At 72.3% G+C, this 41,885-nt stretch carries 36 protein-coding genes (1 of these 36 only partly in view); 7 read left to right on the top strand and 29 right to left on the bottom strand.

The genetic code is table 11. The features are described 5' to 3' along the window. Positions 1 to 300, bottom strand: partial view of a hypothetical protein gene (locus tag IEZ11_RS37025; RefSeq protein WP_189267376.1) — the 5' end (the start) only. It extends 363 nt beyond the left edge of the window; the window shows 300 of its 663 coding nt (coding positions 1-300); its start codon is at positions 298 to 300; the stop codon falls past the left edge of the window. A 188-nt stretch (positions 301 to 488) separates the two neighbouring features. On the opposite strand from IEZ11_RS37025, the gene IEZ11_RS37030 reads away from it, so the two are divergent. The 3 genes from IEZ11_RS37030 (at position 489) to IEZ11_RS37040 (ending at position 3,746) form a co-directional block, all read left to right on the top strand. Then, complete coding sequence (locus IEZ11_RS37030; RefSeq protein WP_189267377.1) at positions 489 to 1,709, top strand: metallophosphoesterase; 1,221 nt, start codon at positions 489 to 491, stop codon at positions 1,707 to 1,709. 71 nt (positions 1,710 to 1,780) lie between these two features. Further along, positions 1,781 to 2,965 carry an acyl-CoA dehydrogenase family protein gene (locus IEZ11_RS37035; RefSeq protein ID WP_189267378.1) on the top strand — a complete coding sequence of 395 codons (1,185 nt, stop codon included), beginning with the start codon at positions 1,781 to 1,783 and terminating at the stop codon, positions 2,963 to 2,965. A gap of 58 nt (positions 2,966 to 3,023) precedes the next feature. Then, complete coding sequence (locus tag IEZ11_RS37040; protein WP_229713595.1) at positions 3,024 to 3,746, top strand: phosphatase PAP2 family protein; 723 nt, start codon at positions 3,024 to 3,026, stop codon at positions 3,744 to 3,746. A gap of 21 nt (positions 3,747 to 3,767) precedes the next feature. Here IEZ11_RS37040 and IEZ11_RS37045 read toward each other — a convergent pair whose 3' ends face one another. From IEZ11_RS37045 to IEZ11_RS37145, 21 genes are all read right to left on the bottom strand, one after another. Beyond that, positions 3,768 to 5,102, bottom strand: coding sequence for a glutamate-1-semialdehyde 2,1-aminomutase (locus IEZ11_RS37045; protein ID WP_189267379.1), 1,335 nt, complete (start codon positions 5,100 to 5,102; stop codon positions 3,768 to 3,770). Between the two features lie 7 nt (positions 5,103 to 5,109). After that, the gene (gene rfbC, locus IEZ11_RS37050; protein WP_189267380.1) at positions 5,110 to 5,661 is read right to left on the bottom strand and encodes a dTDP-4-dehydrorhamnose 3,5-epimerase; all 552 of its coding nucleotides are present in this window, start codon (positions 5,659 to 5,661) and stop codon (positions 5,110 to 5,112) included. Further along, on the bottom strand, positions 5,658 to 6,890 hold the full coding sequence (locus IEZ11_RS37055) for a polysaccharide pyruvyl transferase family protein (RefSeq protein WP_189267381.1): 1,233 nt from the start codon (positions 6,888 to 6,890) through the stop codon (positions 5,658 to 5,660). Before IEZ11_RS37055 ends, rfbC begins: the two co-directional genes overlap by 4 nt. Continuing rightward, positions 6,887 to 7,837 (bottom strand): glycosyltransferase family 2 protein, encoded by a 951-nt coding sequence (locus tag IEZ11_RS37060; RefSeq protein ID WP_189267382.1) that lies wholly within the window; start codon positions 7,835 to 7,837, stop codon positions 6,887 to 6,889. Before IEZ11_RS37060 ends, IEZ11_RS37055 begins: the two co-directional genes overlap by 4 nt. Continuing rightward, positions 7,834 to 9,141 carry an MATE family efflux transporter gene (locus IEZ11_RS37065; RefSeq protein ID WP_373295018.1) on the bottom strand — a complete coding sequence of 436 codons (1,308 nt, stop codon included), beginning with the start codon at positions 9,139 to 9,141 and terminating at the stop codon, positions 7,834 to 7,836. Before IEZ11_RS37065 ends, IEZ11_RS37060 begins: the two co-directional genes overlap by 4 nt. Beyond that, a complete protein-coding gene (locus IEZ11_RS37070) occupies positions 9,138 to 10,421 on the bottom strand; it encodes a DUF4910 domain-containing protein (protein WP_189267384.1) in 1,284 nt (427 codons plus the stop codon). Before IEZ11_RS37070 ends, IEZ11_RS37065 begins: the two co-directional genes overlap by 4 nt. Continuing rightward, positions 10,409 to 11,434: an NAD-dependent epimerase/dehydratase family protein gene (locus tag IEZ11_RS37075; protein ID WP_189267385.1), complete on the bottom strand. Its 1,026-nt coding sequence runs from the start codon at positions 11,432 to 11,434 to the stop codon at positions 10,409 to 10,411. Before IEZ11_RS37075 ends, IEZ11_RS37070 begins: the two co-directional genes overlap by 13 nt. A 3-nt stretch (positions 11,435 to 11,437) precedes the next feature. After that, a complete protein-coding gene (locus IEZ11_RS37080; RefSeq protein WP_189267386.1) occupies positions 11,438 to 12,085 on the bottom strand; it encodes a PIG-L deacetylase family protein in 648 nt (215 codons plus the stop codon). Then, a complete protein-coding gene (locus IEZ11_RS37085; protein WP_189267387.1) occupies positions 12,082 to 12,876 on the bottom strand; it encodes a sugar phosphate nucleotidyltransferase in 795 nt (264 codons plus the stop codon). The genes IEZ11_RS37080 and IEZ11_RS37085 overlap by 4 nt, the downstream gene beginning before the upstream one ends. Further along, a complete protein-coding gene (locus tag IEZ11_RS37090; protein ID WP_189267388.1) occupies positions 12,873 to 14,120 on the bottom strand; it encodes a class I SAM-dependent methyltransferase in 1,248 nt (415 codons plus the stop codon). The genes IEZ11_RS37085 and IEZ11_RS37090 overlap by 4 nt, the downstream gene beginning before the upstream one ends. Next, on the bottom strand, positions 14,117 to 15,358 hold the full coding sequence (locus IEZ11_RS37095; RefSeq protein WP_189267389.1) for a glycosyltransferase: 1,242 nt from the start codon (positions 15,356 to 15,358) through the stop codon (positions 14,117 to 14,119). The genes IEZ11_RS37090 and IEZ11_RS37095 overlap by 4 nt, the downstream gene beginning before the upstream one ends. A gap of 2 nt (positions 15,359 to 15,360) precedes the next feature. Further along, positions 15,361 to 16,614: an O-antigen ligase domain-containing protein gene (locus IEZ11_RS37100; protein WP_189267390.1), complete on the bottom strand. Its 1,254-nt coding sequence runs from the start codon at positions 16,612 to 16,614 to the stop codon at positions 15,361 to 15,363. A 13-nt stretch (positions 16,615 to 16,627) separates the two neighbouring features. Beyond that, the gene (locus IEZ11_RS37105; protein ID WP_189267391.1) at positions 16,628 to 18,169 is read right to left on the bottom strand and encodes a right-handed parallel beta-helix repeat-containing protein; all 1,542 of its coding nucleotides are present in this window, start codon (positions 18,167 to 18,169) and stop codon (positions 16,628 to 16,630) included. Positions 18,170 to 18,177: 8 nt separating this feature from the next. Continuing rightward, positions 18,178 to 20,124: a heparinase II/III family protein gene (locus IEZ11_RS37110; protein WP_189267392.1), complete on the bottom strand. Its 1,947-nt coding sequence runs from the start codon at positions 20,122 to 20,124 to the stop codon at positions 18,178 to 18,180. After that, positions 20,121 to 22,310: a bi-domain-containing oxidoreductase gene (locus tag IEZ11_RS37115; protein WP_189267393.1), complete on the bottom strand. Its 2,190-nt coding sequence runs from the start codon at positions 22,308 to 22,310 to the stop codon at positions 20,121 to 20,123. Before IEZ11_RS37115 ends, IEZ11_RS37110 begins: the two co-directional genes overlap by 4 nt. 16 nt (positions 22,311 to 22,326) lie before the next feature. Beyond that, on the bottom strand, positions 22,327 to 24,261 hold the full coding sequence (gene asnB / locus IEZ11_RS37120) for an asparagine synthase (glutamine-hydrolyzing) (protein WP_189267394.1): 1,935 nt from the start codon (positions 24,259 to 24,261) through the stop codon (positions 22,327 to 22,329). Between the two features lie 3 nt (positions 24,262 to 24,264). Next, entirely contained in the window at positions 24,265 to 25,785 is a 1,521-nt protein-coding gene (locus tag IEZ11_RS37125; protein WP_189267395.1) for a Wzz/FepE/Etk N-terminal domain-containing protein, read from the bottom strand. Then, positions 25,782 to 27,152 carry a Wzz/FepE/Etk N-terminal domain-containing protein gene (locus tag IEZ11_RS37130; protein ID WP_189267396.1) on the bottom strand — a complete coding sequence of 457 codons (1,371 nt, stop codon included), beginning with the start codon at positions 27,150 to 27,152 and terminating at the stop codon, positions 25,782 to 25,784. The genes IEZ11_RS37125 and IEZ11_RS37130 overlap by 4 nt, the downstream gene beginning before the upstream one ends. Next, entirely contained in the window at positions 27,149 to 28,414 is a 1,266-nt protein-coding gene (locus IEZ11_RS37135; RefSeq protein ID WP_189267397.1) for a glycosyltransferase family 4 protein, read from the bottom strand. Before IEZ11_RS37135 ends, IEZ11_RS37130 begins: the two co-directional genes overlap by 4 nt. After that, on the bottom strand, positions 28,404 to 29,720 hold the full coding sequence (locus IEZ11_RS37140; RefSeq protein ID WP_189267398.1) for a nucleotide sugar dehydrogenase: 1,317 nt from the start codon (positions 29,718 to 29,720) through the stop codon (positions 28,404 to 28,406). The genes IEZ11_RS37135 and IEZ11_RS37140 overlap by 11 nt, the downstream gene beginning before the upstream one ends. Before the next feature lie 82 nt (positions 29,721 to 29,802). Then, a complete protein-coding gene (locus IEZ11_RS37145) occupies positions 29,803 to 31,281 on the bottom strand; it encodes a sugar transferase (RefSeq protein ID WP_189267399.1) in 1,479 nt (492 codons plus the stop codon). 1,820 nt (positions 31,282 to 33,101) lie between these two features. Between IEZ11_RS37145 and IEZ11_RS37150 the strand changes: the two genes are divergently transcribed. Continuing rightward, the gene (locus tag IEZ11_RS37150; protein WP_189267400.1) at positions 33,102 to 33,755 is read left to right on the top strand and encodes a class I SAM-dependent methyltransferase; all 654 of its coding nucleotides are present in this window, start codon (positions 33,102 to 33,104) and stop codon (positions 33,753 to 33,755) included. A gap of 32 nt (positions 33,756 to 33,787) precedes the next feature. Here IEZ11_RS37150 and IEZ11_RS37155 read toward each other — a convergent pair whose 3' ends face one another. From IEZ11_RS37155 to IEZ11_RS37165, 3 genes are all read right to left on the bottom strand, one after another. Next, the gene (locus tag IEZ11_RS37155; RefSeq protein ID WP_189267422.1) at positions 33,788 to 34,846 is read right to left on the bottom strand and encodes a maleylacetate reductase; all 1,059 of its coding nucleotides are present in this window, start codon (positions 34,844 to 34,846) and stop codon (positions 33,788 to 33,790) included. A 5-nt stretch (positions 34,847 to 34,851) separates the two neighbouring features. Then, a complete protein-coding gene (locus IEZ11_RS37160; RefSeq protein WP_189267401.1) occupies positions 34,852 to 35,709 on the bottom strand; it encodes an intradiol ring-cleavage dioxygenase in 858 nt (285 codons plus the stop codon). Positions 35,710 to 35,791: 82 nt separating this feature from the next. Beyond that, complete coding sequence (locus tag IEZ11_RS37165; protein ID WP_189267402.1) at positions 35,792 to 36,304, bottom strand: hypothetical protein; 513 nt, start codon at positions 36,302 to 36,304, stop codon at positions 35,792 to 35,794. 130 nt (positions 36,305 to 36,434) lie between these two features. Between IEZ11_RS37165 and IEZ11_RS37170 the strand changes: the two genes are divergently transcribed. Then, positions 36,435 to 36,782 (top strand): cupin domain-containing protein, encoded by a 348-nt coding sequence (locus IEZ11_RS37170; RefSeq protein ID WP_189267403.1) that lies wholly within the window; start codon positions 36,435 to 36,437, stop codon positions 36,780 to 36,782. 290 nt (positions 36,783 to 37,072) lie between these two features. Here the strand turns inward: IEZ11_RS37170 and IEZ11_RS37175 are convergent, their stop codons facing one another. After that, the gene (locus tag IEZ11_RS37175; protein WP_189267404.1) at positions 37,073 to 38,104 is read right to left on the bottom strand and encodes a LacI family DNA-binding transcriptional regulator; all 1,032 of its coding nucleotides are present in this window, start codon (positions 38,102 to 38,104) and stop codon (positions 37,073 to 37,075) included. A gap of 122 nt (positions 38,105 to 38,226) precedes the next feature. Between IEZ11_RS37175 and IEZ11_RS37180 the strand changes: the two genes are divergently transcribed. Both IEZ11_RS37180 and IEZ11_RS37185 read left to right on the top strand, forming a co-directional pair. Beyond that, a complete protein-coding gene (locus IEZ11_RS37180; protein WP_189267423.1) occupies positions 38,227 to 39,393 on the top strand; it encodes a phytanoyl-CoA dioxygenase family protein in 1,167 nt (388 codons plus the stop codon). A 142-nt stretch (positions 39,394 to 39,535) separates the two neighbouring features. Beyond that, on the top strand, positions 39,536 to 40,540 hold the full coding sequence (locus tag IEZ11_RS37185; protein ID WP_189267405.1) for a Gfo/Idh/MocA family protein: 1,005 nt from the start codon (positions 39,536 to 39,538) through the stop codon (positions 40,538 to 40,540). 257 nt (positions 40,541 to 40,797) lie between these two features. Here IEZ11_RS37185 and IEZ11_RS37190 read toward each other — a convergent pair whose 3' ends face one another. From IEZ11_RS37190 to IEZ11_RS37200, 3 genes are all read right to left on the bottom strand, one after another. Next, positions 40,798 to 40,968 carry a hypothetical protein gene (locus IEZ11_RS37190; RefSeq protein WP_189267406.1) on the bottom strand — a complete coding sequence of 57 codons (171 nt, stop codon included), beginning with the start codon at positions 40,966 to 40,968 and terminating at the stop codon, positions 40,798 to 40,800. Positions 40,969 to 41,098: 130 nt separating this feature from the next. After that, positions 41,099 to 41,299: a hypothetical protein gene (locus IEZ11_RS52600; protein ID WP_373295019.1), complete on the bottom strand. Its 201-nt coding sequence runs from the start codon at positions 41,297 to 41,299 to the stop codon at positions 41,099 to 41,101. A 4-nt stretch (positions 41,300 to 41,303) separates the two neighbouring features. Then, on the bottom strand, positions 41,304 to 41,885 hold a 582-nt coding region (locus tag IEZ11_RS37200), incomplete at its 5' end, for an ATP-binding cassette domain-containing protein (RefSeq protein WP_189267407.1).

Below are 41,885 nucleotides of genomic sequence, written 5' to 3' on the forward strand. Positions count from 1 at the left end.
GCGGAGCGGATCCGCCGTGACGGTCCAGGTGTCCGCGAGGACGGCGACGGCGACCGGTACGACATGCACCGTGTCGAAGTCGTAGGTACCGCTGACGAATTCGGCCGTTGGCCGGGTCGGTGCGAACAACAGCCTTTCCCCGTCGCTCCGTTCCAGCATCACATCGCTGAACGGGCCGAACGGCGACCGGGGCCAGTGGCCCACCACGACGCGGGTGCCGGAGGTGGTGCCCAGGCCCGCGATCCAGCCGTCGAAGCGCAGCCGGGGGCGCCGGGCGCCCGGTCGCAACAGCCGCTCCATGCGTCCGCCTTCCCCTCGTGGTCCCGTACGAGCCGGCCTCACCGCGGAATATACGGTCGGCCGGCCGCCGGGCCCGGGAGCGCCGTGGCGGAGGGAGGGACGAGACCGAAGGGAACCGGCCCGTCCGGCCGCGCCACGGGCGACCGGATACAGTGCGCGAGACGGCAGCCCGGTCAGAGAGGGTAAGCGTGACCGACACCAGCAACACCCGACGCGCCGACAGCGAAGCGCAGGATCCGGGGCAGAGCCCGCTGCTCCGCCTGATGCGCTACATCCCCCTGATCGCCCCCGTCCTGCTGTGGGCCGTGCCCTGCTGGGTGCTCCTGTACACCGGCCAGCACTGGCCGCTGCCCGTCTCGCTGACCGGCACCGCGCTGTTCGTCCTCGGCCTGTGCGGTATGCCGCTCGCGATGGTGCGCGGCCACGGCCGCCGCCAGCAGGACCGGGCGGCGATAGTCGGTGACACCCTGCTGGGCACCAGCTGGGTGCTGTTCACCTGGTCCGTCCTGCTCGGGGTCCTGCTGCGGCCGGCCCTGGCCGTGAGTGGCGTGGGCGACGGCCAGGACCGGGCCAGGACCGTCACCTGGGCGGTCCTCGGTACCGCCGCCGTGCTGCTCGGCTGGGGGTACGCCGAAGCCCGCCGGGTGCCGCGCGTGCGCCGGCTCGACGTGCGACTCCCGCGGCTGGGCGCCGGGTTGGACGGCATCCGGGTCGCTCTGATCACCGACACCCACTACGGCCCGCTCGATCGCGCCCGGTGGTCGGCGCGGGTGTGCGAGACGGTGAACTCGCTGGAGGCCGACCTGGTCTGCCACACCGGCGACATCGCCGACGGCACGGCCGAACGCCGCCGCGCCCAGGCCCTCCCCCTCGGTACCGTGCGGGCCACCCATGCCCGGGTCTACGTCACCGGCAACCACGAGTACTACACCGAGGCCCAGGGCTGGGTCGACCTGATGGACGAGCTGGGCTGGGAGCCGCTGCGCAACCGCCATCTGCTGCTCGAACGCGGCGGCGACACCCTCGTCGTCGCCGGGGTGGACGACGTCACCGCCGAGTCCTCGGGCCTGGCGGGCCACCGCACCGACCTCGCCGGAGCCCTGGCCGGTGCCGACCCCGACCTGCCCGTCCTGCTCCTGGCGCACCAGCCCAAGTTCGTCGACCGGGCGGCAGCCGGCGGCATCGACCTCCAGCTCTCCGGCCACACCCACGGCGGCCAGATCTGGCCCTTCCACCACCTGGTCCGCATCGACCAGCCGGCCCTCGCCGGTCTCAGCCGGCACGGCGCCCGCACCCTCCTCTACACCAGCCGCGGCACCGGCTTCTGGGGCCCGCCGTTCCGTGTCTTCGCCCCCAGCGAGATCACCCTGCTCGTACTCCGCTCCCCGCAGCTGACCGCCGCGCCGTAGCACCGTTGACAGGCACCGGGAACGGCGCGAGGGTGAGGGTTCTGCTCCGCTCCGAGACCGGAGGTCGGCCCTTGCCCGGTTCGTCAGCACCTCGGTCGGACACCGACCTCGTCGCACGCGTACGCGAGCTCCAGCCGCTCATCCGCTCGCACGCCTTGCGCGCGGAGCAGCAGCGGCGGGTGACGGGCGAGGTCGTCGAGGCGCTCACGGGCGCCGGGATCCACCGGATGAACGTTCCCCGCCACTACGGGGGTCACCAGACCTCGTTACGGACTCAGGTCGACGTGCTGAGCGAGGTCTCCGCCGCGTGCGGGTCGGCCGGATTCATGGCGTTGATCCAGGCCGGGTGCGCGTTCATCGCGGCCCTGTTCCCCGACGACGCCCAGGACGAGATCTTCACCCGTCCCGAGGTACGGATCGGTGGCACTCTCGTCCCGGGCTCGAAAGCCGCTCCCGTGCACGACGGTTATGTGGTGAACGGGAACTCGCCCTTCGCGACCGGCTGTCAGGACGCCGACTGGCATCTGCTGACCGCGCTGGACGACACCGGGGACGGCCCGCCGGAGATGCTGTGGCTGGCGATCCCCATGACGGACCTCAAGGTGCTGGACGACTGGAACGTCTCGGGTCTGGCCGGAAGCGGCAGCAACACCGTCGTCGCCCAGGACGTTCACGTGCCCGCCCATCGCGTCCTGCCGGTAGGGCCGTTGCTGGGGGGCACGTTCCCGTCGCGGCGCAACGGCACCGACCCCTTCTACCGGATGCCGGTGCTCCTGCTGTTCTGTGTCTGGACGGCCGCGAACGCCCTCGGTCTGGCACGCGCGGCCCTGACCGAGTTCAGCGGGCGCATCCATCAGCGGGGCATCACGTACACCTTCTACGAGCGCCAGCACGAAGCCCCGGTGACCCATCTCCAGTTCGCCGAGGCCGCGTTGAAGATCTCCTCCGCGGAACTGCTCACCGCCGACTTCGTGCGGCTGATCGAATCCAGGGTGGCCGCCGGTGAGCCGTTCACGACGCAGGAGCGGGCCCGTACCAGGGCGCAGTGCGGGTACGTGACGCGGTTGTGCAAGGAGGCCGCCGACCTGATCGGGTCGGCTTCGGGTGCCTCGTCCCTGCAACGCGAGGTGCCGGTCCAGCGGATCGTCCGGGACCTGAACGCCCTGAGCCTGCACTCGTTCGTCAACCCCACCGCCAACCTGGAGCTGTACGGCAGGGTACTGTCGGGGCTCGACGCAGGGACGCCGTTTCTCTAGCCGCCCTCCGGGTGGCGGGCAGCGGCGGGGTGGGCGGAGACGGCGGGGAGGGCTCGCGTTGGATCGCCTGGCAGGAGCGGACCCGGAAGTCGGCCCGGCACGGTCCGCGGCGCGCGCGGTGCTCCCCCCGGTGCTGCGCGGGTCTCTCGGGCTGGTCGCGGTGCTCGCCTCGCTGGTGGTCCTCGCTCTCGGGGTCAGGTACGCCGGTCACAGCGAGCCCGGCAGGGTGGACAGCTGGCTCTTCCCGCCGACGGCGGACAGTGTGCGGCCGCCGTGGCGGCACGTCGCCCTGGTCCTGGACTTCCTGGGGGAACCCGTGGGGTCGGCGTTGGTGATCGTGGCCGGGGTGGCGGGCTGCCTGCTGCTGCTGCGGCCCCGGGCGGCGGTGCTCGTCGTGGCCGGCGCCGGACTGACGGTGGGGACGACCACGCTGCTCAAGCACGTGGTGGGACGCACCATCCACGGCCCCGGCAACCTGTCCTACCCGAGCGGGCACACCGCCTTCTTCACCGCGCTCGCCCTCATGGCGGCGCTGCCCACGGCCGGCCGGCTCGGCCTCGGCAGGACGGCCGGCACGTCACTCGTGCTCGCCGCGGCGCTGGTGGCCGGCGCCGTCATGGGCTGGGCGGAGGTCGGCCTGGGCGCGCACTACCCGACCGACGCCCTCGGCGGCTGGTGCACCGCGCTGGCGGTGGTACCGGCGACCGCGTGGCTGGTCGACCGGACGGCCGACCGGACGGCCGACCGGACGGCCGCGGGGCCACCCGGCCGGCCGGCCTAGGCCGGCGCCGCTGACGTCATGTCACGCCAGGCGCCGGAATACGGGCTTCACCGCCCGTCCGGCCAGCCAGGGGGTGGGGTCGTCGGCGTCCAGCGCCTGCCGGTACACCGCACAGGCCTCGGCCACCACGTCGATGGTGCGGTCGATGTCCGCGTCGTCGAGTACGCTGCTCACCACGAACGACGGGGCGAGCACCCCGCCCGCGAGGAGCCGGCGCAGGAACAGGGTGCGGTACCGCTGCGACGGCCGCAGGTTCCCGTCGAGGGTGGCGAAGACCAGGTTGCTGGCCCGGCCCCGGACGACGACGTGCTCGCCGACGCCCATCGCGGCCGCGGCGTCGCGGACACCGGCCGCCAGCCGCTCGCCGAGGGTGTGCAGCCGCGCGGTGATGCCCTCCTCGACATAGGTGGTCTGCACGGCCATCGCGGCCGCCAGGGAGTGCGTCTCCGCGCCGTGGGTGGTGGACAGCAGGAACACCCGGTCGCCGGAATCACGCAGTCCGCCCCGTTCCATGAGGCTGCGGCGCCCGGCCAGCGCGGAGACGGCGAAGCCGTTGCCCAGCGCCTTGCCGAACGTGGAGAGGTCGGGGACGACGCCGTACAGGCCCTGGGCGCCCGCCTCGGACCAGCGGAAGCCGGTGATCATCTCGTCGAAGACCAGGACGCAGCCGTGCCGGTCGGCCAGCGCGCGCAGGCCGGCGAGGTACCCGGGCGGCGGCTCGGTGTGGGTGGCGGGCTCCAGGATCAGGCAGGCGACCTCGTCCTGGTACCGGGTGAGCAGTTCCTCCGTGGCGGCCAGGTCTCCGTAGGGGAAGGCCACGGTGAGCTCGTTGGTCGCCGCCGGGATGCCCGCGGACATCGGTGTGGTGCCGATGAACCAGTCGTCGACGGAGAAGAACGGGTGGTCGCCGCAGATGGCCACCCGCGGGCGGCCGGTGGCGGCGCGGGCCAGGCGGACCGCGGCGGTGGTGGCGTCGGAGCCGTTCTTCGCGAACTTCACCATCTCGGCGGTCGGCACGGTGGCCAGGAAGCGTTCCGCGGCCTCGACCTCCACGATGGACGGCCGGACGAAGTTGCTGCCGCGGCCGAGTTCCCGCCGTACCGCCTCGACCACGCGCGGGTGGGCGTGGCCGAGGCTGACCGACCGCAGGCCGGAGCCGTACTCGATGTAGCGGTTGCCGTCGACGTCCCACACGTGGGCACCGTTGCCGTGGCTGATGACCGGGGCCAGGTTCTCGGGGTACTGGTCGTCGCCCTTGGCGTAGGTGTGCGCGCCTCCTGGGATCAGAGCGTGCAGCCGCTCGTTGGCCTGCCGCGAGCGGGGCAGGAGCAACCCCTCGGTGTCTTGGGTGTGCACGCCGACCTCATCTTTCTTGGTGCTTCAGGACCTCGGCGAGGCTAGGCGCCTCCCGGTCCCGTTGGGACATCGACGTGACCGGCAGCGGCCAGGGAATGGCGAGTTCCGGGTCGTCGAAGGCGATCGTCACGTCCTCGGACGGATCGTGCTGACGGTCAATACGGTAAGAGGTGTCCGCGATTTCGGTAAGAGCCTGGAAGCCGTGCGCGCATCCCGCCGGGATGTACACGGTCTTCTGCGTCTCGCCGGACAGCTCGAAGAAGGCCCGGCCCAGGTACGTCGGCGAGTCCGGCCGCAGGTCCACGACGACGTCGAAGATCTGCCCGGACGAGCACCGCACCAGTTTGGCCTCGCCGGCGCCGGAGCGCAGGTGCAGGCCGCGCAGCACGCCCCGGACCGAGCGGGACACGCTGTCCTGGACGAAGGCGTGCGGGTCGAGGCCCACCGAGCGGACCACGTCGGCGTCGAAGGTACGGCAGAAGAAGCCGCGTTCGTCGGCGTAGGGCGTCGGCTCGAAGAGGTACGCGCCGGCGATCTCGGGGACTTCGGTCGCTTTCATGAGACCTTCCGTGGGGCGTGGGCGTGGTCCTTCGCCGGGAACAGGACCGTGGTCAACGCGGCGAACTGGTCGTCGAGTCGACGGGCCGCGTCCAGGTTCCGCTCGGCGAGGATCCGCCGCAGTTCGGCCGACCGCTTCTCCAGCGCCCGGAACTGCTCCAGCAGCCGGTCGGCGTCGACCTCGCGGGCCGGGTGGCAGTACGCGCCGAGGCCCATCCGGTCCATGAGCGCGTCGCTCTTCGCCGCGTAGCAGAGCGCGAGCACGGGCGTTCCGGTCTTCAGCGCGCAGATCAGGTTGTGGTAGCGGACGGCCACCACGGTGTCGGCGGCCGCCATCTCGTTCATCAGGTCGGCCAGTGAGGCCGGTTCGGCGGCGGTGACCAGCGGTGAGTCGACCGCGTCGAGGATGGCGGCCACCACCGACAGATCGCACTGGTCGCCGGTGAGGAGCCGCACGGGCCTGCCCTCCTCGACCAGGGTGCGGACGAACCTGATCGTCCCGTCGAGGTAGCGCCGGTGGATCTCCTCGGCCCGCGCCCGGTCGTCGTTGCCCCCGTGGAAGTCCATGACGCCGAGGCAGACCGGGCCCGGCGTCCCCGAGGGTGCGTGCGCCGTCGGTGTCGGCAGGGCGAACGCCAGGTCCGGGTAGACCTCGTCGCGCGCGGTGTCCACGCCCATCGCCCGCATCGCGTCCCGGGACTGGGCGTCCCGGTACGACCGGTACACGGCCAGCCGCGCCGACCAGCGCACCAGGGCCCGGGTGGGCCGGTTGCCGATCTCCGCGGCGCCGACGCTGACCAGCGCGACCCGGGTGCCCAGCAGCCGGCCGCTCGCGCAGAGCAGGAACAGCGAGTACGGGAAGCCCCACGGCCGCAGCGGCAGGGTGGCCTCCAGGACGCCCATGCCCGGCACGATCACCACGTCGTGCCGGCGCACCCAGGCGGCGGTGCGGAAGACGTCGACGAGTTTGCCGAACCCCTTCGCCGCGATCGCGCCCACGCGGGACGCGGTCCGGTATTCCGCGCGGTTCCAGTGCAGCCGCGTGGCGGGGATCCCGAACCGGGCCGTCACGGCCTCGGGCCCGCCGCACAGCGCGTCCACGACCGCCTCCGGGTGCTCGGCACGGAGGTGTCCGAGGAGTGCTTCGAGCGACCCGTCGTTGCCGAGGTTGCCGGAGCCGAGCAGGCCGAACACCCCGACGCGCGGCGGGGTTCCCTCCGTGGACGTCATGCCCGCCGCCTCCCCTCACGGCCGGCGACGAGGGCGTCGACGGAGACCGTGAGCAGGGCCGGGTCGACCGGGGCACGGTCCTCGACCCGCTCGCCGGCGCCCGGCCGGACCCGGCTGGTCAGCCACGATGCCAGGTGGCGGTAGCACTCCCGCCGGTCGGCCGGGGACAGCGGCGCCCGCCGGACCGCCGAGGCGAAGCCCCAGACGTACTCGGCGAGCAGCCGCGGCGTCGGGTGCAGCAGACCTGCCCGGCGCGGGTCCAGGTTGACGCACCGGGAGCGTTTGGAGGGGTTCGCCCGCTCGGCGCGGGTGGGGTGGTCACGGCGGAAGTACAGCAGCTCCGGCACCTGGTGGAAGGGCCCGTGCAGGGTGATCTCGGCGACGAACGTGCGGTCCGCGTGGTGGTAGCTGTCCATCGGTTTGACCCGGCGCAGCATGTCGGCCCGCATCACCCCGTAGAAGTCGTCGCCGCCCGGCTCGAACAGCAGGCTGCGGAAGCGCTCCGGGGCGTGCGGCGAGTCGGTGGCGAGCGTGTACTCGTAGGGGACCGTCACCTGGCCGTCGCCGTCGATGACCGCCTGGTCGGTGTGGGCGAGGACGACGTCAGGACGTTCGTCCAGCGCCTCGACGCAGCGCCGGATCAGGTCACGGCCGTAGAGGTCGTCGTGCGAGGCCCACTTGAACAGTTCGCCGCGGGACTCGGCGAACACATGGTTGTGGTTCGGCGTGGCGCCGATGTTCCGGGGCAGCCGCTGGTACCGGATACGGGAGTCCTGCGCGGCGTACTTGCGGCAGATGTCCTCGGTCCCGTCGGTCGAGGCGTTGTCGGAGACGACCAGTTCGAAGTCCTCGTACGTCTGGCCGAGCAGGGCGTCGAACGACTCGGCCAGGTACTCCTCGCCGTTGTACACGGGCAGGCCGATGCTCAGCCTGGGTCGGGCGGTCATGGGGTCCTCACTTCGGGGATGCGGTGGTGGTGGTGCTCGCGCAGGGCGGACCGCAGCTGCAGCCACCACACGGCGGAGCCGCTGAGGGTCGCGGCGGCGACGCCCCAGGCCGAGCCGGCCGTACCGGCGACGGCCGCCCCGCCGAGTCCGCCGCCGACGTAGCAGGCGGAGGCGAACAGCTGGCAGCGCAGGCTGCGCCGGGCCGCGCCGAGCGCGCGCAGTCCGGCCGCCGCGCCGGTACCGAGGCCCGCTCCCGCGACACTGAGGGTGATCTGCACGATGAGGTGCGAGGACGAGTGCCAGACATCGCCGAGCACCAGGTCGCCGAGCCGGCCCGGCATCAGCAGCAGCGCCGAGCCCCAGAGCAGCGCACCGGTGGCCTGCCCGCCGCCGAGGAGCAGGCAGAACCTGCCCAGTCGGTGCGGGGCCCGCCGCAGCACCCGTGCCGCCTCCGGGACGGTGACCAGCGAAAGCCCCATCAGCACGGCGAGGAACGGACCCATCAGGAGCTCGGCGCCCCGCACCGCGCCCACCGCGCTCACCCCGACGATCGCGCCGAGCCCGTAGGCGCGCAGCTGGCTCGCACCGCTGAGACTGACGTTCTCGACCAGGTACCGGTAGCCGAGGTCACGCTGCTCGCTGAGCCAGCCGCGGGCCTGTGCCAGGTCGGGCCGGATGCCGGACTGGAGGCAGCCGTACCCCGCCGCCACCGTCGCGGAGGCGCCCCAGGCGAGCACGAAGGCCGCCACGGTGTCCACGTGGGCCGCCACCACCATGGCCGGGACGAGCGCGATGCCCCACACGACGTCGTTGACGAACGCCTTGCGCCCGGTGCCGGCGGCGAAGAACGAGAACCGCCAGGCGTCCTGGAGCAGCAGCCCCGGCAGCATGAGACCGAGGGCGGCGAACGCGGGCCCCACCCGGCCGCCGAGGCCGAGCCCGGCCGCCAGACACACCACGCCGAGGGTCGTACCGACGCCGAGCGCGGTTCCCGTCGAGCGGGCCGTCGCCGCACGCCAGGACCCGTCCGGCACGCCGCTGAAGCGCACCACGAGCGGGTCGGTGGCAAGGCCCCGGGAGACGTTGAGCACCACGCCGTACGTCACCCAGGCCAGGCTGAACACGCCGAACGCGGTCACCCCCAGCGAGCGGGCCACGTAGATGCCCACCGCGAAGTTGCTGATGCTGGAGGCCGCCTGGTCGGCCAGTCCCCAGGACAGCCGGCCGACGAGGGCCCGTCTGGCGGACCCGGCCGGTGGCGCCGTCTTCTGCGGGTTCTCCCCCTGGGTGGTCATCGGCGTCATTCCTTGACCAGGTCGGCGCCGCGCAGGGCGTCGGCCGCGGCGGCGACGGTGTCGAACGGCAGCCCGGAGCGCTCGGCGACGTCCAGCAGGCTGTGCTCGCCGTCGGAGAGGTTGAGCACCCAGAGCATGGCCATCTGGGCCTGCTTGGTGTCGCTGCGGCCGCCGAGCGCGTCGTAGAGCCCGCGCCGGCCCAGCTGCGGTTCGCCGTAGGGGCTGAGGTTCAGGTACCGCCGGTTGCGGTCGAGGACGGCGAACGCCTCGCGGCAGACCGCGAGCGTGTCCGCCATGGCCGCCGGGGAGACGAAGTCCAGGTTGTCCGCCGAGGTGTGGTACTCGGGGTAGCCGGCGTACGGGGTCCGGGTGAGCGAGCCCACGCCCAGGTTGAACCCGGGCGAGCAGTACTGCCGCTCGTCGTAGCCGTACGGGGTGAACTCGGTGACGCGGTGCGGGCGTTCGGAGGCGGTCAGCACGTGCCGCAGCACCCGGTCGATCTCCGCGTCGCCGCGCCTGCTCTGCTTGTACGTCAGGTGCCCCGGGTCCCCGGCGCAGGCGAGGACGAGGCCGTGCCTGACCCGCTCGATCCGCTCCGCGTTGCGGGCCAGCCAGGTGATCGCCCCGATGGTGCCGGGCGCGTAGATGAACCGGTAGGTGTAGTACGGCGTCTCCCGCGCCAGCGCCCTGGCCAGGAACGTCGCCACCGCGATGCCGGCCAGGTTGTCGTTGGCCAGCGAGGGGTGGCAGACGTGGCAGGAGACGATCACCTCGTCGGCGACCTGCCCGGGGACCACGTGCTCGGCGTAGGTGAGGTGGCCGTCCGCGAGGGTGGAGTCGACGCGCACCTCGTAGTCGCCGTCCGGCAGCGCGTCGAGGGTCTCCTGGGCCAGGCAGAACCCCCAGTCCGGCTTGTAGTAGCTGGTGCGGTACGGCACCCAGGAGGGGTGGTCGGGCAGGGTGTGCAGGTGTCCGCGCAGCTCCGCGAGGGGCATGGTCGCGGACACCGGCACGCTGTAGCCGAGCACGTGCAGGCTGGACGCGGCGAAGTCGACGACCCGCCGGCCGGCGGGGTCGGCGATGTACGCGTCGCGGATGTTCCACTCCTGCGGCACCGTCCAGTCGAGCACCTGCGTCCCGGTCGGCACCTCGTGCACCTGCAGCGGGATGTACTCACCGACGATGTCCAGGGTGGCGCGCACGCCGTCGCCGGTGATGCTCCGGCAGAGCGGGTACATCCGCTCCACCAGCGCGTACATCTCCTCGCTCACGTCGGTCACCGGCGCCACCGCAGGGTGTCGTCGACGGTGCCGGCCTCGGACGCCGCGCGCAGCACGGCAAGGCGGGTGAAGCGCTGCTCGAAGTCCTCCCTGGTGAGGTCGAACTTCCGGTAGGCGTCGGCGAGTTCGAGCGCGCCCTGCTGCACCGTCCACGCGCAGTCGAAGCCGGGGATCGCGGCCCGGAACCGGGCGAAGTCCACCCGGTAGGACCGCGGGTCGGCACCGGTCTCCCCGGTGATCACCACCTTGGAGCCGGACACCGCCTCGGCGACCTGCTCGGCGATCTCCGCGACCGTGACGTTGTTGGTCTCGCTGCCTATGTTGAACGCCCGGTCGTGCACCGCCTCGCGCGGGGCCGACAGCGCGGCCGTGAAGGCCCGAGCGATGTCGGCGGCGTGCACCAGCGGGCGCCAGGGGGTGCCGTCGGAGAGCACAAGCACCTCGCCGGACAGCAGGGCATGCCCCACCAGGTTGTTCAGCACGATGTCGGCGCGCAGCCGGGGCGAGAAGCCGAAGGCGGTGGCGTTGCGCATGAACACCGGGGTGAAGTCGTCGTCGGCCAGCGCGTGCAGGTCGTCCTCCACTCGCACCTTGGACTCCGCGTACGGCGTCACCGGGCGCAGCGGGGCGTCCTCGGTCACCAGGTCGTCACCGCCGGCGGCGCCGTAGACCGAGCAGGTGGACGCGTACAGGAAGCGCCGTACCCCGGCGTCCCGGGCCAGCCGGGCGAGGCGGACGGACGCGTGGTGGTTGATGTCGTAGGTGAGTTCCGGCGCCAGCGAGCCGAGCGGGTCGTTGGAGAGGGCGGCCAGGTGGATCACGGCGTCCACCCCGGCCACGTGCTCGGCCGTGACGTCGCGCAGGTCGACCTGATGGCCCTGCGGGTCGTCGGGCCGCGGGCCGAGGACGGAGTCGGCGAACAGGCCGGAGTCGAGGCCGACGACCTCGTGCCCGGCGGCCTTGAGGACCGGGGCCATCACGGTGCCCAGATAGCCCTGGTGTCCGGTCAGTAGTACGCGCAAGGTTCAACCCCCCAGGTTGAGCGTGAGTTTGGTGACGGAGAACGCCTCGGCGTAGCGCGTGTGGCATTCGATGCCGCGGATCCGGGCGAGGCCCAGGAAGGCCTCCCGGTCGTACCAGGGGCGGTGCCGCTGCGAGGGGTAGTGCTCCTGCAGCAGCCGCACCTTCTGCTCGGCGGTCTCGGGCGTCAGCGGCTGGTAGGCCGCCGGCCGGCCGAGATCACCGTCCCACTTGACGATCTCGTAGCCGAGCACGAGGTGGTCGCGGAACGCGGTGGGCAGCAGCCGCGCCAGGCCGCGGTGGTCCTGGTGCGCGTCGTCGGTGCGCGGCGCGAGGATCAGCTCCGGGTCGGTCCGCTCGCGCAGTTCCTCGACCGCGGCCTTGGCCTCCTCCCAGTGCGCCGGGAGCCGGCCGTCGGGCAGCTTGAGCACGGTCAGCCGCAGGTCGGCACCCGGGCAGAAGGCGGCGAGCGCGGCCTGCTCCTCCTGCTCGCGCTCGCTGCCGCCGCCGGAGAGCACCAGCGCGTCGACCCGGATGCCCGGCCGCGCCTGGCACAGCGTCAGCAGCGTGCCGCCGGCGCCGATGGCGATGTCGTCGCAGTGCGCGCCCACCGCGACGATCCGGTCCAGGGGTCCGGCCCCGAGCCGGATCACGCTTCGGCTCCGGCGGTGTCCCGCTCCCACACGGCCCACGGGCGGTCGCCGCGGGTGTAGGCCTCGTCGAGCGCGGCCCGCTCCTTGACGGTGTCGGTCGGCTTCCAGAAGCCGCGGTGCTGGTGCGCCACCAGCCGTCCCCGCTTGGCCAGTTGGGCGCAGCCGTCGGCGACCAGGTCGCCGTTCTCCGGTATGTGGTCGAAGATCTCCTGGCGGAGCACGAAGTAGCCGCCGTTCTCCCACAGCGGCAGTTCGCTGACCGCGGTGATGCCTCCCACCAGGCCGTCCTCGCCCAACTCCACGCAGTGGAAGGACGACTGCGGCGGGACCACCATCATCGACGCCCCGGCGTCGCGCGCGGCGAACTTGTCGATCATCTCCGGCAGCGGGGCGTCGGTGAGCACGTCGGCGTAGTTGGCGAGGAACATCTCGTCGCCGTCCAGGTGGTGCCGTACCCGGCGCAGCCGCTCCCCGATGGGGGACTCGATGCCGGTCTGCGCGAACGTGATCGTCCAGTCGGCGATGTCGGTGGAGAGCAACTCGGTCTGCCCGCGCCGCAGGACGAAGTCGTTGGACGTGGTCTCCTCGTAGTTGAGGAAGAAGTCCTTGATGTGGTGGGCGCCGTACCCGAGGCAGAGGATGAACTCGGTGTGCCCGAAGTACGCGTAGTAGCGCATGACATGCCAGATCAGCGGTCTCGGGCCGACCATCGCCATCGGTTTGGGCACGTCGTCGGAGGCACCGCTGCGCATGCGCATCCCGTAACCGCCGCAGAACAGGACGACCTTCATGCTGTGACCTCTTTCGCGGCCTCGACGATGCTCAGTTCCGGGATGGGAAAGACCAGCCGGCCGCCCCACTCGTGGACGAAGGACAGCTGCTCGGCCAGTTCGGCCCGCAGGTTCCACGGGAGCACGAGGACGTAGTCCGGCCTGTCGGCGGCTATCCGCTCGGGCGACAGGATCGGGATGCGGGTGCCCGGGGTGAACCTGCCGTGCTTGTAGGGGTTTCGGTCGACGGTGTAGGCGAGCAGGTCGGGGCGGATGCCGCAGTGGTTGAGCAGGGTGTTGCCCTTGCCCGGGGCGCCGTAGCCGACGACCGTCTCGCCGCGTTCGGCCGCGTCGATGAGGAACCGCAGCAGGTCGCGGCGGACCTTGGCCACCCGGGCGGAGAACTCGGCGTACCCGGACAGCTCCTGGAGCCCGGCGGCCTTCTCCCGGTCCAGTACGTCCGCCACCCGCCGGGTCGGCTCGCCGGCCGCCTCGGCCGGGCGGGCCCACAGCCGGATGGAGCCGCCGTGCGTGGGCAGCAGTTCGACGTCCACGAGCGTGAGTCCGCCGCTCGCCAGCGCCCGGATCGCGGACGCGACCGTGTAGTACTGGAAGTGCTCGTGGTAGATCGTGTCGTACTGGTTCTCCTCGATCAGGGTCAGCAGGTGCTGCACCTCGATGGAGACCCAGCCGTCGTCGGCGACCAGCGCGCGCAGTCCCTGGGTGAAGCCGACCACGTCGGGGATGTGCGCGTACACGTTGTTGGCGACGACCAGGTCGGCCGGGCCGTGTTCCGCGCGGACGGCGGTACCGGTTTCCGGTGACAGGAACTCGGTGAGCGTGGGCACGCCCGCCTCCCGTGCCGTCGCGCCGACGTTCACCGACGGTTCGATGCCGAGGCAGCGGATCCCCCGGTCCACCACGTGCCTCAGCAGGTACCCGTCGTTGCTCGCCACCTCGACCACGAAGGCGTCGGGGCCGAGCGGCAGCCGCTGTACGGCGTCGGCGACGAACGTGCGCGCGTGCTCCACCCAGGAGGTCGAGAAGGAGGAGAAGTAGGCGTACTCCTTGAACGTCTCCTCCGGTGTGATCAGCGGAGGGATCTGCGCGAGCCAGCAGTCGGTGCAGACCCGCAGGTGCAGCGGGTAGGCCGGCTCCGGCTCGTCCAGTTGGTCCGCGGCGAGAAAGCTCTCACATGGCGGCGTCGCCCCGAGGTCGACGACGCTCGCCATCGCTTCCGAGCCGCAGAGTCGGCATCGTGTCATCTGCTGTCCCCATCCCCCCTGCTCGCGCGGGTCTCCCCGGCACGAGCCTGTGCTGACCGCCCCGCGATCGCGGTGCGGTACTCCTCCAGCAGGCGCTCCAGGCCGACGGCCGGGCTGAATCCCTGCTCGTAGCGGCGGCGGGCCGCCTGGCCCATCTCCCGGTTGCGGGCCGGGTCGGCCGCGATCCGGCGTATGCAGGACGCGAGCGAGGCGGGCTCGCCCGGCCGGTGCAGCAGCCCGGTGACGCCGTCCTCGACGAGTTCGACGAAGGCGCCGTGGCCGGCGGCGACGGTCGGCACCCCGGCCGCCATCGCCTCCACGACCACCAGGCCGAACGCCTCCAGCCAGGTCGAGGGAGCCACCACGGCGACCGACCGCGCGACGGCCTTGCGGCACTCCGCCGGGTCCAGCAGGCCGACGTAGCGGACGTCGTCCCGGTCGGCCGCCCAGGCGGTCACCTCTCGCTCCAGCGGCCCCGTGCCGGCGATCACGAGCGGCACGCCCACACCGCCGGCCGCCGCGGCCTCGTCCCACGCGGCCATCAGCAGCCGTACCCCCTTGGCCTCCGCGAGCCGGCCCAGGTAGAGCAGGTACTCGCCCTCGCCTTCCCGGCAACTGCCCGGGTCGGGAACGAAGTTGTGCTTCACCGCGAGCCGCTCGGCCGGCATGCCGGAGCGCACCAGGACGTCGCGCTGAGCCGCGGAGATGCAGAGGAAGCGCTCCACGCCGGACCACCACCGCCGCCGGTTGACCGACATGCTGACCGCGAGCGGCACGGTCGCGAGGCGGGAGTCCCGGTAGCAGCCGTGCCGGACGGCGGGCAGCGGTGCGGTGCCGACGCACTCGGTGCACGGCCGGCCGTCCCGCTGCAGCGTGCCGGGCGGGCAGACCTGGGTGTAGTTGTGCAGCGTGGCCACGGCGGGCACCCCGGCGTCGGCGCACGCGGCGAGGACCGCGGGCGACAGGAGCGGGAAGACGTTGTGGACGTGCACCACGTCCGGCCGCTCGGTGCGCAGCCGGGCGGCGAGTTCCGTGCGGACCGCCGGGTTCCACGGCACGAGGAGCGGCACCGCGACCTTGCCGAGCAGCGACCGGCCGGCGATGTCGTCGCTGCGCCGCTCGAACACCTCGACCCGGTGGCCGGCCGCGCGCAGCAGTTCCACCTCCTGGTCGACGACCTTGTTCTCCCCGCTCGGCTGCGCCGAGCCGTAGCGGTTGTGCACCACGAGGACGTGCATGCTCAGGCCACCTCCGGTCCCTGGGCGAGTTGTCGAGGGGCTCCGGGCGTCGCGGCGGGTACCGCCAGCAGCGAGGCGGCCAGGGCCAGATGCAGCAGATACGGCGAGGCGTCGCCGAGACCGGCCTCGGTGTACGAGGCGATCGCGCAGTAGCTGATCAGGAAGATGGCGCAGGCTCTCTCCAGCGACGGTGGCCGCAGCAACGCGACACCGCCCAGCACGACGATGATCACCGCGACCAGGGTGACGCCGACCAGACCCTGCTCGTTGTAGACGGCCAGCCAGCTGTTGTCGATCGGCAGCCCGCCGAACGACTTGTCGCCCAGGCCCACGCCGAGGAACTTCTCCGAGGTCGACCGGGGCGCGGCGAGCAGGGCGTCCCAGACCTTGGCCCGGCCGGTGAGGCTGGAGAAGTTCTCCTTGCTCTGTCCGCGCAGGAACCAGGTCTGCAGGGCGCCGGCGAACCCCACCGCGGCCACCGCGGAGCACAGCACCGCCCAGGTGAAGAACCGGCGGGCGGCCGCGCTGGTCAGGATGAGCGAGCCGATCGCCAGCGCCAGCCCCAGGAGCAGGCCGAGCGTGGCCGTCCGGGTATGGGTCAGCGCGAGCAGCACGAAGGACGGCACGATGACCACCGCGGCGCTCGTCCGGTCGATCCGGTGGCCCAGCAGGAGCAGCACGGCGAGCCCGATGATCACCGCCGCGTACTGCCCGATCTGCGGCGGGGTCAGCGGCCACAGAGCGCCGACCAGACGTCCGCCGTAGAGGTCGGGCAGGGCCGCGCCCGGTGAGACGACGAGGCCGGCGGCCACCGACCCGAGCACCGCGAAGTAGGCCCGGATGTGGTGGCGGACGAACGTCAGGCTGCCGTCCCACCAGCGGGTGAGCAGCCACAGTGTGCCGACGAAGAGAGTCAGCCGGAAGCAGCGGAACAGCGCGCCGAACCCGGACTCCAGGTTCGCGCTGGAGATCACGCTCGACACCAGCAGCAGGGTGAGCACCAGCAGGTAGGCGCTGGGCCGGATGCGCAGCCGGACGTTGACCACGAGCGCCAGCGCGAACGCGGCGACCAGTGCCCCCATGGTGACCATCTGGATGAGGGAGCGGGGCAGCGGGACGATGGTCTTCGCCCCGGCGGAGCCGAGCGTGTTGAGGACCAGCAGCCCCCAGACGATCCCGACGATCCTCGGGGTGCCGGCGGAGCGCGGTCCGGCGCCGGACCGCGTGTCCGCCTGCGTGTCCGTCTCTGTGTTCATCTGCTTGTCCATCTCAGCCACCGGCCCGTGGGTCGAGGGTGCTGCCCGCGTCCTGCCGGTAGTCCGTGCCCTGCCACTCGTCGAAGTCGAACACCCGGCTCGGGTCGTAGGCGACGAACTCCCACGGTCCGACGTAGACGTTGTGGTGCCAGCGGTTGTCCTGTTCGTGGGTGATCGCCTCGGCCACCTTCTCGCCCTTGTACGGCGACCAGTCCGGATAGGTGCCGTAGTTGGACAGCACCGCCATGCGGTCGCACATCTCCGTGCACTGGACCACGGACTCGTCGAGCACGAAGCGGTTGTCGTGGATGTCCACGCGCTGGGTCTTCCACCGGCAGTCGGAGTACAGCGGTGCCTTGGCGATCGCCGGCTCCACGCAGCGGTGCGGGTCCTTCACCAGCAGCGTGCAGTCACCGGACGAGGTGTTGGCCGGGCTGTTGCAGAAGCGGTCGGCGTTCTCCCACAGGGTGATCCCGGACCAGTTGTTCTCCAGCACGTTCCGGTAGATCTCGATCTTGTCGGTGCGGGCCCTGACCCGTGGTTCGCCGCCGGACTCGGACAGGTAGACGGTCGCGTACGGGAAGTTGTCGCCGCGGTCCGCGTACCTGCGGCCCTCGACCCAGTTGTTCCGCCGGATCGTGTTGTTCCGGATGATCGCGTTGTAGCTGGTCTCGTAGATCAGCGCGGCACCGTCGTTGTTCTCCAGCACGTTGTTCTCGATGAGGAAGTCGTTGTTGTTCGTGTCCGCCCACAACCCGGCTCCGCGGTTGTCGTGCACCCAGTTGCCGCGTACGTCGGCGCCGTTGACGGCCCAGAACTTGATGCCTCCGCTGCAGCCGCAGCCTTCCTGCTTCCGCTCCCAGTTGTCGGTGTTGTTGCCCACGATCTCGTTGTCCTCGACCACCAGGCCGCTGATACCGCCGCCGCCCTTGTACGCGTTCATTCCGTACTGCCCGTTGTCGCGCAGGCAGCTGGCGCGGACCTGCTGACGGGCTCCGGCCATCAGGCCCGCCCCGGAGTTGTCCTGGATCGTCGTGTGCTCGATCACCCATCCGTCGGCCGAGTCGTGGTTGACCACGCCCTCGTTCTGCGGTGCGACGAAGTGCTGCACGGTCAGGTAGCGGATGGTGACGTCACGGGCGGTGCCCGCGAACGCGTACTGGTTCTTCTTCCCGCCGTCGAGCACCGCGCCGGGCGCGCCGAGGTAGCGGTCCCCCTTCTTGGGGATGACCTGGGCGTAGCGGTCCGGGGTGAGCCGGTGCTTGCCCGGTCGAAGCCAGAACGTGGTGTTCGCGGGACTGCTCTTGGTCTTCGACGCCAGGTCGCCGACCACCGCGGGGTCGACCGTCACCGCGCCCGCCGGCGCCTTCGCCGGCCCGGCCGCGGGGTGGGCGCACACCCGGGCCATGGACCGGGCGGCGGACGTGGCCGTGGACGGCGCGGTGCTCGGCTTCGCCGCCGGGGTGCCCGACGTGCTCTCGCAGCCGGTCGCCGTCAGCAGGGCCAGCGCCAGCGGTGCCGCCGCCAACGCCCAGTGCCGTCTCTTGATCCCCACGTGCCCCCCTAGCCGCCGAACCTGAGCACGGTGGTGAACCCGTCCGCGCCGTCCGTGGTACCGGTGCCGACCAGCGTGGTGGTGGGTTCCTTGCGTCCGAATCCGGCGGAGTACCAGCCCAGCGGCGGGGCGGTCTCGCCCCGATGCGCCCGCCAGGACAGCTGTCCGGGCAGGTCGAGCACCGCGGAACGCCCCTCGCCGTCCCGGATCCAGGTGAGCACCGCCCGGTTCCCCACCAGGTCCGCGGCGATCTCCGGGCCCAGGTGGAACGCCAGTCGCACGGTCCGGTGCGGGCCGCGCACCTCGTCGACCACCGTCAGCTCCTGGCTCGCGGCCGTCAGCTCCACCCGGCGGCGGTGCACGGAGCCCTGGTACCCGTCGTGCTCGGCACACCAGCGGGCCGCGTCCGCACCGGAGGCGTCCGCGGTCAGGACGCGGGTGCGGGCGTGCCGGGTCCACAGGAACGGGCCGCCGGAGACGGACTGGTCGCCGCCGTCCAGTTGCAGCGTGTTGTGGCCGAGGGTGGAGCGGAAGTACTGCCGCCATTCGGGCTGCCCGTGGTAGCAGAACGTCCCCGGGTCGGCGAGCACGTCGACCCCGTCGTGCCGGACCTCCACGGACAGCGCGTCCGCGTGGGCGTGCGCGGCGATGGACAGGAAGCCGTGCGGACCGCCGTCGCAGCGGCACCAGATCCCTCCCGGACCGCGCAGGACGGTCAGCCCCGCGTCGGCGAAGTGGGCGGGCCTGGTCGCCGGGCGGGCGGTCCCGTCCTTCGGGTACGGCCGGATGAGCGCGGCCAGCAGCGGGGTGCGCACATCGGTGGCGGTCACCTCCGGCCACCAGTCGAGGCGGCCGAACACGGCGTCGCCCGTCGCCAGGAGCGAGGCCCAGCGGTCGGTGCCGGCGCCGTCGACGACCAGGCCGTACCCGTCGTCCGCGTCCCCCTGGCGGGGCGGTCGCAGCCGGTCGTCCACCACGGCCGCGAGCGCGTCGGTCATCCGCAGCAGCACCCGCCGCAGCGACGCGGGGACCGGCACGCCGGCGGCGTCCGCCTCGGCCACCGCCGCGAGGCCGAGTTCCAGGACGAGTCCGTGGTACTCGGTGGCCAGCTCGCGGTTGAGACCGGAGTCGAAGGTGTTGGCGCGCAACTGCCGCTCCAGCGACCGCAGCGCGGCGGACCGCCAGCGGGCCGAGGCGGGGAACCAGCCGAAGGCGCAGGCCGCGGCGAACTGCCCGGCGGTCTCGGCGATGACGTGGTTGTTCGCCGAGGAGCCCCGGCTGGGGAAGGCGGCCAGCCAGCGCTGGTGGTGCCAGATCTGGTTCAGCGCGACCGGGTTGTCCTCGAACAGCCCGGCCGCGCCCGGCCAGTCGTCGAGCAGCCGACGGATCCACACCCAGGACAGCAGCCGGATGCCCAGCTCGATGCCGCTGATCCAGTGCACGCCCCGCAGCGGGGGGTTGGCCGTCCACCAGGACCGCAGATGCCCGGCCACCCGCTCGGCGTACCGCTCGTCCGCGGTGACCGCGTAGGCGGCGGCGAGCACGGTGAGGTACTGGTGCCGGGACGGCTCCCAGATCTGCTTGATGTCGCCGGCCACGTCCTCGTCGCGGTACGGCACGTCGAAGGCGTGGCCCGAGGGGGCCCGGCGCCCGGTCTTCGGGTCGTACGCCCAGTCCGGGTCGGTGAGGTCGTCACGGACCACCCCGAAGAACTCGGCGTGTCCGGCCATCAGTCGGTCCGCCTCGGCGACGAGCCGTTTCACGGCGTCCGGCGGGACCTCGGCGATCGTGCCCGCGGGCAGGACCGCGGTGAAGCGGGCGCCGCTCACGCTCGGGCAGTCGGGCCGCGCCGACCGCCACCGCCGTCTGCGCACCGTGTCGCCCGCCCGGCCCGCGACCTCGCGCGGACCCATCCGGGACAGCCGGCGCAGGTACCAGCCCGCGCTCATGGTCACGGCGTCCTCGCCAACGTCACCGGCGCGCCGCCGGCCAGGCCGGTCCCCACGGCGAGCGTGGCCGCCGTGGTGGCGACCAGCGACTCCAGCGGTACCGGCATCGGCCCGCCGGTCCGCACGGCCTTGACGAACGCGGCGAGTTCGGCGTTCTGCCCCTTGTCCCGGGCCTTGGGCAACCGCGAACTGACCCACTTCCTGGGGCCGTGGACCGAGGCACGGACGAAGTCGTCGAGCCGCAGCACCTTGCCGTCGGCGACCAGGTCCAGGGTCTCCTTGGGGAAGCCGGGGGCGCCGGTGGTGACGTAGCTGATGGTGGCGGTGGATCCGTCCGGGTAGCGCAGCACGACCTGGAGGTCCTCGTTGCCGGGCGCGGCCGTCGCGTACACGGAGACCGGGTCGGCTTCGAGGAGCCAGCTCGCCGTGTCGATGAAGTGGCCGCCCTCCCCTGCGAACCGCGAGCCCTCGGCGGCCTGTTGGAGGTACCAGCTGCCGTGTTGCAGCTTGCCCGCGTTGACCAGGTAACGCAGGTTCGCCGGACCGGTCCGGGTGCCGAACCGCTCCCTGGCCTCCGTCAGCAGCGGTGCGAACCGGCGGTTGAAGCCCACCTGGAGGCGGTCGTTGCCGGACTCCTGCACCGCCGCGAGCACTCCGGCCAGCTCGTCCTCGGTGAGGGCCAGCGGCTTCTCCACGAACACGGTCTTGCCTGCCAGCAGTGCCTGCCGGGTCAGTTCGGCGTGCGAGCTGTGCCGGGTGACCACGAACACCGCGTCGATCGACTTGTCGCCGAGCACCGCGTCGAGGTCGGTGGTCGCCTCGGCGAAGCCGAACTTCCGCTGCGCGTTGGCCCCGGAGAGCGCCGTCGTGGTGACGACGGTCGCCAGCTCGACGCCTTCGCGCCGGGCCAGGTGCGGCAGCAGCATCGACGTCGCGTAGTTGCCGGCGCCGACGAACGCGAGACGCACCGCGGAGGTGGCGGACCGGGCCGGGGCGGACACCCTGGCGGTGCGAGGCACCGCGGGCACGGCCACCGCCGAGGCCTCGGTCTCCCCCGCTTCCGCTTCCTGCTCGGGGTACCGGAACAGCACGGCGACGGCCTTGAGTTCACCGTCCTTGAGCCGCCGGTACGTCTCGACCGCGTCTTCGAAGTCGGCGACGTGGGAGATCAGCGGCTCCACGTCGACCCTGCCCCGGGCGACGAGGTCCAGGAAGCAGGCCAGGTTGCGGCGCTCGGTCCAGCGGACGTAGCCGATCGGGTAGTCGCGGCCCTCCAGCTCGTACGACGGGTCGTAGCGCCCGGGGCCGTAGGAGCGCGAGAAGCGGACGTCGAGTTCCTTCTCGTAGTACGCGTTCCACGGCAGGTCCAGGCGGCACTTGCCGATGTCGACGACCCGGCCGCGGTCCCGCGCGAGCCGGGCGGCCAGCTCGACGGGCTGGTTGCTGCCACCGCCGGCGGCCAGGAACACCTGGTCCACGCCGTGGCCGTCGGTGAGTTCGGCGACGGCGGCCTCCACGGCCGGGGACGCGGGGTCGCCGCAGGCCGCGGCGCCCAGGCGCGCGGCGAGTTCGCAGCGTGCCGGGTCCGGGTCGGCGCCGACCACGCGGACGCCCGCCGCGGTGAGGAGCTGCACCACCAGCTGCCCGATCAGTCCGAGGCCGATGACCAGCGCCACCTCGCCGAGCTGCGGCTCGCCCTGGCGGACGCCCTGCATCGCGATCGACCCGACGGTGCCGAAGGCCGCGTGGCGCGGCGCCAGGCCGTCCGGCACCGGGGTGTAGAGGTTCTTCGGCACCCAGTTCAACTCGGCGTGCAGCGCGTGCTCGTTGCCGGCGCAGGCCACCAGGTCGCCGACCTTCACATCGTCGATCCCGGCGCCGACCTGCTCGACCACCCCGCACAGCGAGTAGCCCAGCGGGGTGTAGGAGTCCAGCTTGCCCATCACCTTGCGGTAGGTGGCGGGCAGTCCGTTGGTGGCCACGCTCTGCATGACCTTGGCCACCTGGTCCGGCCTGGAGCGGGCCTTGCCCAGCATCGACATGCCGGCCTCGGACACCTTCATGAGCTCGGTACCGGTGGAGATCAGCGAGTAGGCGCTGCGCACCAGCACACCGCCCGCCTTGCACCCCGGCACCGGAACGTCGAGCACCGCCAGCTCGCCGCTCTTGTAGTTCTGTACGACCTGCTTCACCGAAGTCCCCTGATTCCTAAGCCGTCAACCGAGTGCTCTGGCCGGACCCGGAGGTCGCGTCGCGATACCAGTACTCGAGGGTCAGTACGTGCCACAGATGCTTGGAGTAGTCCCGCTGCCCGGCGGCGTCCTCGGCGACGAGCCGCTGCAGCGCGTCACGGCGCAGGAACCCGGAGCGGACCAGCTCGCCGTCGTTGACCACCTCGCGCACCAGCGGTGCCAGGTCCCGGCTCATCCAGGCCCGCAGCGGGGCGCTGAACAGGCCCTTGGGCCGGTACACGATCTCCCGGGGCAGGACCGAGGTGGCCGCCTCCTTGAGGACGGCCTTGCCCTGCCGTCCGACGATCTTGCGGTCGCCTGGCACCGCGAACGCCGCCCTGACCACCTCGACGTCCACGTACGGCACGCGTACCTCGGTGGAGGCGGCCATGCTGGAGCGGTCCGTGTAGGCGAGGTTCAGGCCCGGCAGGAACATCCGGGCGTCGGTGAGGCACATGCGGTTGACGAAGTCGTCGAGGTCGTTGTCCCGGTAGACGTCCGCGTGCTCGGTCAGTACGTCGTCGACCGTCCCGGCCAGGTCCGGATCGAGCAGCGCGAGCAGCTCGTCCTGGTCGTACATGGTGTAGCTGCGCCGGAAGGCGGTCTCCTCCGGCAGGTCGGCGAAGGAGAGGAACCGCTTCGCGAAGCGCACCGACCGGTACCCCCGGCGGCTCGTCGCGACCGGCAGCCGGTCCACGGCCCCGGACACCCCGCGCCGCAGGGGCCGCGGGACCCGCTGGTAGCGCAATGCGAGCAGGTTGGCCAGGTGCTTGCGGTACCCGGCGAACAGCTCGTCCGCGCCCATCCCGGAGAGCATCACCTTCACCCCGGCCTCGCGTGCGGCCATGCAGATCAGGTACGTGTTGATGGCGGCGGGGTCGCCGATCGGCTCGTCCAGGTGGTACGTCATCCGCGGCAGCATGTCGAGCACGTTCGGCGCGATCTCGATCTCGTGCAGCTCGACGCCGAACTGCGCGGCGACCTGCCGGGCGTAGCGCAGGTCGTCCGGCATCGCCTCGAACTTCGCGTCCTCGGCGCGGAACCCGATCGTGTAGGCGGAGATCCCGGGCTGGTGGCGGGCCGCCAGCGCGGTCAGCCAGCTGGAGTCGAGGCCGCCGGAGAGGAAGGTCGCCACCGGTACGTCGGAGAGCAGGTGCCGCCGGGTCGACTCCTCGACGATGGCGGCCAGGTCCGGCTGTTCGCCGGCGCGGGCCCGCTCCCGGCCCTCGGCGGCGACGTCCTTCAGGTTCCAGAACCGGCCGCGCTGCACGCGGCCGTCGGGCCGGACCCTCAGCCAGCTCCCCGGCGGCAGCTTCTCCGCCTCGCGGAACGCGCACCGTGAGTCCGGCACCCAGTAGTAGAGCAGCGAGGCCACCAGCGCGGCATCGTCCACCTGCAAGGACCTGCCGGTCGCGGCGGAGAGCGCCTTGAGCTCGGAGGCGAACACCAGGCCCCCGCCGCGCCGGAGCAGGAACAGCGGCTTGATGCCGAGCTGGTCGCGGGCGAGCACCAGGTCGCCGGTGCGTTCGTCGAAGACGCCGAACGCGAACATGCCGCGCAGCCGGGGCAGACAGTCCGTGCCCCAGCGCCGCCAGGCCTCCAGGAGCACCTCGGTGTCGGAGGTGCCGCGGAAGCGGACCCCGGTGGCTTCCAACTCGGCACGGAGTTCGGGCGCGTTGTACAGCTCGCCGTTGTAGGTCAGGACGAGGCCGTCCGAGACCATCGGCTGGGCGCCGGTCTCGGACAGGTCGATGATGGCCAGCCGGCGGTGCCCCAGGTGCACCTCGCCGTCCCCGGCGGGGTGGCTGTACCGGCCCGCCCCGTCCGGACCGCGGTGGGCGAGGGTGTCGGTGAGCCGGTCGGTCACCGCCTTTCCGTCCGGCCAGCGGTAAGTGCCTGCGATGCCACACACGTGCTACCGCACCTCCTGGTCGTTCTCCGGGCCCCGGGCGGCCCACACCGGCTGCCGCTCCGAGCGCCGCTGGCCCGTCCCGACCTGCCGGGCCGGCCGCTCGCTGCGGCCGCGCAGCGCGGTCTGCAGCCCGTCCCACAGCGTGCCGTCGGTCCGGTCCCGCGGATCGGGGTCGATCAGCACCACACCGATCACCGGGATGCGCTGGTCCGCGAGCTGCCGTGCCACGGTGTGCAGCCAGGCGGCGCTGCCGTGCCCGGCCCGTACCACGAGCACGGTCTGGGCACCGAGGTACTGGAGGTCGGTCCACGCCGTGCCGGGCGCCACCGAGCCGACACCGATCCGGCGCTCCTGAGGCGGCAGGGTCGCGGCCCGCTCGCCGCCGACCACGGTCGGGTCGCCCGGCTTCTGGCGGTGGCGGGCCAGCTGCGCGCCGGGCAGGCCGTCGACGACGGTCACCGGGCCCTCCGCCGCCATCGACCTGGCGAGGTCCAGGGCGATCGCGCCGGTGGCGCGCACACAGCCCAGTTCGAGCAGCGACACCGGTTCGGCGGAGCCGCGCGTGGTGCGGGCCAGGGTCGCGGTGAGCCGTTCGCGGGTCAGCCGGGTGCGCCGGCGCTGCCACGGCCTTCCGTTGCGGCGGGGCAGCTCCGCGATGACGGAGGCGCCCAGGTTCGCCGCGATGTCCCGGCGCAGCACGGGGCGGTCCGCCACCACCGTGCCGACCGCGGCCACCGCGAGCCCGAGGAAGAGGCCGAGGACGAGCCCGACCACGGCGTCGGTGACAACGGCCTTGGGCAGGGACTGCGGCAGCGCGCGCGGGGCGTCCACGATCTGCGTGCCGGCGACGACCGCGGGCGTGCCGGTCCGTGCCTCCGCGGCGCGTTCGTCGAAATCGGAGATGCGGGAGTCGAGTTCGGCGCGGCGGGCGAAGAGCGACTCCAGGGTCGCCGACGCCTTCGGGTCGGTGTCCGCGGACTGGTTTCCGATCTCCTTGTTGACCTGGGCGAGTTCGACCCGCATGCGGTCCCGCTGGTCGAGCAGGGCCTGGGCCTCGGCCTTCGCGGTGTCCTTCATCCGCTGCACGTGGTCGGCCACGAACGCGTCGGCCAGCGCCTTGGCCCGGGCCACCGCCTGGGCGTCGGTGTCGCCCGTCACGGTGATCTGGAGCAGGTTGTTGGTCAGCCCGGTGCCCCGGTACTCCTGCATGAAGTCCTCGGGTTTCTCCGGGGACTTGAGGGACTTCAGGGCCTTGTCGGCGATCTGCGTGGTCTGGAGCACCTGGACGTCGGTGCGGATCAGCGTCCCGGTGTCGTTCGGCTGGTCCTCCGCGTGCGCGACCAGCACCTTGGTCACCGCGGTCGGCGACGGCGGCTTCAGGACCGCCAGCGCGGTGCCGGCCAGCAGGCCGAGGAGCGCCATGGAGTACCAGAGACGGCGGCGCCTGCGCACCGCCACCACCAGGGCCTGGAGATCGAGAAGCGGAGCCGCGGCCGACGGCTCCGGGGTCGTGTTCGTCATCACGCCTGGCCTCCCGTCGTGTGGCCGGGGACCGCGAGCGCGAGCGTGGCGTCGTCCGGAGGAGGTGGGGCAGAGCGGGTCTCGCGGGCGCGGACCGGGTCGGCGACGACGATGCCGACGACCTCGTGCCGTCCGTCCGCACAGGACTCGGCGATGCCGGCGAGTTCCTCCGCGGTCCAGCTGCCCGCGCTGAGGACGACCAGGGCGCCGGACTCGGTGCCGCGGTCCGGCACGATCGGCCGGTCCACCGAGACCTCCACCACCCGTAGCTGCGGATCGCTCTTGGCCTCGGCGGCGAGCTGTGCGGCGGCCCGGCGGGCGAGCTCGTCGCCTTCCGGTACGACCACCAGCAGCCGTCGGGGGGTGGGCAGTTGGTCCCGCAGGCGGGCGCACACCCGCCGGTAGCGGATCCGCCGGCCGGCCTCGTCGTCGGCTCTTCGCGGGGTCGGCAGGTCCCACCGGGTGTCGGTGCCGAGGAGGCGGCGGAGCAGGCCCGGCCGGCCACCGTTCTGCGGCCGGTGCGTGCCGCGCCGGCCGTCGGCCACCTCGACGGTGCCCAGCAGCGCCGAGCCCAGCGCCGCGGTGATCTCCGGTTCGGTGCGCAGCCGGCGGTTCATCCGGGCGGCGACGAGATGGCCGATGACCGCGAGCAGGAAGAACAGCAGCGCTCCCGCGCCGATGAGCTGCACCCTCGTGGGCGGTGCCTCACCGGTCGGCCGGGGGGCCGGTCCCATGACGACCATGCCGGCCTTGTTGCTCGCCGGGTCGGCCTCGTCCAGCTTCGTCATGGCCTCCTCCAGCGAGGTGCTGAGCTTCTCCAGCTCCGTCCGGGCCTGTACGCCCTCCACGGTCTGCCCCGGGTCGGCCGCGTCGGCCAGCTCGGTGATGCGGCGGTTGGTCTCCTCGACCTGGTTGCGCAGTGTCTCGGCCTCCGTGGACGCGGCGGAGTCGGTGCCGCCGCCCGCGATCCGCGCGGCGAACTTCACGAACTGCGCGGCCACTTCGTCGGAGAGCTGCTGTGCGCGCTTCGGGGTGTCGGCCGTGCCGGAGATCTTGATGATGTTCCCGTCGGCGGCCGTGGCGGTCACCCGGTCCCGCAGCTCGGCGTCGCTGACGTCCTTCCAGCCGAGCGTGGCGCCCGCGCGGTCGACCACCGTCGAACTGGTCGCGATGTCGACCTGGGTCAGCAGTTCACGGTCTTCCCACTGCCCCGGCAGCAGGACGGACGCCGAGGTCGTGTACTGCGGCGGAAACAGCACCGAGGCGCCGTAGCCGGCGAGTGCGCCCACGACGGCGAGGACGACGAGAAGCCGCCAGCGCCGTCGGAATATCCGTCCGATGGTGACCAGACGTATCGTGTCTTCGCTCAACTGCGCTGCCTCTTCCCTGTTCTTGCCTGATCCCCCGCCGGGACCGGAGCGTGGTCACGGCAGGCAGCGGCGTAGGCGGCGAGCAGCGACGCCTGCGAGTGCCGCCAGGAGAGCGGCCCGCTCACCCGCTCCTGGCCGATCTTGCCCATCCGGGCCCGCTTGTCCGGATCGTCCAGCAGCAGCGCGATGAGCTCGGCGAACTCGGCCTCGTCGTTGGCGGGCGCGTACACCGCGGCCTCGCCGGCGGAGACCCGCGCCTCCTTCAGGTCGAACGAGACGATCGGCCGGCCCATCGCCATGTATTCGAGGACCTTGTTCATGGTCGACACGTCGTTGAGCGGATTGCGGGGGTCGGGAGAGAGGCAGACGTCCGCGGTGGACAGGTAGCGCACCAGGTCGGCGTCCGGAATGCGTCCGGTGAACTCCACCTGCTCACCGAGCCCGAGCTGCCGGGACAGCTCCACCATCGCGTCGAAGGCGTCGCCGGAACCGACGAACACGGCGTGCCAGTCGGTCCGTCCGAGCTCGTCGCGGAGGTTCGCGAGGGCCCGCAGGGCGTAGTCGACGCCGTCCTGGGGTCCCATGACGCCGAGGTAGCAGAGCAGATGGGGCTTGCCGCGCTTCAACCGCGGCTCCGCCGGGACCGGTTGGAAACGCTCGATCGCGGGCGCGCTGCGCACCACGAAGACGTCCTCCGGTCGCCGGCCGCCTCGGCGCACCGCGACGTCCCGGTAACTCTCGTTCGTGGCGAGGACGATGTCCGCGGCCCGGTAGGTCCGCCGTTCCAGTGCGCACACGGCGCGGTAGAGCAGGTCCTTGCCGCGGCCGAACCGGGAGAGGTACAGCTCGGGTACCAGGTCGTGCTGGTCGAAGACGAACCGCGCGCCGCGCCGCTTCAGCCACAGGGCAGGCAGGAACAGCAGGTCGGGCGGGTTGCAGGCGTGCACCACGTCGACCGGGCCGACCTTGCGGGCCAGCCTGGCGGTGTGCCACAGCGCCGAGCCGTACTCCTTCAGGTAGCCAGCCGGGCCTCCGGTGGCCGCGCGCAACGGGTAGCGGTGGATGCGCACCCCGTCGATCTCGGCCTCCGGTTCCGTGTCGCGCTTGCTGCCCTGCGGACAGATGACGTGCACCGTCCAGCCCGCGTCGCGCAGCGTCGTGCATTCCTGCCACACCCGCCGGTCGAACGGCACCGACAGGTTCTCCACCAGGATCAGCGCGCGGCGGTCCGGACCGCCGCCACTGGTCTCGTTACCAAGCAAGGCCCATGTACCCCGGTTCGGTCCGGCGCGTCTCGGCGTCGGGAAGGCGGATGAGGTCGATGATCACCGGGCCGCCGTCGTGAGGCAGCGACGACAGCACGGCAGGGTCCCTGGTCCCGACGAGGCACACCTCGGCGTGCTCCAGCACCTCGTCGACGGAGTCCGCGAGCAGCTGGGCGAGATGCGGCAGCCGGCTCTCGATGTACTCACGGTTCGCGCCGAGCAGCCGGGAGAGGCTCACATGGGCGTCGTAGATCTTGATGTCGTACCCCTTGCCGAAGAGCCGCTCCGCCAGTTCGACGAGCGGGCTCTCGCGGAGGTCGTCGGTGCCGGGTTTGAAGGACAGCCCGAACAGCCCCACCCGGCGCTTGCCGGTGCGCTCGACCAGGTCCACCGCGCGCTGGAGGTGGTCGGCGTTGGAGGCCAGCACGTGGGAGAGGATGGGCACCGAGACGTCGGCCCGCTGTGCCGCGTGCACCAGGCTGCGCAGGTCCTTGGGCAGGCAGGAGCCGCCGAAGGCGAAGCCGGGGCGCAGGTAGGCGGGGCTGATGTTCAGCTTGCGGTCGGCCAGGAACACGTCCATCACCTGGTGCGAGTCCACTCCGAGCGCCTGGCAGACCGCGCCCAGCTCGTTCGCGAAGCCGATCTTGAGGCCGTGGAACGCGTTGTCGGCGTACTTGATCGCCTCGGCGGTCGGGATCGGCACCCGGAACACCTCGCCGGGCAGGCCGTCGTACAGCGCCGTCACCGTGTCCCCGCTCACCGGGTCGAGCTCGCCGACGACGGTCTTGGGCGGGTCGAAGAAGTCCCGCACGCTGGTGCCCTCGCGCAGGAACTCCGGGTTGACCGCGACCCCGAAGTCCACCCCGGCCGTGCCGCCGACGCTCTTCTCCAGGATCGGCACCAGCAGGTTCAGGCAGGTGCCCGGGAGCATGGTGCTGCGGAACACGACGGTCTGCCGCCCGCCCCTCTCGGCCAGCGCGGCACCGATCTGCTCGGTGACCCGCTCCAGATACGTGGTGCACAGGCTGCCGTTGGGCTCCGACGGCGTGCCCACACAGACCAGCGACACCTCACTGCCCGTGATCGCCTCGCGCACGTCGCCGGTGGCGCGTAGCGCTCCGGTCCGTACGACCTCGGCGATGAGCGTGCCGATACGTTCCTCCACCACCGGAGCCTTGCCGTCGTTGACCAGGTCGACCTTCACCTGGTTGACGTCCACCCCGATGACCTCGTGCCCCATGCTGGCCAGGCACGCGGCCGACACGCAGCCCACGTAGCCGAGGCCGAAAACGCTGACTCTCATGACCCGTCTCTCCCCCCAGGCAGGCCCTTGTGGCCTGCGGTCCGCGCGTCGGCGGAACCTCTGAGTCGCAGCCCCCCGCGCATCAGTAGGCCCCCTGCCCGTGGAGCACCGCACGCATCGTCTTCCACAAGATCACCGTGTCGAGGGCGAGCGACCAGTCCTCCACGTACCGAAGGTCGAGGCGGACCGCCTCCTCCCACGGCAGGTCGCTGCGTCCGCTGATCTGCCACAGGCCGGTGAGCCCGGGTTTGACCAGCAGCCGCCGCCGGATGTCCGGGTCGTACTCGGCGCACTCCTCCGGCAGCGGAGGCCGCGGACCCACGAGCGACATGGATCCGGTGAGCACGTTGAATAGTTGCGGGAGTTCGTCGATCGAGTACCGGCGCAGCACCGCCCCCACCCGGGTCACCCGCGGATCCCGGCGGAGCTTGAACAGCAGTCCCGCGCCCTCGTTGCGGTCGGCGAGCCCGGCACGTGCCCGGTCGGCCCCGACGACCATGGTGCGGAACTTGAGGATCGTGAACTCCCGGCCGTCCTTGCCCACTCTGCGCTGGCGGTAGAAGGCCCCGCCCCGGCTGTTCAGCAGCACGAGCAGCGCGACGGAGATCATCAGCGGGGCGAACAGCATCAGCAGGACCGCCGCGCCCACCCGGTCGACGACCTCCTTGATCGCCCGGCGGCCCCCGGTGAAGGTCGGCAGGCTGACCCGCAGCAGCGGGATCCCGAGCACCGCGTCGACGTGCAGCCGTGGACCGGCCACCTCCATCAGCACCGGGGCGACGACCATCTCGGCATCGCTGCCTTCGAGGTTCCAGGCCAGCCGCTGCAGCCGGTCCGGCGTCCAGTGCGGGTCCGGTGTGACCGCGACGACGCGGAAGCCGTCGTGGCGGACGTACTTGGCGACGTCCGTCAGGCGGCCGACGACCGGCACTCCGTCCAGTTCGTCACCGTCGAGGCCGCGGCCGTCCGTCGTGCACACCGCCTCCACCCGCCAGCCGATGTGCGGGTACTTGCGGGTCCGGCTGATCAGGTCGCACACGGTGGACGGGCTTCCGGCGGCCAGCACCGGTCTCAGGCACCGCCCGTCCTTCCGCCGTCTGTGCAGGGAGAGGCGGAGCAGATACCGCGCGGACATGGTCACGAGCCCGATCGCCGGGATCGCGACGAAGATCCAGAGCTTGATGTTGCGCGAGGTCAGGGCGATCCCGCCGAGCGCGAGTACGACGGTCGCCGCGAACAGCGAGCGGCCGAGCCGGCGGAACTCCTCGGCCCCCTGGCCGAGCACGGCCGGAGCCCACGACCGGCCCACCGCGAGCGACGACAGCACCAGCAACTCGGTGCCGAAGGCGAGAATCCCCCACTTCTCGTGCCAGTTGGCCGCGTCCCGGGCCCCGAAGAACTCGCCGATCCCCGCCACCACGAAGGCCGTGGCCGCGGTATCGCTGATGATCACGGTACGGCGATACCGCTGCTCCCACTCGATCGCCGGTCTGCTGACTGCCCCGTCCGCCAGACGCCTGCGCGCCGGCGGAAAAGGGTCGACTAGTCCCCCCTGCCGCACAGAAACCCCCCGGTCCCCAGTGGTTCGACATGGTGCTTTGACACGCTTCCTCCCCCGGAAGGCCCCCGCCTCCCGCACGCTTCCGCCCCGGGAGGCCCCCCGGCTCCCCGCGCCGCGCTGTTCCTCCCGCGGGCGGCCCCCGCCCCCCGCACAAGACATCCCGGCTACTTCAGCGCTACTTGAACAACCCGCCCTTGCCGCAGCGGACTCGCATGCCCTGCCAGGCTCCCGAACTGCGCGGGAACCCCTCGAAACCCCGAGTGCTCCCCGCACCCGAAGCCCCTCTCGGAACCCAGGAGTTGATCACCCCCACGTCTGGCGCCGGAGACGCGGCTACCGGCCGTCCGCATCGACGGCCCCATAGATCATCATTTGTCGCCTCGTGTCCCAGCATGCGAAGCACGGTCAATCTAGACCATGAAGGGCCGTCTGAAGAGAGGGTTGTGTGGAATTCGTGGTCATCTTTTGAAGCCGGGTCAACGGCCGAACGGGCGTCCACAGGCGCCTCCGCGACCGAAGGCACACCCTGTGACCTCGGACGACGCGAGTTCTCCGGGCCGCGGGCACCTGCCACACCGAGGCGTCCCGACATTGCCAAATGGGCCACAATCAATGCCTGTTAGGCCGATTCCTGTCGAATGAGCAGAGTCTGTGGTCGTGAAGGCGGGCGGTAGACGACACAAGCGAACAGATCTTCACGATTCCGCTCACGCGGACAGACATCGAGGGCACCCTCGGCCGGTCCGCCGCCGTCGACTCCGTGATCACGCGTGCCCACCGGCACGGCGCGCACGGCCCCCGCGAGCCGCACTCACCACCGCCTCACCGGAGTCACCGCCCGTCTTCCCAACAGCGCGCCCACGGAGCCGACTTCGCTCCGGGCGGGGGCGAGGACCCAGCGGCACGAGGAGTTCGGCCAGGCGAACCTCCGGCAGCCGGCCGACAGCCACACCCCGGGCGCCTTCGACGCCGTTCGACGCCCTCCGACTCCCGTCGACCCCCGTCGACCCCCGTCGACTCCCTTCCGCGTCCCTCCGTGCCCTTCCGCGACCGCGGGCCTCACGCGTGCACCCGGCCCGCAGGCAGCCGGGCCGCCGGGGCCGGTGACGGTCCCGCGCGTGATCGCGTCGTGGTCGAAGTGCGCCTCGACCTCCCGCGACCGGGTCCGTGGAGCACCGGCCGCCACACGGAGGCCGTCGGTCCGGGCCCGGACGGGGCGGCGCTCCTGGCGTCCCGGTGCGTGAAGAAGGAGGGCGAGGAGTCGGGCGGCGCCGAGAGCGCTTGCTGTCGCCGTTCCGGACAGCGCGCCCTGGTTGCCGTGGTCCTCCGAGTCAACTCCCCTCGCGGACATGCCCGTTCGGGCAGGGTCCTGAACAGCGGCCGGAGTAAGGCCGGTGACCGACGACATCGGACGTCGGCACATGAAGCGGCCCTGACACCCCGTCCACCACATCCGTGCGCCCGCACCCTTGCGTGCCGGGCCTCCGGCACTTCAAGAAAGCCCTTCCTGCCGACGATGAGACCGGGGAGCGACCGCTCCCGGCTTCACGAAAGGCGAGGCCACGTGTGCGCAGGCTGTGCGCTTCCCCTTCTTCCCGGTCCGGCGTCGCGCACGCCGAGCCGCTGTCCAGCGGACGCAACTCCGAAGCGGGCTCGGCCGGTTGATCGACGACGCCGATGAAGCCGACATCGATGTCAGGCCGCGGCTGCACGGACACCTCACACAGGCACCCGCCGCGGACGCGGCCCGCTCGGCGGGGAACGCCGCCGGGTGGCAGTATGACCGGCCTCTCCGCCGAGCCCACCGGGAGGCGTCCGCCGTGTCCGACCTCGACAGCCAGGTTCCCTACTGGGACGCCGCCGCGGCGACCAGGACGTTCACCCATCCGCTCCATCCGCCCTGGCTCGACGGGATCGACAGGCACGCCGCGATCCTCGACTACGGATGCGGCTACGGCCGCACCATGGCGAGGCTCGAAGAGTCCGGCTTCGACGACCTCACGGGCGTCGACACCTCACCGGGAATGATCGAACGGGCCCGTCGCCTGCACCCCGCCATGCGATGCGCGGTCCTGGACGCGCCACCGGCCCTGCCCTGCCCCGACGCCCGCTTCTCCGCGGTCCTGCTCTTCGCCGTGCTGACCTGCGTCCCCGGTGACGACGCCCAGCACCGCCTGATCGGCGAACTGGCCCGTGTCCTCAGGCCCGGCGGGATCCTCTACGTGAGCGACCTTCTGCTGCAGGACGACGAACGCAACCGCCGCCGCTACGACCGCTGTGCCGAGCGCTACGGCAGTTACGGCGTGTTCGAAACGGGCGACGGTGCGGTCTGCCGCCATCACTCCCGCGAGCGGCTCACGACCCTGCTCGGCGGGTTCGAGACCATCGGCACCCGGACGATCCCGGTGACCACCATGAACGGCCATGAGTCGACGGGAATCCAGCTCCTCGCCCGCAAGCCCACGGCGATCTGAACAGCGAGCGACCGCGCGCGGGCCCCGCGGCTCTACCGGGCCGGTCCGCCCTCGTACGCCGCCCGCAGCACGCTCAGCGCGTCGTCGAACGTGACCGGTCTCGGGTTGGCGTACGGCTCTCCGGCGACCTGGGTCGCGGCAACCGCCAGGTCCGCTTCCTTCAGGCCGAGTTCGGCGAGCGAGTGCGGTGCGCCGAGACGGCCCGCCAGTGACCGCAGCGCCGCCGGGGCGTCGTCCACGCCGAGGGCCCGGGCCACGGAGGCGGCCGCCTCCGGGACGGCGGGCGCGTTGAAGGCGAGGGCGTACGGCAGGACGACGGTGTGGGTCTCGGCGTGCGGAAGGCCGAAGGTGCCGCCGAGCACATGGCACAGCTTGTGGTGCAGGCCCATGGTGGTGGCGCCGAGGCAGGCCCCGCACAGCCAGGCGCCGTACAGGGCACGGGAGCGGGCCGGTACCGCGTCCGGGGCCGCGGCGATCTCCGGCAGCGCGCCCGCCAGCGCCCGTACCCCCTCCTCGGCCATCAGCGCGACCAGTGGCGAGCCGTCGGGTGCGTAGAGCGCCTCGACGGCGTGGGCGAGGGCGTTGATCCCGCTGGTCACCGAGAGCGGGACGGGCAGGGCGAGGGTGAGCTCGGGGTCGTACACGACGCTGCGCGGCAGGACGACGGGGTCGCGGCCGGTGCGTTTGACGCCGTGTTCGGTCAGACCCCAGACCGGGGTCATCTCGGAGCCGGCGTAGGTCGAGGGCACCGCGATCAGCGGGAGTCCGGTGCGCAGGGCGATGGCCTTGCCGAGGCCGATGGCCGAACCGCCGCCGACGGCCACGCAGCCGTCGGCGCCCGCGGCCCCGGCCGCCGCCACGCCCCGGTCGGCGACCTCGACGGGGACGTGCATCCGAGCCCCGGTGTGCAGGCCCGCACAGGCGTCTCCGAGCGAGTCCGCGACCGTCCGCGCCGTCCCCGCGCCACGCTCGCCGCTCAGCACCAGCAGCCGCCGCAGACCCAGGTGCCGGGCCTCCTCGGCGGGTGCGGTGCGCGCGGCGCCGGGGCGGAAGACCACCCGGGAGGGACGGGTCTCGTACACGAAGTCCAACGGGTTCACGAGCGCTCCAGGACCAGGTCGAAGCGGGCGTGCCGGAACGGGTTCGGCACGCCGTACTCGCCGGCCAGGGCCGGGTCGTCGGTCGGGGTGAAGTCCTTGACCAGGCCCTTCTTCACGGCGAACACCGCGTCGGAGTCCAGGTAGGCGCCGCCGGCGACGAAGATGTGCGTGGTGACCGGCGCGTGTCCCGCGGCCGAGACGATGAAGTGGATGTGGGCGGGGCGGTAGGGGTGCCGTCCGGTGGCCTTCAGCAGGGCGCCCACCGGGCCGTCGGTCGGGATCGGGTACTCGCTGGGCACACAGGTCCGGAACCAGAAGCGGCCCTCGTCGTCGGCGGTGAACAGACCACGGCCGTTGCCGGGCGGCTGGACGTCGGGCTGCTGCACGTCGTAGAAGCCGTTCGGGTCCGCCTGCCACACGTCCAGGACCGCGCCGGGCAGCGGGGTGCCGTCGGCGGCGCGGACGACACCACTGACCACGCAGGGCTCGCCGGTGCCCGCCAGGTCGATGTCGGCGCCGAGTTCCCGGACCGGGGACTCGGTCATGTGGAAGGGGCCGAGCACGGTCGACTCGGTGCTGCCGGGGTCGCTGTGTCCGTTGACCGTCTCGACCAGCATCGACAGGCCGAGGACGTCGGAGAGCAGGATGAACTCCTGCCGGGTGTCGGTGCAGGTCTGCCCGGTCTCGGTGAGGAACGCGATCGCCGTCTCCCACTCCTGCCGGGTCAGCCGGGTCTCGCGCGTGAAGGCGTGCAGATGGCGGATCAGCGCGGTGAGCAGTTCGCGCAGCCGGGGGTCGTCGGTGCCCCGCAGGCTGTCGACGGCCTCGGTGGTGACCACGTCTTCGGTTGTCATGCCGGCTCCTTGCCCGGAGGAACAGTGACCTTGAGTGATCGTAATCCCGTTTACCGTTCAATGAACCGGATCGACTCGGCACCTACTTGATCAGCGCGTTGGCGATCACCACGATCACCCCGAGGAACGCGTCGACCACGCCGATGAGCACGGCCACGAGCCAACGCCGCGTCGACCAGCGGGCGGTGACGAGTCCCAGGCCGAACAGGATCACGATGTTCAGGACGAAGGCCGGATACTCGACGCCCTTCGGCGGCCACCAGCCCCAGCCGGCGCCCGCGAGCAGGAAGACCGTGGGCAGGACGGCCGCGACCAGCGGCCACTCCTCGGCCAGGGTGCGCAGCGCGTCCCAGCGCTGGTGCGGGGCCCGCTCGGCGATGTAGTGGGCGTAGCCGTGCGCCAGGGCGGAGGCGCAGGCGGTGACCAGGAGCCAGAGGGCGTCGTAGCGGCGGCTGGCCGCGGAGGTGTGCCCGTACTGGGTGAGCGCGGCCACCATGGAGCAGGCCAGCACGGCGCCGTAGACCCCACCGAACAGGACGGCCTCGCGGGTGTCGTGGGCGCGCGGCCGGGCCACCGCCGGCGGGGAGTCGGGCATGCCCTCCACGATCACCTGGGCCGGGGCCGGCCGCCACCGGGGCTCGGCCCGACGAAGTGTCCTCCCACCAGGCCGGATGCCCTACACCCTGTCCGCGGCCGGACACCGGTGGGCTCGCTAGGGTCGCCGTATGACGACGCACAGCTTCGCCCTGCACATCCCCGACGCCGAACTCGAACCCGACCCGCTCGACCCGGCGCAGATCCTCTCCGGCACCCCCGAGGTCACCGGGAAGGTGGTCTGGGAGTCGGCCGACGGCAAGCAGCTCCGCGGAATCTGGCAGATCACCCCGGGCGTGGTCACCGACACCGAGGCGGACGAGCTGTTCGTGGTGGTCAGCGGCTCGGCGACGATCGAGGTCGAGGGCGGCGCGACGTTCACCGTGGGCCCCGGGGACATGGCGGTACTGCGCGCGGGCGACCGTACGACATGGACGGTGCACGAGACACTGCGCAAGGCGTACGCGATCAGTCTGTGAGCACCGCCGGACGGGTCGTGAGCGCGCCGGACGGTCGTGAACACGCCCAGGCACCCGGACGGTCCGGGCCACGCCCGGACAGTCGGGGGCACGCCCGGACGGTCGGGGCCACGCCCGGACAGTCGGGGCCACGCCCGGACAGTCGGGGGCACGCCCGGACCGGTCGTGGACGGAACGGACCCGGCCGTGGACAGGCCGGACCGGTCGTGGACGCGCCCGACCAGCGCGCGCATGCCCGGCCGGTCCGCGGGCGCTCAACAGGTCGCGGGCGCTCAGCGGGTCGCGGGCGCTCAGCGGGTCGCGGGCGCCGGCATGTTGTAGGGCGTGACCACCTGTATCGCCGACGGCAGGGTCGGGCCCGCCGGGGGCAGCGCTCCCTGGGCGCGCATCACCAGGTGGCAGGCCTCGCGCATGTCCTGGCGCAGGTCGTGGTGGAGGACGGCGGACAGCCGTTGCTCACGCAGCAGCCGGGTGTTGTCGTGGTCGAGGTCGTGGGCGACGAACACGGCGCATTCCCGGCCGAGATCCGCGAAGGCGCGCAGGGTGGCGATGTTGCCGCCGCCGATCGAGTACACGGCGCGGATCTCCGGGTCGCGCTCCAGCGCGGCGCGGACCAGGTCGTACTGGGTGGCGTCCAGACCCTGTCCCTCGGCGATCTCCACCAGGGTGCGCTCGGGGTGCCTGGCCCGCATGGCGCTGCGGAACCCCATCTCGCGCTCCTCCTCGTTGCGGAAGAAGCCGCTGCTCAGGCTCGTGAGGACGTTGCCGGGCCGGTCGCCGAGCCACTGGCCCATCAGATACGCGGCGGTGGCGCCGGCGGCCCGGTTGTCACTGCCGACGTACGCCAGCCGGCCGCTGGCGGGCAGGTCGGTGACGAGGGTGACGACCGGGATGTCCGCCGACCTGAGGCGGCCGACGGCGGCGGTGATCTCGGGGACGTCCGGGGCCTTGAGGATCACGCCCTGCGAGCCGCGCCGGGCTATCCGGTCCAGCGTCCGCACCAGCTCCTCCACCGGTCCGGTCTCCCGGAAGTGGAAGCGGGAGCGCACCACCGCCGGGTGCAGGGCCGGCAGCTCGGCCTCCAGCGCGCCGCGCACGGCCGTGGTGAACCGCTCGGGCGCCTGCATCACGATGTCGACCATGAAGGTCCGGCCCACCAGCCGGACCTGGGTGCGCTGCCGGTCCAGATCGGCGATGGCCCGCTCCACCTCGCGGGCGGTGCTCTCCCGGACGCCGCCCCTGCCGTTCAGCACCCGGTCCACGGTGGCCTCGCTGAGCCCTGCCTGACGAGCGATCTCACGGATGGGGAAGGGGTGGCCCACGGGCTGCCTCCTTGAGGGGATTTTGATGGGTCGCTGCTGGTTGTTCGAGGGGTTTGTGCTGACAAGAATGACAGAGCCCCGCCGTGGCCGTGACCGTGGCCGTGACCGAAAGCAGGACGTCGATGTCCCTCGCCGCCGAACAGGGCCGTCCCTGGCTCTCGCAGCAGGACTGCGACCTGGACGCCTTCCGTGCCCTGGTCGAGCGGACCACGGACCCGGCCGACTACCCGCACGCCTCGGCCGTCGCGGACAACGTCCTGGTCTACGACAGCGCCCGGCTGCGCACCGCCGACGCGGCCCGTCAGGTGAGGACCGAACTCGTCCGCGCCCTGGCCGACGGTCCCGGCGTCGTCGTCCTCAAGGGCGCGTTCCCGGACCCGAAGGTGGTGGACCGGGCCACCGCGGTGTTCGAGGCGCTCATCTCGGAGCAGCACGAGTCGGGTGCGGGGGCCGGCGACCACTTCGCGACGCCCGGGGCCAACGAGCGGGTGTGGAACGCCCTGGAGAAGGCGGCCCTGTACGACCCCGAGGTGTTCGCCGACTACTACGCCAACGACATCGTGGCTCTGGTCTCCCGGGCCTGGCTGGGCCCCGGCTACCAGATCACCTCGCAGGTCAACGTGGTGAACCCGGGCGGTGCGGCGCAGACCGCACACCGCGACTACCACCTCGGATTCCTCTCCGACGAGACGGCGGCGGACTATCCGGCCCATGTGCACCGCCTCTCCCCGGTGCTCACCCTCCAGGGCGCGGTCGCGCACTGCGACATGCCGGTGGAGTCGGGGCCGACGATGTACCTGCCCTACTCGCAGACCTACGAGCCCGGCTATCTGGCCTGGCGGCGGCCGGAGTTCCAGGCGTACTTCAAGGCCCGCCACGTCCAGCTGCCCCTCGCGAAGGGCGACGCGGTGTTCTTCAGTCCCGCGGTGTTCCACGCGGCCGGCACCAACCGCACCCTCGACGTGCGCCGGATGGCCAACCTGCTCCAGGTGTCCTCCGCGTTCGGGCGGGCCATGGAGACCGTGGACCGGGAGGCGGTGGCCAACGCGGTCTACCCGGTGCTGCGCCGGCGCCGGTCCGAGGGGGCCGGTGAGGCCTGGCTGGAACACGTCATCGCCGCGAGCGCGGAGGGTTACCCGTTCCCGACCAACCTCGACAGCGATCCGCCGGTCGACGGCATGGCCCCGCCCTCGCAGGCGGACCTCGTACGGCGGGCGCTGCGCGAGGGGTGGGTGCCGCGGGTGCTGAGGGACGGGTTGCGGGCGGCGTCGGCGCGGCGCGAGAGCTAGGGGCCGACCGGCCGGAGGTCGTCCGCGGGTTCGTCGTGGCTGGTCGCGCCCACGCGGCGGCAGCCGCATATCGATACAGCCCCGCGCCCCTGTCGGGGCGCCTGGTGGCACCGGACATACCAACATCAAGGAGTAACACTCAATGCGTATCGGAATTCTCGGCCTCGGCCGTATCGGTGCTTTTCACGCCGAGACCCTCTCCGGGCTCGACGTCGTCGACTCGCTGGTCTTCACCGACCCGTTCGCGGACGCGGCCAAGGCCGCCGCCGAGAAGTTCGGTGCCGAGGTCGTGGACTCGCCCGAGGCGCTGCTGGCCGCCGGTGTGGACGGCATCGTCGTGGCCGCCGCCACCGACGCCCACCCGGCCCTGATCCTGGCCGGTGTCGAGGCCGGTGTCCCGGTCTTCTGCGAGAAGCCGGTCGCCAGGACGATGGCCGAGGGCGTCGAGGTCCTCAAGGCCGTCCAGGGCAGCGGCGTGCCGATCCAGATCGGCTACAACCGCCGCTTCGACGCGGGCTTCGTCGCCGCCCGGGCCGCCGTCCAGGGCGGCGAGCTGGGCAAGCTGCACACCGTGCGCTCCACCACCCTGGACCCGGCGCCGCCGCCGGCCGCGTACATCGCCGCGTCCGGCGGGATCTTCCGGGACTGCTCCGTGCACGACTTCGACATCATCCGCTGGGTGACCGGCCACGAGGTCACCGAGGTGTACGCGGTCGGCGGCAACCGGGGCGCCGACTACATCAAGGAGGCCGGTGACGCCGACACCACCGGCGCGATCCTCACCCTGGGCGACGGCACCATCGCGGTGGTCTCCAACTCCCGGCACAACGCCCGGGGTTACGACGTCCGCATGGAGCTGCACGGCTTCGCCGACTCGATCGCCGTCGGCCTGGAGGACAAGCTCCCGCTGCGCTCGGTCGAGCCCGGCGTGACCTTCCCGGCGGGCACCCCGCACGACTTCTTCATGGACCGGTTCACGGCGGCCTACCGCGCCGAACTCACCGCCTTCACCGAGGTCGTGGCCGGCACCCGGCCCTCGCCCTGCACCGTCGAGGACGCCCTGGAGGCCGGCTGGATCGCCGATGCCTGCACGCTGTCCCTGCACGAGCACCGGCCGGTCACCATCGCGGAGGTCCGCGGCGCCTGACACCCGCGGACACTCCTGCCACGGCGGGGCGGGGACCGGAGACACGGTCCCCGCCCCGCCGTCCGTCGTGTCAGGCCAGCGGCCCGTCCACGATCAGCGCCAGGATCCGCGCCGCGCGCCTCGGCGTCGCCGCGTACCGGCCGATCCGCCACCGGGCGCCGAGCCGGCGGAGCACGTCCCCGAGGTCGGTGCCGGACGGTGCCGGACCGCGCCGAGAGCCTGCTCGCGCACGGCGCGGTGGCCGTCCCGGCGGCGGCTCAGAGGCCGTAGCGCACCGCGAACTCGTCCGGGTCGTAGGCGTCCCGGTCCGGGTCGTGCCCGACCGCCGGCAGGGTCTCCACCATGTCCTCCGGGCGGATCCGCTCCGGCAGCGTGCCGAACCGCTCCTTGCGTGTCACGGCCTCGGCCGCGGTCTCCTCGTGGCTCATGCTCGCCCTCCCCGTCGTCGCGGACATCACCCCACTGCGATGGGAACGCGCGCGCCCCGGCGGGTGTTCCCGAACCCGCCGGGGCGCGCGGGGACCCGCGGATCTCTCCGCGGGTCCCGGGATGCGGCCGTCAGGCGCCGCAGGACCGCAGGTACTTCCGGGTGCGCACCGCGATGGGCAGTGGCTTGTCCGGCTCGCAGGGGTGGACGTCCTGCTCGGCGATCGCGAACGGGTCGACGCCCAGGGCACCTGCCCGGGGTCGCCCGGGAACCGGACGCCCCCGGGAGCCGGGAGCCGGGCCGACCTGGGTGCGGTCGACAGCGTCGGTCACGTACTCAGGACTTTCCCTCCGAACCGGTCGCGACGGGTGCGGTGAGGTCCTCCTCTTCCGGGAGTTCCTCGGTGTCGACTCCGCGCACCTGGGACAGCTCGTGCTTGAGGGCCGCGAGTTCGGCGCCGCCGGCCATGTGGTTGGTGAGTTCCTCCAGGGTGATGTCGCTGCGTTCGGCGGAGAGTTCCAGGGTGCCGAGGCGCAGCACGCTGAAGTGGTCGCCGACCATGTAGGCGTGGTGCGGGTTGTGGGTGATGAAGATGACGCCGAGGCCGCGGTCACGGGCGGCGGCGATGTACTTCAGGACCACACCGGACTGCTTGACGCCGAGGGCGGCGGTGGGCTCGTCGAGGATGAGGACGCGGGCGCCGAAGTAGACCGCGCGGGCGATCGCCACACACTGGCGCTGGCCGCCGGAGAGCGTGCCGATGGGCTGGTCCAGGTCGTCCAGGACGATGCCCATGTTGCGCAGTTCGCGGTCGGCGGTCTCCTTCATCTTCGCGATGTCGAGACGGCGCACGGGCCAGGGGCCCTTGGTCATCTCGGAGCCGAGGAAGAAGTTGCGCCACACCGGCATCAGGGGGAC

Source organism: Streptomyces fuscichromogenes (genome assembly GCF_014645815.1).
In the GTDB taxonomy this organism is placed as follows: domain Bacteria; phylum Actinomycetota; class Actinomycetes; order Streptomycetales; family Streptomycetaceae; genus Streptomyces; species Streptomyces fuscichromogenes.

Coding starts and splice junctions, on each gene's coding strand:
- IEZ11_RS37160 (WP_189267401.1), bottom strand. CDS start 35,709: ATGACAACCGAAGACGTGGTCACCACCGAGGCCGTCGACAGCCTGCGG.
- IEZ11_RS37060 (WP_189267382.1), bottom strand. CDS start 7,837: ATGACCGCCCGACCCAGGCTGAGCATCGGCCTGCCCGTGTACAACGGC.
- IEZ11_RS37140 (WP_189267398.1), bottom strand. CDS start 29,720: ATGAGAGTCAGCGTTTTCGGCCTCGGCTACGTGGGCTGCGTGTCGGCC.
- rfbC (WP_189267380.1), bottom strand. CDS start 5,661: ATGAAAGCGACCGAAGTCCCCGAGATCGCCGGCGCGTACCTCTTCGAG.
- IEZ11_RS37065 (WP_373295018.1), bottom strand. CDS start 9,141: ATGACGCCGATGACCACCCAGGGGGAGAACCCGCAGAAGACGGCGCCA.
- IEZ11_RS37090 (WP_189267388.1), bottom strand. CDS start 14,120: ATGACACGATGCCGACTCTGCGGCTCGGAAGCGATGGCGAGCGTCGTC.
- IEZ11_RS37170 (WP_189267403.1), top strand. CDS start 36,435: ATGACGACGCACAGCTTCGCCCTGCACATCCCCGACGCCGAACTCGAA.
- IEZ11_RS37055 (WP_189267381.1), bottom strand. CDS start 6,890: ATGACGTCCACGGAGGGAACCCCGCCGCGCGTCGGGGTGTTCGGCCTG.
- IEZ11_RS37185 (WP_189267405.1), top strand. CDS start 39,536: ATGCGTATCGGAATTCTCGGCCTCGGCCGTATCGGTGCTTTTCACGCC.
- IEZ11_RS37095 (WP_189267389.1), bottom strand. CDS start 15,358: ATGCACGTCCTCGTGGTGCACAACCGCTACGGCTCGGCGCAGCCGAGC.
- IEZ11_RS37100 (WP_189267390.1), bottom strand. CDS start 16,614: ATGAACACAGAGACGGACACGCAGGCGGACACGCGGTCCGGCGCCGGA.
- IEZ11_RS37190 (WP_189267406.1), bottom strand. CDS start 40,968: ATGAGCCACGAGGAGACCGCGGCCGAGGCCGTGACACGCAAGGAGCGG.
- IEZ11_RS37180 (WP_189267423.1), top strand. CDS start 38,227: ATGTCCCTCGCCGCCGAACAGGGCCGTCCCTGGCTCTCGCAGCAGGAC.
- IEZ11_RS37085 (WP_189267387.1), bottom strand. CDS start 12,876: ATGAAGGTCGTCCTGTTCTGCGGCGGTTACGGGATGCGCATGCGCAGC.
- IEZ11_RS37165 (WP_189267402.1), bottom strand. CDS start 36,304: ATGCCCGACTCCCCGCCGGCGGTGGCCCGGCCGCGCGCCCACGACACC.